Raw genomic sequence first — 43,903 nt, forward strand, 5'->3', positions numbered from 1 at the left:
GTCCCGCGCCGTCGAGGGCGAACACGAACGCCGAGGCCATCGCCATGCCGGGGCCGCCGTGCAGCCCCATGCCGCGCAGCACGACCACGTCTCCGGCCTGCACCTCGCCCGCCGCGAGCCCCGCGATGGCGGTCTCGCGGGAGGGGTAGCAGCGGGCGGGGCCGCGGAAGGAGGTGGGCCGTTCCTCGTCGGCGGGCAGCTTGACGATCGCGCCCTCGGCCGCCAGGGACCCGCGCAGGACGACGATGGACGGCGTACGGGAGAAGGGGTCGTCCAGCGGCCGGATGAACTCCGGTTCGGACGGCGGTGTCTCGGCGACGAGTTCGCCGAGCGTGCGGCCGGTGGCCCCGACCGTGGTGAGGTCCAGCAGGGGGGCCAGCGCGGCGAGGACGCCCCGGGTGCCGCCGGCGTCGTCGAGCTGTTCGACGAGGTGGGGGCCGTTGGGGCGTACCGCGGTGATGACGGGGACCCGGTCGGCCAGTTCCTCGTAGGTCCGCCACACGTCGACGTCCAGTCCGGCCTCGACGGCGACGGCCTGGAGGTGCTTGACGGAGTTGATGGAGCCGCCGACCGCGAGCATCACGGTGACCGCGTTGCGGATCGCGGCCGGGGTGAGCACCGAGCGTGCCGTGCGCCCCGCGCGGACCATCTCCACGATGTGCCGGCCGGCCGAGCGGACCGCGTCCCACATGACCGGCCCTTCGGCGCGGGTCGGGGTGGTGCCGGGCAGGGCCATGCCGAGCGCCTCGGCGGCCATGTGCATGGTGTTGGCGGTGCCCATGCCCGCGCACACGCCGGGCCCGCGGATGGCGTCCTCGGACATGGCGAGCAGGTCCTCGGCGGAGGTACGGCCCAGGGCGGTGTGGCCCGCGTGCAGGAAGACGTCCTCGATGTCGGCGCCGCCGTCCTCGTGCAGGGCGCTGCGCTGGTAGCCGCAGGCGACGAGCAGGGTGGGCACGTCGAGCCTGCCGCCCGCCATCATGTGGGCGGGCGCGGTCTTGTCGCACGAGCTGAGGCACACCATGCCGTCGAGCAGGGCGCCCTCCACCACGACCTCGATGTCGTTGACGATGAGGTCACGGGTGGGCAGGACGTACCGGCCGCCGGCCCCGGCGCTGGTGATGAAGTCGGCGGGAGCCGCGGTACGGATCTCGAAGGGCAGGCCGCCCGCCTCGCGTATCGCCTCCTTCAGCACCGGGACGATGTCGTCGAGGTGCGCGAAACAGGCGGCCAGGTCGGACGAGGAGTTGACGATGGCGATCTTGGGCCGGGCCATCTCCTCGTCGGTGATGCCGAGCGAGCGCCACTGGGCCCGCCGGACCGCCCAGCGGGAGCTGCCGGCGGGCAGGTCGCTGCGGAGGGGGGCCGCGCCGCCGAGGGGGGCGGCGCCGTGGCCGGGGGCGTCGCTGTGGAGAGGGGTGGTCATGTCAGCCGGCCGTTCCCGACCACACCAGGTCGTCGTAGGAGATGTCCTTGTCGATCAGGCCGTGTGCGCGGGCGGTCTTGACGAACGTCTCCACGGAGGACTGCTCGATCGCGGGCGCGAAGGTCGGCAGTGTCACCTTCTGGGCCACCGCCGCGTCGATCTTCATGAACGAGGACAGCTGCGCCCGGGTCTCCCGGGGGTGTGCCTCGGCGTAGGCCAGTGACTCGTCGATGGCGGCCTTCAGCGCGGTGAACAGCTTGGGGTTCTTCTTCAGCTGTGCCTCGGAGGTGAAGTACACCGATGTCGTCAGGCTGGTCTTCGCCATGTCGAGGTAGGGCGAGGCGACGACCCGGGTGTCCTTGTCCGCGGCGATGGTGTCGAACGGCTCGGCGGTGACCATGGCGTCGATGTCGCCCTTGCCGAGCGCGGTGACCGCGTCGGGGAAGGGCAGTTCGACGAACTCGACCTTGTCCGGGTCTCCCTTGTCCGCGTCGACCGCGACCTCGCCCAGCATCTGGAGCAGGTTGTTGAGCGTGTTGACGCTGACCTTCTTGCCTTCGAGATCGGCCGCCGACCTGATCGGGCTGTCCTTCGGGACGCGGATCATCGTCACGTCCTTGCCCTCGGTGCCCGTGGAATTGGATCCGGAGGCGATGACCTTGAGGGGCAGGCCCTGGCCGCGGGCGGAGAGCACCGAGACGATGTTGCTGAACGCGAACTGGTACTGGCCGCTGACCACCGGCGGGACCAGGGCCGCGCCGCCCTGGGCGGTCTTGATGTCGAGCTTGATGCCGCGCTCGGAGAAGAAGCCCTGCTTCTCCCCCAGGTAGAGCGCGGCCACGTCGATGACCGGGATGAATCCGGCCTGCACGGTGACCGGCGTCTTCGAGGAGGGGTCCTGCCCTCCCGACGATTCGCCGCCGCCGCAGGCGGTGAGCGACAGAGCCAGTCCGGCCGCGGCCGCCAGCGCCGTTCTTCTGCGCATGATCGGGAACTCCATCGTTCCTCCACGAGACAAGGGTCCGGAGGACCGGACCAGAGGGTGCGTGGAAGGGACCATACATATCTGAACACGTGTGCGCTAGACGCACGCACACCTGTTCGCTGTGCGTACACTGCTGGTCGTGTCCATCGGCAGAACCCGTCCGCCGGATGTGGGAAGGTGGTCGCCGCCACCGCCGGGACTGGGAGACACCACATGGAACTGCTCGAAGACGGGCCTGGGGACGCGGACTTCGTCCAGTCACTGGCGCGCGGACTCGAAGTGATCAGGGCCTTCGACGCGGAGCACCCGTTCCGCTCGCTCAGCGACGTCGCCAAGGCGACCGGTCTCTCCCGCGCCTCGGCCCGGCGCTCCCTGCTGACCCTGCACAAACTCGGCTACGTACGCAGCGAGGGCACGCTCTTCGGGCTCACGCCCAAGACCCTGGAGCTGGGGCACGCGTATCTGCGGGCCCTGTCCACTCCCCAGATCGCCGAACCGCACCTGACGAGCCTCATGCGCGACGTGCGCGAGACGACCGCGCTGTCCGTGCTCGACGGCGATCACGTGGTGCACGTGGCGCGCGTCCCGGCCGGCGGGGTGATCAGCGTGTCCATCAACGTGGGGTCCCGGTTCCCCGCCTACGCCACGGCCATGGGCCGGGTGCTGCTCGTCGGTCTGGCCGAGGACGCCTTCCAGGCCTACCTGGACCGGATCGACCTGCAGCCGCTGACCGACCGCACGGTCCGCAGTGCCGACGAGTTGCGGGCGGTCATAGAGACGGCTCGGGCCGACGGGTTCTGCCTCGCCGACCAGGAACTCAACCAGGGGCTGCGGGCCGTGGCCGTCCCCGTGCACGACCGGTCGGGTGCCGTCATCGCGGCGGCCAACATCGCCGCGAGCGCGGGCATGCGCAGCCTCGACGAACTCCGCGCCATGGTGCCGCGGTTGCGGGAGTGCGCCACCGCCATCGAGACGGACCTGCATCGGGTCGCCGGCCCCTGACCGTCCGCGGAGCGGATCCGCAGAACGGAACAGGACGGAACGGGACGGAATCCGACGGGGCCGTGTCGCCGTCACCGCACGGGTCGCGGTCTCACGCGGCTACGAGGCGGAGGTCTCCGGCAGACCCCTCACGGGCACGGCCCGAACCGCCGGCTGCGGTGGCTGTTCCGGCGGTTCGAAGGCCGGTTGGGCCTGTCCGTCGAGTCGGGTGCGGAGTTCGGTGCGGAGCGGGTCCGTGTCCGGGAGCGCCAGTTCGTCGGTGATGGCCAGGGCCCGCGTCCAGGCGGTGCGTGCGGCGTCGGGGCGGGCCGTGACGCGGTGGATGTCGCCCAGACACAGCAGACCGGCGGCCTCGCTCTGCCGGTCGCCGGTCCGGTGGAAGAGGTCGACGGCCTGCCGGTAGCAGTCGACGGCCTGGCCATGTCTGCCCAGGTGGTGCTGGATGTAGCCGAGACTGTCCCAGGTGTGGGCCTGCCCGTTGAGGTCTCCGGTCTCCTGGGCCAGTTCGAGGGCCTGCCGGCAGTGGACGAGGGCCTCGTGGTGGTCGCCGAGCTGGGCGTTGAGCCAGCCGATGTGATTGAGGGCGGCGGACTGCCCGGCCCGGTCGGCAGCGGCCCGGTAGTGCTTGAGGCTGTGGCCCGCGTGGTCGAGTGCCTGCTGGGGGCTGCCCCGCGTGGCGGACATCCGTGCCAGGTGCTGGTGGGTACGGGCCTGTCCCGCGTCGCTGCCGAGTTCGGCGAACAGGTCGAGGGCGCGCAGGTAGTGGCCGCGGGCGTCCTCGCCGCGGTCCAGCCGGTCCTGGGCGAGCCCGAGTCCCCGGTGGGCACCGGCCCGGCCCGCGCGGTCGCCCTGCCGTCGTGCCGCTTCCAGGGCGCTCGTCTGGAGGGCGGCGAGCACCCGCCAGTACCCGTGCCGGTCGAGGAAGGTGGTGAGGGCCGCCGCGAGCTGCCAGCTGTGACGGTCGAACCCGCTCGCGCCGGCCTGCTCCACCGCGGCCACGAGCACGGTGTGTTCCGCGGCGAACCAGGTCTGTGCCTGCTCGTGGTCCGCGAGGGCCTCGGGGGCGGCGCCCAGCAGGGCGGGTGGCAACGGGACCGGGTTGGGCTGCGGTGTCAGCAGTACGTCGGCGGTGTGGGCGGTGTGCAGATAGTGGTCGAGCAGGCGGTGCACCGCGGTGCGCCGTTCCTGGTCGCTGTCGATGCTGTCGACCAGTTCGGCGGCGTACACGCGCAGCAGGTCGTGGAAGGTGTACCGGCCCGGCGCGTGTTCGGTGAGGAGGTGTCCGCCGACGAGTTCGGCCAGCAGGGCGGCGGCACGGCTCACCGGTATGCCGCCCAGGGCTGCGATGGCCGGCAGGGCCGCGTCGGGTCCTGGATGCAGGCCCAGCAGCCGGAACAGTCCGGCCGCCCCGGGGCTCAGCGCCTCGTAGGACCAGGAGAACACGGCGCGCACCTGGCTGGTCGCCTCCCCGCCGTCCAGGGCGTCGAGACGGTGGTCGGCCCGGCGCAGTTCGTCGGCGAGCGCGGCGAGCGGGAACCGGGGTCGCGCCGCGGCGCGGGCTCCCACGATCGCGAGGGCCAGGGGCAGTCCCGCGCACCGGCCGACGATCTCCCCGACGGCGGCGTGTTCCGCGTTCATCCGGCTCACGCCCAGTCGGCCGGTCAGTAACTCCCGGGCCTGGCCGGACGTGAGCAGGTCGACGGTCAGCAGATGGGCGCCCTCGGCCACGGCGAGGCCGGTCAGCAGGCGCCGGCTGGTCACCAGCGCGAGACAGCCGGGCGCTCCGGGCAGCAGCGGACGGACCTGCTCGGCGTCGCGGGCGTTGTCCAGCACCACCAGCACCCGCCGTCCGGCCAGCAGGCTGCGGTACAGGCCGGCCTGTGCCTCAAGGCCGACCGGGACGCGTGCCGGCGGCACCCCGAACGCGTCCAGGAATCCCCGTACCGCCTCCGCCGGGCTCATGACCGACCCGTCGGAGCCGAAGCCGCGGAGATTCACATACAACTGCCCGTCGGGAAAGGCTGGTTGGGCCCGTCGCGCCCAGTGCACGGCCAGCGCGGTCTTGCCCACGCCCGCGGTGCCCGACAGCGCCGAGATCACCACGGCCGACGGCTGGACCTCCGCCGACGCGAGGATCATGTCGAGTTGCGCCAGCTCGTCGCTGCGGCCGGTGAAACTCCGTACGCCCATGGGCAGTTGGGCGGGGATCGCGCCCGGCCACCGTGCTGTCGCCGGCGAGGGCTCCGACGAGGTCTCCGGCGAGGGGCGTGCCGGGAGGGACGCGTGGGGGGCGGGTTCGGAGGTCTGCCGGTGTGCCGTCCGCCGGGCGGGTGCGGGCGGGGTTCTTCGCAGGATGGTCCGGTGTGCGTCGCGCAGTCCCGGACCGGGGTCGGCGCCCAGTTCCTCGGCCAGCAGGCGTCTGACGGTGGCGAAGCGCTCCAGCGCCTCCGCGCCGCGGCCAGCCGCGTGCAGAGCGCGGATCAGGGTCTCAGCCAGGGGCTCCACCAGCGGGAACTCGTCGAGCAGGTCGGTGAGCGGACCGATCACGGTGACGGGATCGCCGACACGTGACTCGACGGCGGCCCACCCGACGGTGAGGTCCACGTACTGGCGCCGCCATGCCTCCCGTACCCGCTCCGCCCACTGTCCGCCCACGTCGGCCAGTGGTTCGCCGTGCCACAGGCGGAGCGCCTCGCGCAGCAGTGCCGCGCGGTCGTCGTCCGTGCGTCCTGTCTCCCGGGCCCGGTCGGCCAGCCGGCGGAAGCGGAGCACGTCCACCTGGTCCGGGGGCGCCTCCAGCAGGTAGCCGCCCGACCTGCGTAACAGGCATAACTGGGCGTCCCCGCCGTCGTTCGTGGTCTGCTCGCACAGGCGGCGGAGCCGGGCGATGTGCGCGTGCAGCGCCCGCCGGGCCCCGTCCGGAGGGCTCACGCCCCAGACCCGCTGGATCAGGACGTCGGCCGGCACGGGCCGGCCGGCGTCCACCGCCAGCGCGGCCAGCACGGCCCTGCGCTGTGGCGGTCCGATCTCCACCGACCGCTCCCCCGCCACAAGCTCGACCGGACCCAGCAGTCTCAGTTGAATCATGAGTCCGCACCCCCGCACCAGTTGCGCCCCACACACCCCACGCATGGTTCGCGCTGGGCGACAACCTATCGACAACGTTTCCACCCACACACGCAGCCCACGCTGACGAATCAGTTCGGTGTCCCGTCGATGGACGGCGGCGGCTGCCGAGGCTCGATCCAGGGGGAGGCACCATGACTTCTGCGGACACCGCGGACCCGACGGCGGCGGGTTCGGCGATCTCCTTGCCACAAGGGGGCGGCGCCGTCGGCGGGTTGGGCGAGACGTTCGCACCCGACCTGTTCACGGGGACGGGGAACATGTCCGTGCCGCTGGCGGTACCCGCGGGGCGTCAGGGGGCGACGCCGTCGCTGGCCCTCGGCTACAGCACCGGCAACGGGAACGGGCCGTTCGGGCTCGGCTGGCAGTTGGGGCTGCCGGCCATCTCGCGGAAGACGTCGCACGGCGTTCCGAGGTATGTCGATGCCGCCGGGCCGGGGGGCGACGACGCGGCCGATGTGTTCGTGCTGTCGGGTGCCGAGGATCTGGTGCCGGTCCTCGGCACGTATCCGGGCCGGGTGCGCTACCGGCCGCGTACGGAGGGGCTGTTCGCCCGGATCGAGCACGTCAGGGACACGACGGGTGACTACTGGGAGGTCCGCGGCAAGGACGGCTCGCTCAGCAGATACGGAACACGGCGTCCCGCGGGAGCCACGGACACCTGGCGGGATCCGGCGGTGACCGCGGATCCGCGCGACGCTGGCCGCGTCTTCGGCTGGCAGCTCACCGAGACCGTGGACCCGCTCGGCAACCTGGTCCGCTACGTCCACCTCGCCGACGCGGGCACCGAGCAGGGCAGGTCGTGGTCCCGGCCGCTGCTTGCGGGCATCTCCTACGCCGACTACGGCGACCGGGCCGACCCGTCGTTCCTGGTCTCCGTCGACTTCGTGTACGCGTCGCGCCCCGACCCGTTCTCCGACCACCGGGCGGGTTTCGAGGTGCGGACGTCCGTGCGCTGCGAGGTGATCCGGGTGACGACCCGTGCCGTGGACGGGGTGGCACGGGTGGCCCGCGAGTACCGACTCGCCTACCGGCAGGCGGAGTTCAACGGGGTGTCACTGCTCGCGAGCGTGACCGAGGTGGGGATCGACGCGTCGGGGGCACCGGCACCCGCACCGGACCCGGCCTCCGCCTCCGCACCGGACCCGGCCTCGGCATCCGCGGTGGTATCGGAGGAACTGATGCCTCCCCTGATCTTCGGGTACTCGGGCTTCGACCCGGGCGGGCGCAGGTTCTCCCCGGTGACCGGCCCCGCTTTCCCGGCCGCCGCGCTGAACAGTCCCACCCTCGCCCTGGTGGACCTGCACGGCGCGGGCCTGCCCGACGTCGTGGAACTCGGGGCGGCGGCGCGGGTCTGGCGCAACGCGGGCGGCGGCCGGTTCGAGGCGCCCCGCTCGATGGCCGAGGCGCCTGCGCTCTCGCTCGGACAGCCCGGGGTGCGGTTCGTGGACGCCGACGGCGACGGCAGGCCCGACCTGTTCGCGCCCTCGGCAGGCGCGCCGGGCCCGGGCGGCGGCCCCGCCGCGGGCTACTTCCCGATGGCCTTCGAGGGCGGCTGGAGCCGCCGCGGCTTCACCCGCTACCGGCAGTCCCCCGGTGTGGGCACCGCCGACCCGCAGGTGAGGACGGTCGACCTCGACGGCGACGGGCTGACCGACCTGGTGCGGTCGGGCACCCGCCTCCAGGCGTGGTTCAACGACCGTGATCCCCGCAAGGCCTGGCAGCGCACCGCGGTCGGCACCGGCGGCCCGCCCGTCGACCTCGCCGATCCGCGGGTACGGCTGGCCGACATGACCGGCGACGGGCTTCAGGACCTCGTGCTGCTGCGCAACGGGAACGTGGCGTACTGGCCGAACCTCGGGCACAACAGATGGGGCGCGCGGATCCTGATGCGCAACGCGCCCCGCCTGCCCGACGGTTACGATCCGCGCCGGGTGCTCCTCGGCGACGTCGACGGGGACGGCGCGGCCGACCTGCTGTACGTCGACAGCGGGCGGGTGCTGCTGTGGGGCAACAGGTCGGGCAACGGCTGGACCGAGACCCCGGTGGTCGTGCGCGGCACCCCGCGGGTGTCCGACACCGACCTGCTCGAACTGTCCGACCTGTTCGGGACCGGGATGGCCGGGCTGCTGCTGAGCCGGTCGACGGGCGTCTCCGGCGGGCCGCAGGCGCGTTTCCTGGACTTCACCGGCGGGGTGAAGCCGCATCTGCTCACCTCGATGGACAACAGCCTCGGCGCGGTCACCCGGGTCACGTACGCGCCGTCGACCCAGGAGTACCTGCGCGACTTCACCGACCCGGCCACCCGCTGGCGCACCCCGCTGCCCTTCCCGGTGCACGTGGTGACGAGGACCGAGGTCGCCGACCGGATCTCGGGCGGCACGCTGGCGACCGAGTACCGCTACCGCCACGGCTACTGGGACGGCGTCGAGCGGGAGTTCCGCGGGTTCGCGCAGGTCGAGCACGTGGACACGGAGACGTTCGGCGGGGCGACGGACGCCGGTGTGCCGGAGGGCCACCACGCGCCGCCCGTGCTCACCAGAAGCTGGTTCCACTGCGGGCCCGTCGCCACCGACGAGGCGGGCGACTGGACCGAACTCGACCTGAGCCACGAGTACTGGCAGGGCGACACACCCATGCTGTCCAGACCGCCGGAACAGCTCGCGTTCCTGGCGGGACTGCCACGGGCGGCCCGCCGTTCGGCGTTGCGCGCCCTGCGGGGGCAGCTGATGCGCACCGAGGTCTTCGCGCTGGACGGCGGCCCGCTGTCCGACCGGCCCTACACGGTGACCGAGAACCTGTCGGGCGTACGGGAGGAATCGGGCGCAGCGGGGTCGGTGGCCGGGTCAGGCGTCGGGGAGTCGGGCGTACGGGGCGAGGAGACCGACGGCCCCTCGGACCGGCAGCGGATCTTCTTCCCGTTCTCGCTCGGCACGCGCACCACGCGGTGGGAGCGCGGCCCCGAGCCGATGACGCAGTTCGCCTACCCCACCGGGTACGACGCGTACGGGTTCGCGACCGGGGAGATCTCCGTGGCCGTGCCGCGCGGCCGCGACCCGCTGGCGGTCGCCGCGTCGACGCCGGTGCCCGAGCCCTACCTGGCCACGTACGCCACCACGGAGTACGCCCGCCGGGACGACACCGGCCACTACCTCGTCGACCGGGTCGCGAGGACGACGAACCACGAGGTCGTCAACGACGGCCGCCTGCCGGTGCCCGCCCTGCGGGACGCGGTCCTGGCCGGCCCGGCGCAAGGGACCGGGACCTCGCTGCGCGTGATCGGCCACACCCGTACGCACTTCGACGGTGAGGCGTTCGTCGGGCTGGCCCTCGGCGTGCTGGGCGAGTACGGCCTGCCGACGCGCACCGAGTCCCTCGCGTTCACCGACGCCTTCCTCGATGACCTGTACCAGGCAGGCGACCCCCTCGCGGCCGGGCCGCGACCGGCCTTTCTGGGCCCCGGACCGGTGACCGGGTGGCCGGCGGAGTATCCGGCCGAGTTCCGTACCGCCCTGCCGGACCTGGCCGGGTACCGGCGGTACGCCGACGGCGACGTGCCCGGATCGCCGGGCGGCTTCTACGTCGTGTCCGGCCGCCACCGCTACGACGTCCACGTGCCGGGCCGTGTGCCGCGCGGCATGCCCGTCGCCACCCTCGATCCGCTCGGCGCGCAGAGCACGGTCGACCATGACGCGCACGACCTGCTGGCGGTCCGCACGGTCGACGCCGCGGGCCTCGCGGTCTCGGCGGTCATCGACTACCGGGTGCTGCGACCGCGCGAGGTGACCGACGTCAACGGCAACTCCACCTCGGTGGAGTTCTCCCCGTCCGGGCTGGTCACCGCCCAGTACGTGCGGGGCAAGAACGGTGAGGGCGACCGCGACGCGCCGGGTGTGCGCACGGTCTACGACCTGCACGCGTTCGCCGGGCGCGGCCGGCCGGCCTCCGTGCGCAGCGTCCGCCGGACGCACCACGACACCGAACCCGACGTCGCCGCCGACCGGCGTGACGAGGTGATCGTGTCGGTGGTGTACTCCGACGGTTTCGGCCGGGTGCTGCAGATCCGGTCCCAGGCCGAGGACACACTCTTCGGCGACCCGTCCCACGGCGGCAGCACCGTCCCGGCCGGCGACCTCACGCCCGTCGGCGACTCGACGGGCCGGACCAGGGCGCCGGAGAGCCCGGACAACGTCGTCGTGTCCGGGTGGCAGGTGTACGACAACAAGGGCCGCGCGGTGTGGAAGTACGAGCCGTTCTTCTCCACGGGGTACGACTACGCGCCGCCTTCCGACGCTCAGCTCGGTCAGCGGGCGAGCATCTTCTACGACCCGTGCGGACGGGTCGAGCGCACGGTGCACCCGGACGGCAGCGAGCAGCGGATCGTCTTCGGCATCCCGGCCGACCTCGCGGATCCGGACCGCAGCCTGCCGACGCCGTGGGAGACCCACACCTACGACGCCAACGACAACGCCGGACGCACCCATCCGGCGCAGGCACAGTCCTACGAGGGGCACTGGAACACTCCGGCCGGCGCCGAGATCGACGCGCTCGGCCGCACGGTCACCGCGGTCGCCCGCAACGGCCGGGGGGCGGCCGACCGGTTGACCACCCGCTCCGCGTACGACATCCAGGGCAACCTGGTGGCGGTCACCGACGCACTGGGCAGAGTGGCGTTCCGGTACTCCTTCGACCTGGCCAGGCGGCGTTGGCGGACGGACAGTCTCGACGCGGGCCGCCGCGACACCGTCCCCGACGCCCTGGGGAACGTGGTCGAGAGCCGCGACAGCAAGGGCGCCGTCACCCTGGGCGCGTTCGACCTGCTGCGGCGGCCGACCCGGGTCTGGGCCAGGGACGATGCCGTCGACGCGGTGACCCTGCGGCAGCGCGTCGACTACGGCGACGCCGGCACGCCCGCCCAGCGCCCCGCCGAACGGGACGGCGCCCGCAGTCGCAACCTGCTCGGCCGGGCGGTCGTCCACCGGGACGAGGCCGGTCAGGTCGCCACCGGCTCCGTCGACTTCAAGGGCAACGTGGTGCAGAGCACCCGCACGGTGATCGCCGACGCGCCCCTCCTGGCCACCTACGAGCGCGCGGCGGCGACGGGCTGGCAGGTGCAGCCGTTCCGGGTCGACTGGACACCCGGGGCCGGCCAGACCCAGGCTCAGCGCGACGCGCAACTGCTGGAGCCGGCCTCCTACGTGACGTCCGCCCAGTACGACGCCCTGAACCGGGTCAAGAGGTGCTTCCTGCCCGCCGACGTGGAGGGCGACCGGCATGTGCTCTACCACACCTACGACCGTGCGGGAGCGCTGGAACAGGTGCAGCTCGACGGCACCGTGCACGTCAGACGCATCGCCTACGACGCCAAGGGCCGGCGTTCGCTGATCGCCTACGGCAACGGGGTGATGACCCGTTACGCCTACGACCCGTACACGCTCCGGCTGGTGCGGTTGCGCAGCGAGCACTATGCCGTCGTCGACGCGACGACCTACCGGCCGACGGGGCCCGCCCTCCAGGACATCGGCTACGACTACGACCTGGCCGGCAACCTCACCACCCTCCGCGACCGCACTCCCGGCAGCGGTGTCCCCGGCAACCCCGAAGCACTGACCGCGGCCTCACCCCAGCTGCGCGCCCTGCTCGGCAGCGGCGACGCCCTGGACCGGCGCTTCACCTACGACCCCGTCTACCGGCTGCTGACCGCCACCGGCCGTGAACACCAGGCACCGCAGGCCGGCGACCCGTGGACCGATCTGCCGCGCGGCACCGATGCCACCCGGGCCCAGGCCTGTGCCGAGAGCTACCGCTACGACCCCGTCGGCGGCATCGTTCGACTCGCCCACACCGGAACCGGCGGATTCACCCGGGAGTTCACCGCCACGGCCGACAGCAACAAGCTCCGCCGGATGACCGTCGGGTCACTGCCGTACGACTACACCTACGACCTCAACGGAAACCTGACCGCCGAGACGACCAGCCGGCGCTTCGCCTGGAACCACGCCGACCGACTCGCCGCCTTCGCCACGCAGACACCGGGCGCCGAGCCCTCGGTGCACGCCCACTATCTCTACGACGCCACCGGGCAGCGGGTGAAGAAGCTGGTCCGCCGGCAGGGCGGTGCCATCGAGGTGACCCACTACGTGGACGACGCCTTCGAGCACCGTCGCTGGACAGGAACGCAGTCCGGTACGAACAACCACGTCCATGTCATGGACGAGCACCAGCGGGTCGCCCTCGTCCGGATCGGCGCGGCCCACCCCGACGACCGCGGCCCGGCCGTCGCCCTGCACCTCGCCGACCATCTCGGCAGCAGCACCACCGTCGTGGACGGCACCGGCGCACTCGTCAACCGCGAGGAATACACACCGTACGGCGAAACCGGTTTCGGCGGCTACGCCCGCAAGCGGTACCGCTTCACCGGCCGGGAGCGCGACGAGGAGAGCGGGCTGGGCCACCATCGGGCCCGCTTCTACGCACCGTGGCTGGCCCGGTGGACGTCCTGCGATCCGCTCACCTCACCGCACGGCGCGTCGAGCTACGGATACGTGTCGAACAACCCGATGGGACTGGTCGACCCCGACGGCGCCGACGACAGGAAACCGCCCGGTCAGGGCGGGGCGCCGGACACGTCGGCGAAAGCTTCGGACGGCCCCGCGGGTTCGATGCGGGAGGAGGACATCCCCTACCAGAAGGGGGTCGGCGGATTCTTCGCCTCGATCGCCGTCGGGGGGCGGGGACCGGCGGGCAACCGGCGCTACGACAGCCTCGGTCCGGATCAGACCTTCGCGCGCGAACTGATGGACAAACAGTGGGGTTGCACGCTCTGCCACGTCACCACTCAGGTGTGGAACACCTGGGGGGCGGCCGGCGTCGACCCCGGGAACGGCCTCCCTCTCGACTGGACGATCAACACCGGCGGTTTCGAACGCTTCGCCCGCATGAGCACGTACTCGCGAGCCGTCGTGGAGTCCGCGCTGGGTGCCAGGACCATGGTGGACGGTTTCTCCGGGATGCGGTCGCCACGGCCGACCACCGCCTCTCCCGCGGCGCCCACGACCGCGGCGCCCGCCGCCGCACAGCCGCCCGTGGCGACCATCACCTACACGTCCGCGATGGCGAGCGCCCCGAGCGACGCCCAGTTCGGGCGGTTCAACATCGAATGGGCGCAGACCGACGGGCCGCTGATCCGTGGTCAGCGACTTCCGAACGACGGCGCGCTGCGCAGGACCGCCAGGAACCACATGGACAGGAGCGGCTTCGACAGGACCGGGCTGCAGGCCATGCACCCGCTCGACTCCGTGGCCAACAAGTACCTGACTCCGGGCGGACCGGTGGGGACCACCTACTACTTCGGCGACGCGCGGGTGAACGCCTCCTTCGGCTCGCAGCTGGGCAACGAGCTGAACAGGCTCGGTGTGCGGCCCGGCGACAGCTTCACCGTCAGGTTCGTGGGTTTCCCCAGCTACGCCACCGTCCCGCCGACAGCGCCGCCGTCCAGCCCGCCCAATCTCAGGGGACATCGCTAGGGCCTGTCCGACAGAGCTCCGCGCATCGCCGCCCGGTGGACGATCCGGCGCGTGAACGACGTGAACAAGAAGATGGGGAGACAGACGTGAGCGTTACCGTACAGATCACGGGGCCGGCCGCGAACGCGGTGGTGCGGCGCACCATCACCGTGACCGCCCGGGTGGACGGGATCATCGCACCGAGCGGCGAGCACGACGGATACCACACCCTCGACACCGTCCTGATGTCCGTCCCGGGGCTGGTCGCGGTGACCGCGACCAACGTGGGCGGGGTCTGGACCGCGCAGGTACCGCTGCCCGGGTTCACCGCGCCCGGCTCCCAGGTCGTCGTCACCGTGACCGCCCACTGCCACGGCATCACGTGGACCCAGCCGTGGCCCGAGCGGTACGAGAACCTGTGGACGACGACGTCCGAGCCGTTCAGCGTGTCCCAGACCGTCCAGGTGCAGGCCGCCCTGCCACCGGCCTTCACCTGGACGGCCCCCGCCGCGGGCAGCGCGGTCGACCTGTTCGAAGGGGGCGGGCGTGTCAACGTCCAGTTCGATGTGACCCGCGCCCAGATCACCCCGCTGACCATCACCGTCACACGGGACGACGCGACCACATCCGTACCGTACGCCGGCGTCACCTCGTACCAGCAGTCGGTCGGTCTGCTGCCCATGCCGCTCGGGGCGCGGCCCGTGACCATCACCTGCACCGATCCCGACGGCCTCACCACGACACAGACCCGCACGTTCACCGGCCGTGACGCCTCGCCGCCGAACCTCCAGGTCTCCCCCGTCACCGTGTTCGGTGACGGCAGGGGCGCCGCCACGGCACCTCTGCAGGGGACGGCTCCCGACGCGCAGAGCGGTATGACGGGCGGCAGCGCCAAGGTGGAGTGGGCGCTGTCCCCCACCGGCACCAGGACCCTGGCGAAGCCGGGCCCGGGCAACGACTTCAGGAACTGGAGCGCGGACGTCCCGCTGACCGGGTTCGGCGCGCACACCGTCCACCTGTGGGCGACCGACACCGCGGGCAACGTCTCCACCAAGGACGTACAGGCCACGGTGATCAGCTCGTACGTGCCCGAGACCCTGGAGCAGCGGCTGGACGAGCGCGAGTATCTCGCCGCGCTGCTGTCCTTCGCGCACGAGCAGGTCGATGTGCCCGGTCCGCCCGCCGCGCCGCTGGACACCGCCACCCTGGTGGCGGCGCTCGGGCAGCCGCTCGACCGGCTCAGCCAGCCTCTGTCGGCCGAGGCCGACCTGGGCGGCCACGAGGTCAACCAGCTGCGGATACCCGTCGAGCTCCTGCGGGCCCGCATCGCGGCCACGAACACGCCCACCACGCCCGGTTCCGCCCTGGAACAGGAGTACCGCGGCACGGCCTACGCGTCCCTGCTCGCCGCCGCCGGGACCTCGTACGCGGAACTGCGGCTGGTCCGGGGCGCCGACGCCACGACCCGCCGGGCGCTCGCCGACCGGCTCGGCATCCGGCTCAGGGCGACGGCACCCGACGAACTGGACCAACTGCTCATCGACGGTCCCGCCCTCACCGAGGCCGGGCTGGAGACACTGTTCGGCCTGCCCTCGACGACCACGGCCGATCCGCTGCGTGTCCCCGGTGTACCGCTGCTGCTCGGCTGGCGGCTGTCCGCCCAGTCGCTCGCCTGGGCCGGACAGGACCAGCACCCCGACGCGCCCAGGGCCTTCGACGTGCTCGCCGATCCCGATGTCATCGACGCGGGCGACGTCATCGCCGGCGCTGCGGGCGACCCCGTCCGCAAGCTGCTGACCGACCGGGCGCAGGCCCTGTCCGCGTACCGTGCGACGCTGTCCGCGCTCAGGACGGGCCGGACGCCTGCGGCGGCCCTCACCGCGATGCTCACACTGGCGCAGCCCGGCCTCGATCTGGCCGCCCTGGCCGCCCAGGACGCACAGGGTGCCGACATCGGCGGCACCCTCGCCGCCCGGGGCCTGACCCGGGACGGCTTCCTGTATCTGAGGCGGCTGAGCGCGCTGGCCGGCACCGGCACGGTCACCACGGCCGAGTGGGACGACGGCCTGGCCGTCCTCACCGGTGCGTACAAGCGCCGGCAGCTGTACCCGGACTGGCGGGCGGCGGAGTCGGGCTTCGTGCTCTCGCCGGACTTCTTCGTCACCGGCGGCACCGGGCCCACGCCCGGCCCGTACCGTTCCGAGGGCGGGGCCCGTGCCGCCTGGCAGTCCGTGCTGCGCGCCAGGATCGCCCAGCGGGAGGCCCTCGGCGAGGCCGCCGCGCAGGCCGTGGCCGACGCCGAGCAGGCCGCGCTGCCGATCCTGCGCGACGCGCTGCTCGCCGATCTGGCCGCCACGACCACGGCGGCGGACGAGGTGGGTGAGTCGATGTCGGCGCGGTTCTTCGTCGACATGCTCGCCGGCGGAACCCTGCGCACGACCCGTATCGGGCAGGCGGTCGAGAGCGTGCAGTCACTGCTCTCGGCGAAGCGGTCGGGCGAGCTGACCCAGGACCACCCCGCGGCCGGCTGGACGTTCAGGAACGGACCCGAGACGTTCGCCGCCGCCTGGGCCTGGCTGGGTGAGCAGGGCACCTGGCAGGCGGCCACCACGGCCTTCCTGTTCCCCGAGCGGCATCTCGACCCCACCCTGCTCGTCCCGAGCACCCGGACGATGACACCCGGCACGCCGACGCTGCCGCTGGACATCCTTTTCGCACAGGTCAGCGGGCCGGGAGCCACGTTCACCGCCGGCACGGCCGTCAAGCTGGCGGCCGAGTACCTGGCGGCGAAGAGGATCGCCCTCCCCGCCCCGTACACCTATCTCGACCCGCAGCGCAGGGCCGCCCACCAGACCGCTCTAGCGAACGTGTCGAGCGGGATCGAGGGCGTGCCGAACACCGGCCGCGCCGACAACCGGGAGATCTTCTGGGCCGTGCCGATGCTCCTCGCGCAGCGCCTTCAGGCGGCCGGGGACTACCGGGCGGCGCTCGACTGGTACTGGATCGTCCTGCCGTACGACCTCACCTCGCCGACCTCCGTCTACAGCCGTATCAACAGCGAGACGCTGTCCAGCCCCGATCTGACGTTCCCGGCCAACTGGACGGCGAATCTCGACCCGTTCGCGCTGGCGGACTCGGCGTCCGCGAAGCGTCCCAAGCCCCACACCCGGTACACCCTGCTGTCGATCATCAGATGTCATCTCGACTACGCCGACGCGGAGTTCACCCGGGAGACCGACGAATCGGTCGCGCACGCCCGTACCCTCTACGTCGCCGCCCGCCGGCTGCTCGGCTCCGCGGCCCTGGTGCCGCAGACACCGACGAACCTCGGTGAACCCGCGCTGCCGATCCCGGAGGTCCGCACCCTGCGCACCAGGGTGGACATGCAGCTGGCCAAGCTCCGCCAGGGCCGCAACATCGCGGGCATGCCCCGCACCCAGGGCCTCGCGGCCGCGACGGTGAGCCGGCCGACGCCGTACCGCTTCAAGGTGCTGCTGGAGCGGGCCGGGCAACTCGCCGCCCAGGCCGCGCAGATGGAGGCCGGCTACCTCGCCGCGCTGGAGAAGTACGACGACCGCAATCTGCGCGTCTACGACGCCCTCAAGGCGGTCGACCTGAGCGCGGCGCAGGCCAGGGTGGCGCTGAGCCGGGTCGACGAGGCCAACGACGCCGTCACGGCCGCCACGGCTCAGTTCACGAAGGCCGAGACCATGGCGGACTCCTTCGGCGCCGCTCTCGACTCACCCACGAACAAGTACGAGCAGGACCTGCTGGACAACTACGGCGAGATGCGTGACATCAGGGATGCGATCACCGTGGCGGACACGGCCCTCGCCATCGCGCAGGCGGCGTCGTCCGGGGCCAGCCTGATGGACGCGATCTTCAGCGGTGGCGCCCGGCAGGCCCTCGCCATCTCGATGAGCGCGACCGCGGCCGTCAAGGGCGCCTTCCAGCTCCAGCAGAACAATCTGGAGGCGCAGATGCAGGCCGATCAGCTGCGGGCCGGCATCGAGCAGCGCAAGGACGAGTGGCGGCGACAGCAGGTGGCCGCCCAGCAGGACATGCAGATCGCCGCGGCGCAGATCACCGTGGCCGACGACCAGGTCACGATCGCCGAGCGGGAACAGGCTGTCGCGACGCTCCAGCACGCCCAGGCGACGGCCACCCTGACCTTCCTCAACGGCCAGTTCACCAACGCCGACCTGTACCTCTGGATGAGCAACACCCTCGGCGGGGTGTACCGGTACTTCCTTCAGCAGGCCACCGCGACGGCCCGGCAGGCGCAGGCCCAGCTCGCCTTCGAGCGGGCGGAACCCGCCCGGGTGCTGATCCGTCAGGACTACGGCCAGTCGCCGGCCGAGATGACCTCGAACGCCGGCCCCGACCGGCGGGGCCTCACCGGTGCGGAACAGCTCGCCCAGGACCTGGCCCGGCTCGACGAGTACGCCTTCAGCTCCGCGCGCCGGCGCCTGAACCTCTCGCAGACGTTCTCGCTGGCCCGTCTGATGCCGGTGGAGTTCCTGGAGTTCCGCCGTACGGGCACGCTCGCCTTCTCCACTCCCACGGCCCTGTTCGACAGCGACTTCCCCGGCCACTACCTCCGGCTGGTCCGCCAGGTGCGCACCAGCCTCGTCGCGCTGGTACCGCCGGACCGGGGAATCCGCGCCACGCTCCACTCCAACGGCATCTCCAGGGTCACCACCGGCCGGGACGGCACGTTCCAGGAGGTCGTGGTGCGCAGTGATCCGGGGGTCGTCGCCCTGACGTCCCCGGTCAACGCCAGCGGGGTGTTCGAGTTCGACGCCCAGTCGGACATGCTGCTGCCGTTCGAGGGCAGCGGCGTGGACACCAGCTGGGAGTTCCGGCTGCCGCCCGCCGCCAACCCGCTCGACTACTCCACCATCGTCGACCTGCTGGTCACGGTGGACTACACGGCGGCGTACGACGACACCTACCGCGAGCAGGTGGTCACCCGGCTCAACGCCGACCGGGACCGTGGCGCCGACTGCGTGTTCAGCCTGGCGAGGGACTTCCCCGACCAGTGGTACGACCTCAACAACCCGGCCGACCCCGCCGCGAGGTCGGTCACGCTCCCGCTGCGCGACGTCGACTTCCCGGCCGGGATCGAAGGGCTCACCACCGCGGCGATCGCCGTTCGGCTGTCGAGCGACGCGCCGGTACCCGACACGGCGATCTCCCTGTCCCGCGGAGCGACCGGCGGCACGGCGACGGCGACCAACGGCGTCGCCGGCACCCGGCGGGGCAATGCCGCGGCCTGGAACGGGTTCCTGGGGACCGGCCCGGCGGGCGACTGGCGGCTGAGCTTCGGCGCGGGCGCCAGGGCGTTGTTCGAGTCGGGCGCGCTCGACGACATCCTGCTCGTCGTGAGCTGGACGGGGGAGGCACCCGCCTGGGCGCTCTGACCGGCCCGTCGCCGCCTCGACCACGTCGACCACAGTTCCGTGCCGCCCTCCTGTGCCCTGCTCCTGGCAGGATGGCGGCATGGAACGTGTGCTTGGAATCGGTGGATATTTCCTGCGTGCCGCCGACCCGGCGGCCCTGCGCGCCTGGTACCGCGACTGCCTGGGCCTGGACGCCGACGACAACGGCCTGTGGCGTCAGGAGGCCGGGCCGACGGTGTTCGCGGCGTTCGCGGCGGACACCGACCACTTCGGGTCCCGCGCCCAGCAGAGCATGCTCAACTTCCGGGTCCGCGATCTGGACGCGATGCTCGCGCAGCTGCGCGCCGAGGGAGCGGACGTGGCCCAGGAGACGCAGGACATGGAGGGCGTCGGCCGGTTCGGCTGGGTGACCGACCCGGAGGGCAACCGGGTCGAACTGTGGCAGCCCGCTTGACGGCGCCTTCCCGGTGACCACGGCGCAGCCCTCGCCGCCCCTGGTCAGGGCTGGATGTTCTCCAGGTCCTGGAGGAGGGCCGGGTGCTTCGGTTCCCAGCCGAGTGCCTGCCGGGTACGGGCGCTGGAGGAGGGCTGGTCGGTCGCGAAGATCGGGCCGAGCGGACCGTACGTCTCCTGCGGTACCGGCTCCACCGGCAGGCCGAGCCGCCGGCCGATGACCGCGGCGATGTCGCGCACCCGGTCGCCTTCGTCGGCCACGGCGTGCCACGCGGATCCGGCCGGTCCCCGCTCCAGAGCGAGCCGGAAGAGGGTGGCCGCGTCGAGTGCGTGCACCGCCGGCCACCGCTGGGTGCCGTCGCCCGGGTAGCCGGACACCCCGGTCCGGCGCGCGGTCTCGGTCAGCAGTCCGGCGAACCCGCCCGCGCCTTGGTGGTGCACCGTGCGAGGCAGACGTACGGCCGTGCTGCGTACCCCTCGTGCGGCCAGGTCCAGGATCGCCATGACCGTGCGACCGCGGCCACCCACCGGGCCGTCGGTCGGCAACGGGTCGGCCTCGGTGGAGGCACGGCCCGGCACCCACGGCGTACCGGAGACGGTGACGAGGGGGCGGTCGCTGCCCGTGAGTTCCTCGCCGAGGGTGGTCAGAGCGGTGGTCTCCTCGGCGACCGCGGCGGCGAGGGCTTCGGGACTGCTGAAGTCGTTGCGGAACGCCAGGTGGATCACTCCGTCGGTCCGGGCGACGCCGGTCCGCAGGACGTCCAGGTCGGCGAGACCGCCCCGAAGCGGCTCGGCGCCGGCTGCCTCGGCGGCCCGCGCCGACGCGTCGGAGCGGGCGAGCGCAAGGACGGTGTGGCCGTTATCGAGCAGTTGGGCGACGACCGCGGTACCGATCAGGCCGGTGCCGCCGGTGACGAAAACACGCATGGAACTCTCCCGAAAGTGATGGGACTCTTGTCCCGTCACTGTACAGGGTGATGGGACAAGAGTCCCGTCACGTATGATCGGCACATGGGTCGATGGGAACCGGGCGCACGCGAACGCCTCGTCATGGCGGCCGTCGATCTGTTCATCGAGCAGGGATACGACGCCACGACGGTCGCGCAGATCGCCGAGCGCGCCGGAGTCACCAAGAGCACGTTCTTCCGGCACTTCCCCGACAAGCGCGAGCTGCTGGTCGCCGGGCAGGAGACGCTGAGCCGACTGCTGACCGAGGGCATCACCGAGGCACCCGGTACGGCCAGCCCGCTGGAGGCGGTCGCCGCCGGACTTGAGCGGGCCTCGGGCGCGATGGGGCCCATGAACCGCGAGCTGGCCCCACGACTGAAGGCGGCCGTCGCCGCCAGCACCGAACTGCAGGAACGTGATGTCCTCAAGAGCGTCAGCCTCGCGGCCGCGATGGCGGCGGCCCTGACCGCCCGCGGCGTCCCGGGCCCGACGGCGGCCCTGGCGGGCGAGCTGGGCATGCTGGCCTTCAAGCGGGGGTTCGCCGCATGGTCCGAGGGCGACCGTGACGCCGAGGACGAACTGGCGGGACACACCTTGAAAGCGCTCGACGAACTGCGTGCGGCGAGCGCGACGCTGGGCTGAACCGGGCGGGCCCGACACACGGGTTCCAACACCCGGCTTCCGACACTCAGGTTCCGTCACCCGGTACGCGTCTGCCGCCCCGGCCGTGTTCTCGACGGCCGCGGGACCCCTCGGCCCAGCGCCGTGAACGGTTACGGCGTCAGCCGGGCGAGGACCCCGTCGATGACCAGTTCCGTCGAAGCGGCCATGTCGACCGCCGCCGGGTCGAGGAGCCATTGGATCTGGAGGCCGTCCATGACGGCGATGATCGCGTTGGCCGCGATCAGCGCGCGCTCCGCGTCCGCCTCGCCGTCACCCAGCCGGCACGTCTCGGTGAGGGCGTCGGCGACGAAGCCGCGCAGACCGGCGTAGCGGCTGCGGAAGTAGCCCTGGACCGGGTGGTCGTCGGTGACGGACTCCGCGGAGAGCACGGCGTAGAGCCGGACGATGCCCTCGCGTTCGGCGTTGCGCCGGGCGGTCTCGACGAGGTGGTGCAGGAACCGCAGTCCTTGCGGACGCTCGGTGCCGAGTTGCTCGATGTCCGTGTCGTCGCGCAGTTCGAGCACGCTGGTCAGCAGCAGCGACTTGGAGCGGAAGTAGTGCAGGACGCCGGCCTGGGTGAGGCCCGCCCGTTCCGCGATCTCCGCCAGGGAGGCGTTGTTGTAGCCGCGCGCCGCGAACGTGTCCATCGCGATGTGCAGGATGTCCTGCTGGCGCTGTCGGGCTTCGGGACTGCGGGGGACGCGGGGCCTGTCACGGGCTCCCCGGGCGGCTCGGCCTACCGACTGGTCAGTCACGCGCTCACCATACGCTCCGTCGCCGGACCCAGGAATGATCTTGCCCATGCTCCGCACAGGGTGATGCAGACCACTTACTAAGTGTTTAGTAAGTGTGTTTTCATGGCGCCGTCGTTCCGCCTCGCCACGCCGGTCTGGCGGCACGCGTGCACTACCCCTTCGAACCCCGGCCGGCTCGCCGCCTCCCTGACCACGCGGCGGGACGGCCGGGGTCCCCCACGTGTCACCGACCGAAGGAGAGCCGCACCCGTGTCACATCTCCGAAGAATCCGCTCGCCACGGGCAGGGGTCGCCGCCGCCCTGACCCTGGCCCTCGCCGCCGGGCTCGGGCTCACGGGCGGCGGCACCGCACACGCCGCCGACCCGGTCGCCCAGGTCTGGGTGACCACCGGGGACGGGGCCCGCAAGCTCAGCTCCGACGGCACCCTCACCTTCAACAGCTCGCCGCAGGGCACCGACGTACGCATCGACGGCAACCAGCGCAGCCAGCGCTACACCGGCGCCGGCGCCTCGGTCACCGGGGCATCCGCGCGCCTCGTACAGGGGCTCCCGGCGGACCGGCGCAACGAGCTGATGCGCTCGCTGTTCTCCACCTCGGGCGACGGAATCGGCCTGTCGTACCTGCGCCAGCCGCTCGCCAGCACCGACTTCGACGCCTCCAACAGCCCCTACTCCTACGAGGACACCCGCGGGCAGTTCTCCATCGACCGCGACAAAGCCGAGATCATCCCCGTCGTCAAGCAGGCCCTCGGCGTCAACCCGTCCATCCGGTTCATGGGGACGCCCTGGTCGCCGCCCGCCTGGATGAAGACGAACAACTCGCTCAACGGCGGGAGCCTGCGGACCGAGAACTACGGCGACTTCGCGGACTACCTGGTCAAGGCGATCAAGGCGTACGGCCAGGAGGGCATCACCCTCACCGATCTCACGGTGCAGAACGAGCCGGAGAACCCGACGAGTTACCCCTCGATGTCGATGAGCTCGGCACAGCAGGCCGACTTCATCCGGGTCCTGGACCAGCGGCTGACCGCGGCCGGGCTGCCGACGAACCTCCTCGCCTTCGACCACAACTGGGACCACCCCAACTATCCCCTCGACGTGTTCTCCCGCACGAACGGGATCAACCGGGTCATCGGCGCCGCCTTCCACTGCTACGCCGGCAATCCCACCGCCCAGCAGCAGGTTCAGAGCACCGGCAAGCGCGTCTTCTTCACCGAGTGCTCCGGCACCGACAGCGACAACACCGCCAACACCTTCGCCGACAGCCTGCGCTGGCAGGCCGAGAACCTCGTCGTGCAGAACATGCGCAACGGCGGCGAGACCGTGGTGACCTGGAACCTCGCCCTCAACCAGAGCGGCGGCCCGCACCAGGGCCTGTGCGGCACCCGGTGCAACGGTGTGGTGGAGATCGCGAACGGCAACGTCACCCGGGGTGCGGAGTACTACTCGCTCGGCCACATCAGCAAGTTCGTCAAGGTCGGCGCCACCCGGATCGGCTCCACCAGCCCGGGAGGCGGTATCCAGAACGTCGCCTTCCAGAATCCGGACGGCACCCGCGTCGCGTACGTCGTGAACACCGGCGGCACGCAGCGCTTCTCCCTCACCGACAACGGCCGCTCGCTGGCCTACACCCTGCCGGGCGGCGCGGTCGCGACCTTCGTGTGGAACCCGTCCGGGAGCGAACCGACCGGTCCGATCGACACCAGTGCCTGGTACCGGGTGGCGAACACCAACAGCGGGGCCTGCCTGGACGCCACCGACTGGGGCACCGCCAACGGCACCTTGCTCCAGCAGTGGTCGTGCGGTGACGGCGCCAACGAGAAGTGGCAGTTCCGCTCCACGGGCGACGGCTACTACCAGGTCGTCAACCAGCACAACAACAAGGCCTGGGACGTCGACGGCGGCTCCGGCGCGACCGCGGACGGCGTCAAAGTCCATCTGTGGGACTACACGGGCGGCACCAACCAGCAGTGGCGTGCCGAGTCGGTGGCCTCAGGGCAGTACCGCTTCGTGGCCCGGCACAGCAACAAGTGCCTCGCCGTCGACGGATCGTCCACGGCCAACGGCGCGAAGCTCTCCCAGCAGACCTGCTCCGGCACGGCGGCCCAGTCCTTCCGCCTGACGTCCTGATCCAGCGACTGGCACAGCGGGCGAGGCACATGGGTGTCCGCTCGCACCGGTCAGCGCGCATCGCCTCCCTCCGGGGAGGCGATGCGCCTGTCGTAGTCCTGCTGCCGCCGCTGGATCTCGTCGGCGTGCCCTACCGTCCAGTCGCGGAGATGAGCGAACCGCTCCCGCAACCACCGCCCGAGCTTCGGGAAGGCGTCAGGCGGCCAGGCGGCCGCAGAGCAGGTTCCCCGGCTCTGCGGGATCGTCGCTGATCCAGAACTGGCGCCACAGCAGCGCGAACTCCTCGCGGCTGAGGTAGCCGTCACCGTTCAGGTCGAGCAGTTCGAAGACGCCCGTCATGTTCACGGACCGTCCGTTCCAGGTCTCGACGAGGTGGCGGTGCTCCTCCGGTGAGATACGGCCGTCGCCGTCGGCGTCCACCGCGTCGAAGACGGTCTCGGCGGTCGCGGTGACATCGGCGACCATGGCGGGCAACCTGTCGACGAGCAGCAGCAGTTCGCCCAGGTCGACCGCCCCGTCGCCGTCGGTGTCCCCGACTTCCAGCAGCGCCGCCCACCAGCCCATCAGCAGCGCCTCGACCCGCGCGCGCAGTTCCGTCCCGGCGCCCACACCCGGCAGCTCGCTCCAGCGTGCGACGAGCGCCCTGAAGTCCTCCTCGCGCAGGCGGCCGTCGCCGTCCGCGTCGAATGCGGCGAACATCTCCGTGAGCTTGCGCTCCTGAAACGCACTGGCCATGAGCAGCCTCCCCAGCCACGAACCCGAAACCGAACCAGAAAGCCGAACCTCGCAACGCTCAATTGCCGAAGCAGCGTTGAAAGTCCTACAAAACGGCTGACAGCGGTAACTGTAGGGCGGAACGTGTCACCAGCCCCACGGGCACATGCGCCCGAACGCTCACCCGTTCGCCGCCCGTCGGCTTCGCCCACTCCCTCAGCGTCTTGGAGTGAGTACTCCGGCCCGAGTCGACTGAGTAGGTCGTCCGATGCCCTGCCGAGCGGCGGCTGCTGAACTGTCGTCATGACCAAGGACATGCCGCCCGCCCGCCCCCTGCGCTCCGCCACCCGCACCGCCGCCACCCGCACCGCCGCCACCACCGGTTCGGCGCTCGCGGTCGTGATCCTCCCCCTGGTGGTCGGAGCCCTCGCCTCACGGGCGATCGGAGGTGACCCGATGGCTTCGGTCAACGCCATGATGACGGGCGGGGGAGAACGCGCCCCGCTCTCCCGCAGTCAGCTCCGCACCTACCGCGGCCGGGCGCTCACGACAGCGCGGAACGCATGGGACCGGTCGCCCCGGTTGACCGTTCGAAAGCCGCGCCGGCCCCTCCGGCCGCTCCGACGCACTTTCGCCGAGACGGGCGGATCGGTCAGGAAGTAAGAGCCGCCGGTTCGAGCAGGTGTCCGGCCGCGACGCGCCAGGCCGACACGACGGCCTGGTGTGCGACCGCGTTCGCCGCCTCGATCCCGGCGGGCAGGTGCAGCGGCGCGCCCACGTGGACGTGGAGGCGAGGGCGGCGGGCCGGTGCCGTCAGGACGCCCGCGATGTGCTTGGCACGGCTGCCGGACGCGACCCGGCGCGCTCCGGCCTGACCGATCGGAACGACGGGGGCGCCGGAGGCCAGGGAGAGTCGCGCGGGGCCGCTGCGGAACGATTCGGGCGCGGCCTCGGCGGCGTCCGTCCGGCGCGGAAGCCGCCCCTCGCCGTAGATGAGGACGTGGCGGCCCGCGGCCAGCGCTGCCGCGGCGGTGTCCAGGGAGTCCGCCGCCCGCGAGGTACGGCGGTGTACGGGGACATGGCCGTCGCGGTCCAGGAGGTACCTCAGGACGGGTACGCGCCACAGTCCGGCGGTGGCGAGGACGACCGGTTCGATGTCCATGGAGCGCAGGGCGGCCAGCACGATGGCGGGGTCCGCCGGCGAGGTGTGGTTGGCGACGAGGACGGCCGGCGCCTGGAGGGCGGTGACGTCGGTGGTGGTCGTCAGTCGCCCGAAGGCGGGGACGACGGCGGCTGCTAGGCGACTGAACACGCGACTCCTGCGTTCGGGCGGCGGATCGATGGTGAAGCGATCGATGGTGAAGCGACGGAATTCATCATCGTCCCGGGACCGGCCGAAGCCCTGAGTCGACGTACTCATCAGGTCCGTCGTCGCCGTACTCACCTGCGCACATGCTGACGCGCCGACCTGCTCACCGGCCGTCTCAAGACGCGTATCTCGTCAGGCGTACGCTGTCAGCCCTACGGGCACGGCCGACCGTACGAACACAGCCGGGAACAGAGCCAGGAACACCGCCAGGGGGAGCACTTGAAGGCTGAGGCGACGCAGATCTGGGACTCGGCACTCGACTCGGTCGTGGTCTACGCACAGGGCGCGCTCTGTCGGCGCGTCGCGCGGGGCGGTGTGCCGGCGGACGGCAGGGTGCGGATCACCGGGCTGCCCCGGGCGTTGGGCCCCGGCTCCCTGGCGGCCCGCGTCGTCGGTGCCTCCGGGATGCGGGTGGTCGAGGCGCGGGTCGAGGTCGACTCCGTACCCAACGACGGTCCTGCGCCTCATGAGTTGGAGCGCCAGGTGGAGCGGCTGCACGAGGAGTGTGCGGCAGTGCGGACGCGCCGGGACCGGCAACTGGGTCTCGTCGAGGAGGTCCGAGGACTCCGTCCGATCCCGCCCGCCCGCAGGCGCGACGACCCGCCCCGTCGTACTCCGGTCGACGCGTGGCTGGAACTGTCCGACTTCGTGGACGCGCGGCTGGCCGATCTGCACGCCCGGCTCGACGAGTCGGAGGAAGCGCTGCTCCATGCCGAGCACGACCTGAGCGTCGCGGTGGACGCCCTCGCCCGCTCCTCCACCGACGCTCCCCCGGCGCATGGGTCGACCACGGTCTCGGCCCTGGTGACCCTCGCCCGAACACCTGAAGGACAGGCCGCGGAGCGGGACCCCGAAGTGGACCTTGAGCTGGAGTACGAGGTGCCCGGAGCCGTCTGGATCCCGGCCTACCGGCTGGACCACCGCCGGGGCGACGGCAGCGGCCGGCTGGTGCTGCGCGCTTCGGTGGCCCAGCGAACCGGCGAGGACTGGAACGCCGTACGTCTCTCCCTGGCCACCGCGGACCTTCACCGCCGCACCGATCTGCCCAGGCTCCGTTCGATCCGGATCGGCCGTCGTCAGCCCGCTCCCGCGCCGTCCGGCTGGCGGGAGCCGCCCGCGGGGCTGTCCGACCTGTTCACCGGGTACGACGTCGCGGCGCCCCGCACCGCGGCCCCGCGCACCTCGGCCCGTGGCACCCGTCCGGCCGCCGCGCGGAAGGCCGCCGTGATGCCGCCCGTGGCAGCCGGGGCCGTTCCGGAGTACGACACCGGGGCCCATGCCACGGCCGTGACCGCACCACCGCCGGCACCAGGACCGCCACCGCCACCGCAGGGATACGGTTCTGCGGCACCGGCACCCCACTTTCCCGCGCCGCCCATGCCTCCGGCGGCCTACGGCGCACCGCCTCCCCCTGCCCCCGGCGGCCCGCCGGCCCTCGCGGCACCCGCAGCACCCGTAGCCCCCAGCAGTGCGATGCAGCGCTCTGCGATGCCGCCCGCCCCACCGCCCGCCCCACCGCACCCCAGCGGCGCCGAACTCGACTACGCCGCGCTCGTCCTGGCGGGTCCCGAGGAACAGGCCGGTCGCAGAGGACTGCTCTTCCCGGACTCGTCCTTCGACCCGGTGGCGACCGAGCGGCGCCGTGACGCCGAGTCCGTGGCATCGCTGCCGCTGCCCGGCCACGCCGTGCGGCCCCGTGAATCGGCGGGCTCCTTCGACCACCGCTTCGACGCGCACGCGCGCACCGACATCCCGTCGGACGGCACCTGGCACACGGTGACCATCACCGAGATCCCGGTCGGTCTGCGGACCGAGTACCTGTGCGTGCCGTCCGTGGAGGAGACCGTCTACACGACACTGGTGCTCTCCAACGCCACCGATCAGGCGCTGCTGGCCGGACCGGTGGAGGTCACCGTCGACGACGAATTCCTCCTGACCACGGCGCTCCCGACGCTCGCTCCCGGCGGGACGCGCCGGGTGGGGCTCGGACCGGCCGAGGCGATCCGTGTCACTCGGCGTACGGAACTGCGCGAGTCGACCTCGGGGCTGCGCAACACCACCACCGTGCTCGACCACCGCGTCCACGTGGAGCTGGTCAACCGGCTGGCACGGCCCGTCGCCGTCGAGGTCCGCGAGCGGGTACCGGTCACCTCCGACCCTGACATCCGCATCGACGAACGGGCGGACTGGACGACCCCGGAGGAGGGTGCCGGGCCCGACACCCTCGCCCCCGGCACCCGCGTCCGGCGGGTGGAGCTTCCCGCCGGAGGCTCCGCCACGCTCGACGGCGGCTACGAGATACGTATCCCGGCCGGCAAGGCCCTGGTCGACGGCAACCGCAGGAGCTGACACACCCCATGTCCACGGATGCGCAGCCGATCGCTCTGCCCGTCACCGCCGTCACCTGTCTGGAGGACCGCTCCCTCGTCGAACGCGGCGCCGTCCTCGATCTCGGGCCCGGCGTCCAGCGGCTGCGGCTCGGCCCGGTCAGCGCGCTGGCCGTCGACCGCTCGCTCCACGCCGAGCTGACCACCGAGCACCCCGCCACGGTCCTCGACGCGCGGATCGTACGCACCTGGGAGCCGCGCGGCCCCCGGCCGTCCCCCGCCCACGACTCGGCGCTGCGCCGGCGTGTGCACCTCCTGGAGGAGGAGCAACGTGACCTGGGCCGGGTGCGCGACCGTCTCCTCGTCCGTCTCGATCTGCTGGAGCGGCTGGCCGCCGACCTGTTGAGGGAGATCGGCCGGAGCGCGGGCTCCGGTGCCGTCGACCGGTCCCGGTGGACCGGTGAACTGGACCGCGCGGACACCGGACGCGACACGTACGGCGAGCAACTCCGTTCCACGGAGAGCAGGTTGGCGGCGGTCGGCGTCGAACTCCGCGAGGCGCGACACGCCCTGCACCTCGCGGAGGACGGGCCCACCGAACTGGTCGGCCATGTCGAGCTGACCGTGGAGGCCGAGACCGCCGGGCCGGTCGGGTTGCGCCTGAGCCACCTCCTGCCGTGTGCGCTGTGGCGACCCGCCTACCGGGCCGTACTCGACGGCGACTCCCTGACGCTCGAAACGGATGCGATGGTCTGGCAGCGGACCGGCGAGGACTGGTCGAACGTACGCCTGACGCTGTCGACGGCCCGCTCCGCGTCGGCCACCGAGCCGCCGTACCTGGGTCAGGACAGGTTGACCCTCCGGGACCGCTCGTCGGCCGAACGCCGCACGGTCGACGTCGAGTTGAGGGAGGAGGAGATCGGGGACCTCGGCCAGGCCCCGGCGCCCGGCCAGGCCTTGGCGCTCGGCCTCCCCGGCCTCGACGACGACGGTGAGACACGGGTGTTCGGCGCCCCCGCGCCGGTGTCCGTCCCCGGCGACGGGCGCGCCCACCGGGTCCCGCTCTCCGCCTTCACCACGGCGGCCGGCACCGAGTACGGCTGCTCGCCCGAACTCTCCCCACTGGTCACACAGGTGGTGCGGTTCGACAACCGGTCCGGGCACGCACTGCTCGCGGGCCCCGTCGACCTGGTCCGCGACAACGGCTTCATCGGCCGCGGGACGCTGGAGTTCGCGGCCCCCGGGGCACCCGTCGAGCTGGCCTTCGGCAGCTCCGACGACTTCCGGGTGGTCCGGCACACCGAGGAGTCCCGTACCTCGGCCGGAATGTCCCAGCGCACGGTGGTCACCCGGACGGTGCGCCTGCACCTGTCCCACTTCGCCGCCCCGGGAGACCACGACGAGCGAGTCGTCGTCCTCCGGGAACGCGTGCCCGTCTCGGAGGTCTCGGGAGTCGAGATCCGCGTACGTACGGAAGTCTGCTCCCCCGCCCCCGACGTGCTCGACGCCGAGGGCATCGCCCGGTGGAACGTCACGGTCCCTCCCGGCGGCCGCCGCACGGTGACTCTGGTGTACGAGATCTCGGCGAGCAGCAAGGTGACGGGCATCTGAACGGGCCGGTGACGGGGCTTCTCGCGGTGGCCGGGCCCCGGGAACGAGTGGGACGTCGTGCTCCCGCTCCCGAGCGGCCCTCCTGCTGGACCGCGAGAGCGCCCTCGACGTGATCGCCACGGCCGTCGCGCTCGCCGGCGCGTTCTGGCAGATCGCGACACCGGGTCCGGGGATCGCCGAGCTCTACCGCAGCGATCCTCGCCTCGCCCACGCCGTCCTGGAGGTCGAGTCGCGCCTCGCCCGCATCCTCACCGCGACCATCAACGGCATGACGTCGACACCCGCCGCGTAGAGCTCCCGACCGGGTCATGAGCCTGCTCCGCCAGTACCTCGACCTGCCGCGCCAACTCCCCTCGCACCGCCCGGATCAACCGCCGACGCCCGGCGGGGCCGCATGGGCGCGGTCTACTCGCTGCTCGCGGGGAGACGGTCCGCTGTCAGGCCGGTCAGGAGGAGGTCGACGAGGCGGTGGAGGCCGACGGCGGGTCGGGTGAGGCGGAAGGAGGCGATCGCCGCCAGGCAGATACGCACGTCGTCCACGCCGACGTCGTCCCGGACGACGCCGACGGCGCGGGCCCGGTCGACGAGGCGGCCCAGCGCGCGTGCCTGCTCGCGGCGGTCGGCGGCGAAGGCCGCCGCCGCCGGATGGGAGCCGAACAGGGCCTCGTTCAGCCCCCGGTCCCGCAGCCGGTGCTCGGCGAAGCGGCGGACGACGCCGCTGAGCGCCCGCCACGGGTCGGGATCGTCGAGGGCGGCCCGCATGTCCGCGCGGCAGGCCGCGACGTGCTCGGCGAGCGCCGCGGTGACCAGGTCGGCGCGTGAGGGGAAGTGCCGGTGCACGGTGGCGATGCCCAGGCCGACCCGGCGGGCGATCTCCCGCATCGGCAGGTCGAGTCCTTCGGAGGCGAAGGAGGCGCGGGCGACCGAGAGGATGCGGAGGCGGTTGAGTTCCGCGTCCGTGCGTGTTTTCCGAGTCACTGTGCTTGCCGCGCCTCTCACTTCGACCTGATCCGGATCACCTGTTCCACCCGCATGTCTACCGTGTGCCGACGTCCGGACGGTCCGGGCGGGGAAGGTGCGTCATGCGAGCGGTACGGTTCGAGCGGTTCGGTCTCCCGGAGGTACTCGGCGTCGGATCCGTGCCCGAGCCGCACGCGGGTCCCGGCGAGATACGGATCGCCGTCCGCACGGCGGGAGTGTCTCCGGTCGACCTCGCGCTGCGGGCCGGTGACTCGCCCTCGCGGGCGGGTCTCACTCTGCCGCACGTCCCCGGGGTGGACGCGGCCGGGGTGATCGACGAGGTCGGTCCGGGCGTCACGGGCCACGCGGTCGGCGACGAGGTGTTCGGAGCGGTGGACGTAGCCCGGCTCGGCGGAGCAAGCGCGCAGTTCGCGGTGCTCGCGTTCTGGGCGGCGAAGCCGGACGCCTGGTCCTGGTACGAGGCGGGCGCCGCGGCGACGGGTGTCGAGACGGCGACCCGGGCCCTGGACCTGCTCGGCCTCACCGAGGAACAGGACACGACACTCCTGATCGACGGGGCGTCGGGCGGCGTCGGCAGCATCGCCGTCCAGTTGGCGGTGGCGCGAGGGGCGCGCGTGCTCGGGACGGGCCGCCCCGGCAGCCACGCTTTTCTGACCTCGCTCGGCGCGACACCGGTCACGTACGGCCCCGGCCTGGCCGAACGGGTCCGCGCCCTCGGCGGCCCGCAGGTCGACCGTGCCCTCGACGTGGCCGGGAAAGGCTCGCTGGAGGAACTCGTCGCGCTCACCGGCAGCCCGGGCTCCGTGGTCACGCTCGCGGACTTCACGGGTCCCGAACGCGGGGTGCGGCTCTCGCTCGGCCGGTACGGGGGCCAGCCGGACGGGTGTCACGGGCTGGCGTTGGCCGCGGAGCGGGCGGCGCGGGGGCGGTTCCGCGTACCGGTCCAGGCGGTGTTCCCGGCCGACCGGGCGGCGGAGGCGCACGCGGCGGTGGCGGCGGGACCTCACCGTGGGAAGACCGTCCTCGATCTCACGGGGCTTGCGCAACGGCATCCCGAGCCGATCGTTATGATGGCCTGAATCGCTCAAACGAACATTCGGGGTGGAGCACAGTGCGGGAGCCGGTCGATCGCAGGCGTCAGCGCATTCTCGCGGCGGTCCAGGCCCGCGGGGCCGCGCGGGTCCGGGACCTCGCCGACGAGTTGCAGGTGTCGGTGGTGACGGTGCGCCGGGACGTGGAGGAGCTGACGCGTGAGGGCAGGCTGCGCCGCGGACACGGTGTCGTCCGTTCGACGCTGCCCGCGCAGGAGATCCCCGCGAACGACCTGGCCCACGGCGACCGGGTGGCCGTCGTGGTGCCGGAGCGGCACTCGTACCTGACCGAGACCCTGCACGGCGCCCGCACCGCGCTGGAGGAGGCGGGGATGCGCATGGCCCTGCACATCGCCCCTCAGGTCGCCGGTGCCGAAAGGCCGTTGGTGGAGCGGGCGCTGGCCGACGGGGCCCGCGGTCTGCTGCTCGCGCCCCGCTGGCACACCCTGGCGACGGAGCTGGCCGACCACGGCTGGCTGGCCGCGCTGGAGGTGCCCACGGTGCTGATGGAACGCCGGCCGCGACAGGGCAGCGTGGCGCACACCCTGGACTCGGTCTGCTCGGACCACTGGTACGGCGCGCACCTCGCCGTGGAACACCTGGTGGGCCTCGGCCATCGGCGGATGGTGTTCGCGACCCGCGAGGACAGTCCTACGGCACGTACGCTGCGGGCCGCCTTCACGAGCATCGCCGGGACCCATCCGCTGCTGGAGGAGTGGGCGTGGGCGCTGATCTCCGAGCAGGCGGGGCGCGAGGGCCCGTACACCGCGGACGAGACGGCGGATCTGCCGCGGCTGCTGCGCCGGGTGCGGGCCACCGCGGTGGTGCTGCACAGTGACGTGGACGCGCTGATGGTCGTGCAGCGGCTGGCGGACGACGGGGTGCGGGTGCCCGAGGACTGTTCGGTCGTGGCGTACGACGACGTGGTGGCCGCGCTGGGCACGTCCCCCCTGACCGCGGTGTCCCCGCCCAAGGCGCAGGTGGGCCGGGCCGCCGCCGAACTGTTGACGCAACGCCTCAGGGAAGGCGGGCGACAACCCGCGCGCCGCGTCGAGTTGCTGCCGCGGCTGATGGTGCGCGGCTCGACACGGCGGGCGGACGGCACGGACCGTACGGACGAGGCCGGCACCTCGGATCAGTGAACCTCGGACGAGTGAGCGTTTGAGCGTTTGTTTTTCTTCTGATCGCTCTATTGACCGTTTGGGTCGGCAGCGTTGAGTATTCCCGTGTCCCGAACAGTCGTGTCCGCAGGGACGCGGACACGCAGGAGCCGCGGGAGGCGCCATGCCCGGACGACCCGATCGTCGTTCCGTGCTCGCCGCGATGGCCGCCGTACCGCTGACAGGAGCCCTGGGCGCCTGCAGCGGAGGGAACGGAGCCTCGTCGGCCGGCACGGGCCGCACCACACGCATCACCTTCTGGTCCGCCCTGCGCGGCAGCCAGGAAGTGGTCGACGCCTTCAACCGCACGCACACGAGCGTGCAGGTCGACTTCCAGCAGATCCCCTCCGGCGGGCAGGGCGGCTACGCCAAGCTGAGCAACGCCGCCCGGGCGGGCAACGCGCCCGACATCGCGACCATCGAGTATCCGCAGGTGCCGGGGTTCGCCATCGACGGGGTCGCCCGGGACATCACCGACCTCGTCAGTGACTCCCTGCGCCGAAAACTGCTGCCGCAGGCGCTCGCCCAGACCACCTTCGAGAAGCGGGTGTTCAGCGTTCCGCTGGACGTCGAGCCCATGGTGATGCACTACCGCACCGACCTGTTCGACCGGTACGGCCTCCAAGTGGCGCGCACCTGGGACGAGTTCGCGGAGCAGGCCCGCACCGTGCGCCGCAAGGCGCCCGAACGGCGGCTCGCGCTGTTCCCCACGGACGGGATGACGCAGTTCGCGGCCTACGCCTGGCAGGCCGGCGCCCAGTGGTTCGACACCTCGAAGGGCGCCTGGAACGTCTCCCTGGCCGACGCTCCCTCCCGGCGCGTCGCGGAGTACTGGCAGCGGCTCATCGACCGCGACGACGTGTTCGTGAACGCCGTCGAGAGCCGCCAGTCCGACGCGCAGATCGGCAACGGGCTGGTCCTCACCCGGCTCAGCGGCGCCTGGGACGCCGGCGCGCAGATGAACGCGCGGCCCGGACAGAAGGGCCAGTGGCGGATCGCCCCGCTCCCCCAGTGGGACACCGGCAGCCCCTCCGTCGGCACCCACGGCGGATCGACGTTCGCCATCACCAAGGACAGCCGCAGACCCGAGGCCGCGATGGAGTTCATCGAGTGGCAGGTCTCCCACCCCGACGCCCTGCGCGCCCGTCTCTCCAGCGGGAACAGCAGTCAGTACCCGGCCGCCCCCGGCCTGGTCTCCGTGGGCCGCAAGGCCTTCGACCGGTCGTACTACGGCGGGCAGGACATCTACCGCCTGTACGAGCAGGAGGCGGCGAAGATCGGCGACGGCTGGCTGTGGGGGCCTCGGATGAGCGCCACCCAGCGGGTCATGCAGGACTCCTTCGCCCGCGTCGGCGGCGGCCAGGGATCGCTGGCCGAGTCCCTGCGCAGTGCGCAGGAGGGCACCATGCCCGACCTCAAGGCCCTGGGCCTGTCCACCACCCAGCGCTCCACCTGAGCCGGCGAGAAGGCAGGTGACACCGCATGACCACCACCGCTCAGCCCCGGGTGCCGACCGACGCGTCCCGCGTCGGCGGTCCGGCCCTCTCCGACTCCGGCCGGCGCGCCCGCCGGACCGCCGGCCGCCGCCGGTTCGGCGCGGTCGCCGTCCTCATGGGGCCGTTCTTCGTCCTGCTGACGACCGTCTTCCTGATCCCCGTCGGCACGGCCGTCTACCTCAGCTTCTACAGCGACGACCAGCCGGGGCTCGGCTTCGGCCCCGAGAACACCGTCTTCGTCGGACTGCGCAGTTACGCGGCCGTCCTGACCGACCCCACCTTCCTCGGCGGGCTCGGCACGGTCGCGCTCTACTGCCTGATCTACATCCCGCTCATGGTCGTCGGCGCGCTGGTCCTGGCCCTGCTGCTGGACTCCGGGGTGGTGCGGCTGCGCGCCTTCGCGCAACTGGGCCTCTTCCTCCCGCACGCCGTGCCCGGCATCATCGCCGCACTGATCTGGCTGTACCTGTACACCCCGGGCATCAGCCCGATCATCGACCTCTTCGCCCGCGCCGACATCACGATCGACTTCCTCGGCATCCACGCCGTCATCCCGTCCATCGTGAACATCGCCCTGTGGAGCAACCTCGGCTACAACATGGTGGTCTTCTACGCCGCCCTGCAGGCCGTGCCCCGTGAGGTGATCGAGGCCTCCGTGGTCGACGGCGCGGGACCCGTGCGCACGGCGCTCCAGGTCAAGACACCGCTGGTACGGGCCTCGATCGTCATGGTGGCGATCTTCACCCTGATCTGGGCACTCCAGCTCTTCACCGAGCCGATGCTGCTCAGCCAGTCCTCGCCGATGATCAGCTCCCGCTTCTCGCCGAGCATGTACATCTACGACGCGGCCTTCACCCGCAACAACTACAGCCTGGCGGCAGCCGCCTCGGTGGTCCTGCTGGTGTGCACGATCGCGCTGTCCTACGGCGTCACCCGCTTCACCAGCCGTGCCGACGCCGAGGAGGCCCGATGAGCACCACCGACAGTTCCTTCCTGCGCCCTCGTCTGCTGGGGCGGGCCACGGTCAACGTGGTCGTGGCGGTCTCCGTCCTCTACACCCTGCTGCCCGTGCTGTGGCTGGTGCTGGCCGCGGCCAAGGACCGGGACGCCCTGTTCAGCAGCGACCTGCTGTCCGTGAGCGGCTTCTCCCCCGTGCGCAATCTGCAGGACCTGTTCGCGATGGACGGCGGGCTGTACGGCCGCTGGTACCTCAACAGCCTGCTGTACGCGGTCCTCGGCGCCGCGATCGGCGCGCTGCTGAGCGTGGCCTGCGGGTACGCCTTCGACAAGTACCGCTTCCAGCACAAGGAGAAGCTGTTCGGCCTGGTCCTCGCGGCGGTCATGGTGCCGCAGACGGTCCTCGCGCTGCCGCTGTACCTGATGGCCTCCGAGGCGGGGTTGGTCAACACCTTCTGGGCCGTGTTCGTCCCGGTGCTGTTCAATCCCTTCGGCGTCTATCTCGGCCGTATCTTCAGCCGGGGTTACGTGCCCGACGAGGTGCTGGAGGCCGCGCGGGTGGACGGGGCCGGCGAACTGACCACCTACGTAAGGGTGAGTCTGCGGATGCTCGGTCCCGGCCTCGTCACCGTCTTCCTGTTCCAGCTGACGGCGATCTGGAACAACTTCTTCCTGCCCATGGTGATGCTGTCCGACCAGGACCTGTATCCCGTCAGCCTCGGCCTGTACCAGTGGAACAGCTCGGCGTCCGTGTCGCCCGAGTACTACCCGGTGGTGATCATGGGATCGTTGCTCGCCGTGCTGCCCCTCATCCTCGCCTTCGTCCTGCTCCAGCGGTTCTGGCGCAGCGGGCTGACCGCCGGAGCCGTCAAGTGACCTCGCACCTCCCCGGACCGGGTTTCCGGCCCCGTGCCGCCCTGGCCATGTCCCAGGACGCCGCCGCGGCCGTCCTCGACAGCGCGTCGCTCGACGCCTTCCGCCGCGTCTGCGACCTCGCTCCTCCCCCGGTGCTGGACGATCTGTCGACGCCACGGGCGAAGTCGCTGCTGGCCGACGTCGACCTGCTGATCACCGGCTGGGGCTGCCCGGCCCTGGACGAGGAGGTGCTGCGTGCGGCGCCCCGGCTGCGGGCCGTGGTGCACACGGCGGGCAGCGTGCGCGCGCATGTCACGGACGCCTGCTGGGAGCGCGGCATCGAGGTGTCCTCCGCCGCCGCGGCCAACGCCCTGCCGGTCGCCGAGTACACCCTCGCCATGATCCTCCTCGCCGGCAAACAGATCCTGGAGCGCGCCCGCGACTTCACGGCGTCGCGGAGGAGGGACGACTGGCTGCGCACCCCGCACACCATCGGCAACTACCGCAGCACCGTCGGCATCCTCTCCGCGTCACTGATCGGCCGCCGGGTCGTCGAGCTGCTGCGTCCGCACGACATCGGGGTGCTGCTCCACGACCCGTACGTGAGTGACGCGGACGCCGCCGAACTCGCCGTGGAGCGGGTGGAGTTGGCGGAGCTGTTCGCCCGCTGCGACACCGTCAGCGTGCACACCCCGCTGCTGCCCACCACCCGGGGTCTGGTCGGCCGCGCCCTGATCGACGCGATGCCGGCCGGGGCCATGCTCATCAACACCTCCCGCGGGGCCGTCATCGACCAGGAGGCGCTCACCGACGCCGTCCTGGCGGGCCGGATCCGGGCCGTGCTCGACGTCACCGACCCCGAGGTGCTGCCGCCGGACCACCCCCTGTGGGACTGCGAGAACGTGCTGATCACCCCTCATCTGGCGGGTTCCCAGGGCAACGAGTGGCGGCGCCTGGCCGACCTCGCGCTCGCCGAGACCGCCCGGTGGGCGTCCGGCACCGGCTTCCTCCATCCCGTACGACGCGAAAGGCTGGCGTTCCTGGCATGAGCATCCGCATCCCCTTCGAACTCCCCCCTGAGGACCGTGCGTCGAGCCCGTACACCGGTTACACCCGTGCCCACTGGGAGGCCGTCGCGGACGGTCTGCTGGCAGCCGCGTGGCGCTGGAGCACACCGGGCCGGGCCCTGCTCGACCTGCCGGGACGGCCCTCGCGTTCGGGGGTGCGCTCCGACGGTCTGGAGGGCTTCGCCCGGACGTTCCTCGCGGCCGGCTTCCGGGTCACGGGCGCCGGTGGCGAGGACCCGCACGGCTGGCTGGAACGCTACGCCGAGGGCCTGGCCTCGGGCACCCTCACCCCGGGGCGCGACGACACCGAGTCCTGGCCGCTGATCCTCGACCACGACGTCCAGGGCCAGCCCATGGTCGAGTCGGCGTCGGTCGCCCTCGGTCTGCGGCTGACGGCTCCCTGGCTCTGGAAGCATCTCGACGCAGGTGTCCAGGACCGGGTCGAGGAGTGGCTGCGCGGATCGCTGCGGCACGTGCCCGCGCCGAACAACTGGTACCTCTTCCCGTACACGGTCGCCGGTTTCCTGGAGTCCGTGGGACGCGGCGACGCCGAGACGACCGCGGTACGGCAGCGGGCGCTGGAGCTGATGGAGGGCTGGTACCGGGGCGAGGGCTGGTACGCCGACGGGGACGGGCGCGCCTTCGACCACTACAACGGCTGGGCGCTGCACCTGTACCCGGTCCTCGACGCCCATCTCGGCGGCGACGCGGCGCTCCTCGCGCGGTACGGCGAACGGCTGCGCGAGCACCTGGACGGCTTCGGGCTGATGTTCGGCGCGGACGGGGCGCCGCTGCATTTCGGCCGGTCGCTCGCCTACCGCTTCGCCGCGTCCGCCGCCGTCGGCCTGGGTTCCCTGACCGGGCACACGCCGCTGACGCCCGGCGCCTCGCGCCGCCTGGTCAGCGGAAGCCTGCGGCACTTCCTCGACCGCGGGGCGCTGACCGAGGACGGTCTGCTGAGCCTCGGCTGGTACGGGCCGCACGACGCCACCCTCCAGACGTACTCCGGACCGGCGTCGCCCTACTGGGCGTCGAAGGCGTTCGTCTCCCTCCTCGCGCCCGCCGACCATCCGCTGTGGACCGCGACGGAGGAGGCCGCGCCGGTGGAGGAGTCCGACCGCGTGCTGGCCCTGGCCGCGCCCGGACTGCTCGTACAGGCGACACGCGAGGACGGGATCGTACGGCTGCACAATCACGGCAGTGACCATGTGCGGCCGCACGAGGCGGAGTCGGCCGACGGGGACGACCCGCACTACGGCCGGCAGGCCTACTCGACCCGGACCGGCCCGACCGCGTCCGGGAACATCGCCGACAACCATCTGTCGGTGGAGGTCGGCGGCCGACGCAGTGTGCGCCGCCGGATCCACCCGCTCGGCGCGGGACACGGCGACGGCTGGGGCTGGGCGGCGTCGTGGCACCGGCCCGTCTTCACAGGCGGCCCGCCGATGGTTCCGGGGCTGCGGGTGGAGAGCGTGACGGTGGTGCGGGGGCCGTACGAACTGCGGGTGCACCGCGTGGTGGGAGCGCCTCCGGGGGCGCGTATCACCCACACCGGGTGGGCGACCGGGCCGCAGGAGCCGCTGGTCTCGGCGCTGCACGGTCTGCACGGCTGGAGTCCCGAGCCGGAGACGGTACGGGCGCCGCAGGGCACCGCGTACGTGCCGTGGGCGCAACTGCCCCGCCTGGTCGGCGAGACGGGCGGCACGTCCGTGCACGTGTCCCTGGCCGCCCTCACCGGTGAACCGGGACCCGGCCCGCTCGCGGAGGCGGTCACACAGGTGGTGGCCCACGACGCAGGGGTCGAGGTGGTCTGGGCGGACGACGGCGTACGTACGCGGGTGTCGTTCGAGCCGGTCCGGGTGACGCACGGGTGACGTCCGGGAGGAGCTGGGTCGCCGTGTGCACCGGCCGGTGCTCCCGTGCGCCGGGGTGCGTGGCCGGATTCCCTCCGCCTTCGGGGGCATGAGGCCGCACGCTGGGTATTCCTCTCCCCAAGGATGGCTCTTGCGGCGTTGGGGGGACTGGCACTGTGGCACGCCTGTCGTGGACGTCCGGTCCGCCCCGATCATCCTTCGCCCGCAGGCGGCACACCGTGCGACGGCTGCGGGACCAGGGGCTCTACGGGCCCAGGTTCCGTGACGTCCTGCCCGGCCTCGCCGGTGCGGTCGTGGTCGTGTGCGCGGTGGTCGCCGCGCTGGCGATGGGGTATCGCGTGGGCGGGCCGGTCGTGCCGGTCGTCGGCGTCTCCGTGCCGGCCCTCGTCGTGGCGGTGGAGATCCGGCGCCGACGGCCGGACGCACGCCGTCTGCGCGGGCGCTACTCCGCGGACGAGTTACGCGAACTGGACGTGCAGGGGCTGGCGTTGGCCGTCGCGCGGATGCTGCGGCGGGACGGCTGGCGGGTGCGGCTGCTGCCTGCGCCGGACCGGCCGCGGTTGTACGCGCGGGACTCGGCGGGTCGGCAGCTCGACGTGGCGTTCCGGCCGGTGGCGGAGCCGCTGCCGGACGAGGCGCTGCCCGACCCTCGCACCCGCCGTCACGCGGACGGGCCGCTCCTTCAACTGGTCGTGCACCGGGGGGCTTTCAGGGAACGGGACATCCGGTGGGCCCAGCGCCAGGGGGACACCCGGCTCCTGGACGGCTCCGCGCTCACCCGCTGGGCGGAGGGCACACACTTCAACGAGCTGTTCACCCCGCCTCTGTGGAACTGACCCCCAACCGCGACCGCTGTCCACCCGTCTGCGCCCCGGTGGGGGCTGGCCGCGCAGTTCCCCGCGCCCCTGAAAACCAGGGCTGCGCCCCCGGCCGCGACCGCCCCCTGCCCGTCCGCGCCCCGGTGGGGCTGACCCACGCAGTTCCCCGCGCCCCTGAAAGACGGGGCTGCGCCCCGGTCTTTCGTCCCCGAGGCCGCCGCCAAAAAAACGCCGCCCCCACCTCCCGCCCCTAAGGGGCGCGGGGAACTGCGCGGACCACCCCCACCGGCCCGCACCCGAAAACCAAGAAGCCAGCCCCACCCCCTGCCTTTCGCCCTGAAGGGGCGCGGGGAACGGCGCAACCACCCCCCGACCCGTCTGCACGCCCGCGCAAGCAACCGGCATACTCAGGACGCGCGCACGCACCCGCGGACGCGAGAAGCAGGAGGTAGGCGATGGTGTCGACACCGGGGGCAGAGCGGGCAGAGCCCCGGAAAGTCACGATCAACGACGTCGCCAGGTCCGCCGGAGTGTCCCGGCAGACCGTGTCACGCGCACTCAACGACAAGGACGAGATCGACGGCGACACCAAACAACGCGTCCTGGACGCCGCCCGCGTCCTCGGCTACCGGCCCAGCCGGTTCGCCCGGGGCCTCGTCCGCCAGGACACCATGACCATCGGCCTGGTCATCCCCGATCTGCTCAACCCGTTCTTCACCGAGGTCGCCGCCGCCGCCCTGGAGGCCGCCCGAACCCGCGGCTGGCATGTCGTCGTGTACGACACCGCCGACCGCGCGGAGGAGGAGCGCGGCACACTCCAGGTGATCAGTTCGCAGGTGGACGCGGTGATCGGCTACTTCAGCTGTCCCGAGAGCGAACTGGAGGCGTTCACGCGCGGCATGCCGGTGGTGCTCATCGGCCGCGAGGCCAGGTCCACCCGGTTCAGCTCGATCCGGATCGACGGCCGGGAGGGCGTCCACGCCGCCGTCGCGCACCTCGTCGCGAAGGGGCACACCCGGATCGGCATGCTCGACCATCACACGCGGGCCGAGCCGAGCATCCGGCACACGTGGTTCACGGCGGCCGCCGCGGCACACGGGATCGACCCGGGCGCGGTGGTGGGCGCGGACCAGACGGCGGACGGCGGCGGCTCGGCGCTCAAGGAGCTGCTCTCCGCGCATCCCGATGTCACCGGGGTCTTCACGTTCAACGACATCATCGCGATCGGTGCCCTCCGGGAAGCCCGCAGGATCGGCAGGAGCGTCCCGCAGGATCTGGCGGTCATCGGCTTCGACGGGCTGCAGCTCGGCGCACTCGTGGAGCCGCCGCTCAGCAGCGTCGCCCTCGACACCCGACGGCTGGGCGCGCTGGCCATCGAGCAGGTCGCACGGCTGCTGTCCGAGCCGCCCCCGCTCGCGATCACCGACCTGGTCGTACACGCCGAGCTGCGGCTCAGCGGGTCCGCGTGACCGTCCGCTTAACACACCGGTAACGCGCGAGACCCGAATGTCTTGACATTGAACCGCGCCGAAGCGCAGACTTCCGACCACTTCCGCATTGCACCTCGCGACGTTACTCCGAGCTTCCCCGTGAACGCTCCCGTGAGCGTTCACGGGACCGCTCACAAGTACCTGGAAAGCGTTGCGTCCCGTCCTTTCCACCCGGAGGGCAGTCCGCCCGAGGGATCAGCATCGAGCCGCCTAGCACCGTCGCTAGCCGTTGTCTGGAACGGAAAATATGAGCAGCACAGTCACGCGCATCCGCCTCACCGTCGTCGCCGCGGCCGCCGGTGTCCTCGTACTCGCCGGATGCTCGTCGTCCGACTCGTCGGGCAGTTCCTCCGCGGCTTCCTGCGAGCCCGCGAAGGGCAAGGTGACACTCCAGTACTGGAACACGGTTCCGGGCATGGACGACGTCGTCGCCCTGTGGAACAAGAAGAACCCGGACATCCACGTCGAGACGAAGAACATCTCGAACGACCAGTACGGCACCCTCGGCAACGCCCTCAAGGCCGACAAGGCGCCGGATCTCGCCCAGGTCGGCTACGACCAGTTGCCCAACCTGCGCACGCAGAACGCCTTCGTGGACGCCTCCGACTGCTCGGCCGCCGCCAAGGCCAAGTCGAAGTTCGTGCCCTGGACCTGGTCGCAGACCAGTTTCGGGAACACCGGCGTGTTCGCCCTGCCGCAGGACACCGGGCCGATGGCCCTCTACGTACGCAGTGACATCTTCAAGAAGCACGGTGTCGCCGTCCCCAGGACGTGGGACGAGTACGCGGCGGCAGCCCAGAAGCTGCACAAGGCCGACCCGGACCTGGACATCACGTTCTTCGACCCCAACAACGCCGAGTGGTTCAACGGACTCATCTGGCAGAACCAGGCCAAGATGTACGGCTACTCCGGCGACAAGTGGCATGTGACCGTCGAGTCCGAGCAGAGCAAGCAGGTCGCCGAGTACTGGCAGAAGCTGATCTCCGACAAGCTCGTGCGCACGGACCTGGCCAACGGTTCCACGCAGATGTACGCCGCGTACCAGAAGGACCAGATCGCCAGCTATGTCGGCGCGGCCTGGGGCTACAGCATGTTCCGCGACAACCTGCCCAAGCAGGCCGGCAAGTGGAGCATCGTTCCCATGCCGACGTGGGGCACGAACGGCGCGTCCGGTGACTGGGGCGGCTCGACCGTCGCGTTCATGAAGGGCGGCAAGCACCTCTACGAGTCGGTCGAGTTCAACACCTGGCTGAACACCGACCCCGAGGCGCTGGCGCTGGAGAACAAGCTGGGCGGCCTCTACCCGGCCGCCAACGCCGGGCTGCAACTGCCGGCGCTGTCCAAGGGCGTGCCGTACTACAACAACGAGAAGATCTTCGACATCTTCGCGGACTCGTCCAAGAACATCGACACCAGTTTCACCTGGGGCCCCACCCAGAAGACGGTGAACCTCGCGCTCCAGGACGCGATGGCGAAGGCCGCGGCCGGTGACGGCACCCTCAGCGACGCGCTGTCGGCGGCCCAGAACGCCGCGGTGAAATCGATGAAGGACCAGGCGATCCCGGTCACGGCAGGCAAGTGAGCACGACATGACCGATCTCGCTACCCGCACGACGCGAGTGGTGACACCACCGAAGGGCCGCCGCCCGCGTTCACCAACACGGGGGCCCCCCGCGCGCACCCACCCCCCCACACGGC

The 43,903-nt window shown here is 72.0% G+C and carries 28 protein-coding genes (1 of these 28 running past the window's edge); 20 read left to right on the top strand and 8 right to left on the bottom strand.

Annotation, left to right across the window (positions count from 1 at the left end):
• Both ACFVH5_RS11140 and ACFVH5_RS11145 read right to left on the bottom strand, forming a co-directional pair.
• On the bottom strand, positions 1-1,426 hold the 5' portion of the coding sequence (locus tag ACFVH5_RS11140; RefSeq protein WP_385833261.1) for a dihydroxy-acid dehydratase. 350 nt of this gene lie to the left of the window's left edge; 1,426 of the gene's 1,776 nt are visible here — the first part of the coding sequence; it begins with the start codon at positions 1,424-1,426; its stop codon lies beyond the left edge, outside the window.
• Between the two features lies 1 nt (position 1,427).
• Positions 1,428-2,411, bottom strand: coding sequence for an ABC transporter substrate-binding protein (locus ACFVH5_RS11145; protein ID WP_385833262.1), 984 nt, complete (start codon positions 2,409-2,411; stop codon positions 1,428-1,430).
• Between the two features lie 213 nt (positions 2,412-2,624).
• Here ACFVH5_RS11145 and ACFVH5_RS11150 point away from each other — a divergent pair, with 213 nt between their 5' ends.
• Positions 2,625-3,413 carry an IclR family transcriptional regulator C-terminal domain-containing protein gene (locus ACFVH5_RS11150; RefSeq protein ID WP_384806749.1) on the top strand — a complete coding sequence of 263 codons (789 nt, stop codon included), beginning with the start codon at positions 2,625-2,627 and terminating at the stop codon, positions 3,411-3,413.
• Positions 3,414-3,512: 99 nt separating this feature from the next.
• Here the strand turns inward: ACFVH5_RS11150 and ACFVH5_RS11155 are convergent, their stop codons facing one another.
• The gene (locus ACFVH5_RS11155) at positions 3,513-6,500 is read right to left on the bottom strand and encodes a BTAD domain-containing putative transcriptional regulator (RefSeq protein ID WP_385833263.1); all 2,988 of its coding nucleotides are present in this window, start codon (positions 6,498-6,500) and stop codon (positions 3,513-3,515) included.
• Between the two features lie 173 nt (positions 6,501-6,673).
• On the opposite strand from ACFVH5_RS11155, the gene ACFVH5_RS11160 reads away from it, so the two are divergent.
• The 3 genes from ACFVH5_RS11160 (at position 6,674) to ACFVH5_RS11170 (ending at position 19,900) form a co-directional block, all read left to right on the top strand.
• On the top strand, positions 6,674-14,065 hold the full coding sequence (locus ACFVH5_RS11160) for a SpvB/TcaC N-terminal domain-containing protein (RefSeq protein WP_385833264.1): 7,392 nt from the start codon (positions 6,674-6,676) through the stop codon (positions 14,063-14,065).
• Positions 14,066-14,151: 86 nt separating this feature from the next.
• Positions 14,152-19,467, top strand: a complete 5,316-nt coding sequence (locus tag ACFVH5_RS11165) for a hypothetical protein (protein WP_385833266.1) — start codon at positions 14,152-14,154, stop codon at positions 19,465-19,467.
• A 79-nt stretch (positions 19,468-19,546) separates the two neighbouring features.
• Positions 19,547-19,900, top strand: a complete 354-nt coding sequence (locus ACFVH5_RS11170) for a VOC family protein (protein WP_385833267.1) — start codon at positions 19,547-19,549, stop codon at positions 19,898-19,900.
• Between the two features lie 44 nt (positions 19,901-19,944).
• On the opposite strand, the gene ACFVH5_RS11175 is transcribed toward ACFVH5_RS11170, so the two are convergent.
• Entirely contained in the window at positions 19,945-20,826 is an 882-nt protein-coding gene (locus tag ACFVH5_RS11175; protein WP_385833268.1) for an SDR family oxidoreductase, read from the bottom strand.
• 84 nt (positions 20,827-20,910) lie between these two features.
• Here ACFVH5_RS11175 and ACFVH5_RS11180 point away from each other — a divergent pair, with 84 nt between their 5' ends.
• Entirely contained in the window at positions 20,911-21,489 is a 579-nt protein-coding gene (locus ACFVH5_RS11180) for a TetR/AcrR family transcriptional regulator (RefSeq protein ID WP_385833269.1), read from the top strand.
• A gap of 131 nt (positions 21,490-21,620) precedes the next feature.
• Here ACFVH5_RS11180 and ACFVH5_RS11185 read toward each other — a convergent pair whose 3' ends face one another.
• Entirely contained in the window at positions 21,621-22,265 is a 645-nt protein-coding gene (locus ACFVH5_RS11185) for a TetR/AcrR family transcriptional regulator (RefSeq protein ID WP_385833270.1), read from the bottom strand.
• Between the two features lie 249 nt (positions 22,266-22,514).
• On the opposite strand from ACFVH5_RS11185, the gene ACFVH5_RS11190 reads away from it, so the two are divergent.
• Entirely contained in the window at positions 22,515-24,395 is a 1,881-nt protein-coding gene (locus ACFVH5_RS11190; RefSeq protein WP_385833272.1) for an RICIN domain-containing protein, read from the top strand.
• 195 nt (positions 24,396-24,590) lie between these two features.
• Here the strand turns inward: ACFVH5_RS11190 and ACFVH5_RS11195 are convergent, their stop codons facing one another.
• Positions 24,591-25,130 (bottom strand): EF-hand domain-containing protein, encoded by a 540-nt coding sequence (locus ACFVH5_RS11195; protein ID WP_107017104.1) that lies wholly within the window; start codon positions 25,128-25,130, stop codon positions 24,591-24,593.
• Positions 25,131-25,412: 282 nt separating this feature from the next.
• Between ACFVH5_RS11195 and ACFVH5_RS11200 the strand changes: the two genes are divergently transcribed.
• A complete protein-coding gene (locus tag ACFVH5_RS11200) occupies positions 25,413-25,772 on the top strand; it encodes a hypothetical protein (protein WP_385833273.1) in 360 nt (119 codons plus the stop codon).
• Here ACFVH5_RS11200 and ACFVH5_RS11205 read toward each other — a convergent pair.
• On the bottom strand, positions 25,762-26,421 hold the full coding sequence (locus ACFVH5_RS11205; RefSeq protein WP_385833274.1) for a lysophospholipid acyltransferase family protein: 660 nt from the start codon (positions 26,419-26,421) through the stop codon (positions 25,762-25,764). The genes ACFVH5_RS11200 and ACFVH5_RS11205 overlap by 11 nt on opposite strands.
• A 276-nt stretch (positions 26,422-26,697) precedes the next feature.
• Here ACFVH5_RS11205 and ACFVH5_RS11210 point away from each other — a divergent pair, with 276 nt between their 5' ends.
• From ACFVH5_RS11210 to ACFVH5_RS11220, 3 genes are all read left to right on the top strand, one after another.
• Positions 26,698-28,827, top strand: coding sequence for a DUF4139 domain-containing protein (locus tag ACFVH5_RS11210; protein WP_385833275.1), 2,130 nt, complete (start codon positions 26,698-26,700; stop codon positions 28,825-28,827).
• 8 nt (positions 28,828-28,835) lie between these two features.
• On the top strand, positions 28,836-30,416 hold the full coding sequence (locus tag ACFVH5_RS11215) for a mucoidy inhibitor MuiA family protein (protein WP_385833276.1): 1,581 nt from the start codon (positions 28,836-28,838) through the stop codon (positions 30,414-30,416).
• Between the two features lie 85 nt (positions 30,417-30,501).
• Positions 30,502-30,708 (top strand): hypothetical protein, encoded by a 207-nt coding sequence (locus ACFVH5_RS11220; protein ID WP_385833295.1) that lies wholly within the window; start codon positions 30,502-30,504, stop codon positions 30,706-30,708.
• 113 nt (positions 30,709-30,821) lie between these two features.
• Here ACFVH5_RS11220 and ACFVH5_RS11225 read toward each other — a convergent pair whose 3' ends face one another.
• Positions 30,822-31,394 (bottom strand): TetR/AcrR family transcriptional regulator, encoded by a 573-nt coding sequence (locus ACFVH5_RS11225; protein WP_385833277.1) that lies wholly within the window; start codon positions 31,392-31,394, stop codon positions 30,822-30,824.
• 104 nt (positions 31,395-31,498) lie between these two features.
• On the opposite strand from ACFVH5_RS11225, the gene ACFVH5_RS11230 reads away from it, so the two are divergent.
• The 10 genes from ACFVH5_RS11230 (at position 31,499) to ACFVH5_RS11275 (ending at position 43,787) form a co-directional block, all read left to right on the top strand.
• Positions 31,499-32,476 (top strand): NADP-dependent oxidoreductase, encoded by a 978-nt coding sequence (locus ACFVH5_RS11230; RefSeq protein WP_385833278.1) that lies wholly within the window; start codon positions 31,499-31,501, stop codon positions 32,474-32,476.
• 32 nt (positions 32,477-32,508) lie between these two features.
• Positions 32,509-33,630: a substrate-binding domain-containing protein gene (locus tag ACFVH5_RS11235; RefSeq protein ID WP_385833280.1), complete on the top strand. Its 1,122-nt coding sequence runs from the start codon at positions 32,509-32,511 to the stop codon at positions 33,628-33,630.
• A 142-nt stretch (positions 33,631-33,772) separates the two neighbouring features.
• Positions 33,773-35,104, top strand: a complete 1,332-nt coding sequence (locus tag ACFVH5_RS11240; RefSeq protein WP_385833281.1) for an ABC transporter substrate-binding protein — start codon at positions 33,773-33,775, stop codon at positions 35,102-35,104.
• Between the two features lie 26 nt (positions 35,105-35,130).
• A complete protein-coding gene (locus ACFVH5_RS11245; protein ID WP_384806802.1) occupies positions 35,131-36,117 on the top strand; it encodes a carbohydrate ABC transporter permease in 987 nt (328 codons plus the stop codon).
• On the top strand, positions 36,114-36,977 hold the full coding sequence (locus ACFVH5_RS11250) for a carbohydrate ABC transporter permease (protein WP_385833282.1): 864 nt from the start codon (positions 36,114-36,116) through the stop codon (positions 36,975-36,977). Before ACFVH5_RS11245 ends, ACFVH5_RS11250 begins: the two co-directional genes overlap by 4 nt.
• Entirely contained in the window at positions 36,974-38,005 is a 1,032-nt protein-coding gene (locus tag ACFVH5_RS11255; RefSeq protein WP_385833283.1) for a hydroxyacid dehydrogenase, read from the top strand. Before ACFVH5_RS11250 ends, ACFVH5_RS11255 begins: the two co-directional genes overlap by 4 nt.
• Positions 38,006-38,007: 2 nt before the next feature.
• Complete coding sequence (locus ACFVH5_RS11260; protein ID WP_385833296.1) at positions 38,008-39,897, top strand: DUF2264 domain-containing protein; 1,890 nt, start codon at positions 38,008-38,010, stop codon at positions 39,895-39,897.
• A 218-nt stretch (positions 39,898-40,115) separates the two neighbouring features.
• Entirely contained in the window at positions 40,116-40,733 is a 618-nt protein-coding gene (locus ACFVH5_RS11265; protein WP_385833285.1) for a hypothetical protein, read from the top strand.
• A gap of 437 nt (positions 40,734-41,170) precedes the next feature.
• On the top strand, positions 41,171-42,184 hold the full coding sequence (locus tag ACFVH5_RS11270) for a LacI family DNA-binding transcriptional regulator (protein ID WP_385833286.1): 1,014 nt from the start codon (positions 41,171-41,173) through the stop codon (positions 42,182-42,184).
• A 268-nt stretch (positions 42,185-42,452) separates the two neighbouring features.
• The gene (locus tag ACFVH5_RS11275) at positions 42,453-43,787 is read left to right on the top strand and encodes an ABC transporter substrate-binding protein (protein ID WP_385833287.1); all 1,335 of its coding nucleotides are present in this window, start codon (positions 42,453-42,455) and stop codon (positions 43,785-43,787) included.
• Positions 43,788-43,903 lie beyond the last annotated feature (116 nt).

This window comes from Streptomyces sp. NPDC127119 (genome assembly GCF_042677425.1).
Lineage (GTDB): Bacteria > Actinomycetota > Actinomycetes > Streptomycetales > Streptomycetaceae > Streptomyces.

Bases quoted from the DNA above. Each gene is read 5' to 3' on its own strand.
- ACFVH5_RS11180 (WP_385833269.1), top strand. From the start codon at position 20,911: ATGGGTCGATGGGAACCGGGCGCACGCGAACGCCTCGTCATGGCGGCC.
- ACFVH5_RS11160 (WP_385833264.1), top strand. From the start codon at position 6,674: ATGACTTCTGCGGACACCGCGGACCCGACGGCGGCGGGTTCGGCGATC.
- ACFVH5_RS11170 (WP_385833267.1), top strand. From the start codon at position 19,547: ATGGAACGTGTGCTTGGAATCGGTGGATATTTCCTGCGTGCCGCCGAC.
- ACFVH5_RS11155 (WP_385833263.1), bottom strand. From the start codon at position 6,500: ATGATTCAACTGAGACTGCTGGGTCCGGTCGAGCTTGTGGCGGGGGAG.
- ACFVH5_RS11275 (WP_385833287.1), top strand. From the start codon at position 42,453: ATGAGCAGCACAGTCACGCGCATCCGCCTCACCGTCGTCGCCGCGGCC.
- ACFVH5_RS11270 (WP_385833286.1), top strand. From the start codon at position 41,171: ATGGTGTCGACACCGGGGGCAGAGCGGGCAGAGCCCCGGAAAGTCACG.
- ACFVH5_RS11195 (WP_107017104.1), bottom strand. From the start codon at position 25,130: ATGGCCAGTGCGTTTCAGGAGCGCAAGCTCACGGAGATGTTCGCCGCA.
- ACFVH5_RS11175 (WP_385833268.1), bottom strand. From the start codon at position 20,826: ATGCGTGTTTTCGTCACCGGCGGCACCGGCCTGATCGGTACCGCGGTC.
- ACFVH5_RS11245 (WP_384806802.1), top strand. From the start codon at position 35,131: ATGACCACCACCGCTCAGCCCCGGGTGCCGACCGACGCGTCCCGCGTC.
- ACFVH5_RS11150 (WP_384806749.1), top strand. From the start codon at position 2,625: ATGGAACTGCTCGAAGACGGGCCTGGGGACGCGGACTTCGTCCAGTCA.
- ACFVH5_RS11240 (WP_385833281.1), top strand. From the start codon at position 33,773: ATGCCCGGACGACCCGATCGTCGTTCCGTGCTCGCCGCGATGGCCGCC.
- ACFVH5_RS11215 (WP_385833276.1), top strand. From the start codon at position 28,836: ATGTCCACGGATGCGCAGCCGATCGCTCTGCCCGTCACCGCCGTCACC.
- ACFVH5_RS11200 (WP_385833273.1), top strand. From the start codon at position 25,413: ATGACCAAGGACATGCCGCCCGCCCGCCCCCTGCGCTCCGCCACCCGC.
- ACFVH5_RS11250 (WP_385833282.1), top strand. From the start codon at position 36,114: ATGAGCACCACCGACAGTTCCTTCCTGCGCCCTCGTCTGCTGGGGCGG.
- ACFVH5_RS11230 (WP_385833278.1), top strand. From the start codon at position 31,499: ATGCGAGCGGTACGGTTCGAGCGGTTCGGTCTCCCGGAGGTACTCGGC.
- ACFVH5_RS11145 (WP_385833262.1), bottom strand. From the start codon at position 2,411: ATGCGCAGAAGAACGGCGCTGGCGGCCGCGGCCGGACTGGCTCTGTCG.